Consider the following 57,166-nt stretch of genomic DNA (forward strand, 5'->3'; position numbering starts at 1 on the left):
TGCCCAGAGACTGGACATCGGTACCTGCTGCTCGCGAATGATCCAGAGAACCGGTATCGTCAGCAGTACCGCGGCGAAGATGTTGACATAAGCCAGGATCGTGACGGTGTTTTCGCGCTGCGCGATATAGCGCATAATCAGCGCTTCGCAGGCCATGAAGACAGCCGCCATCAGTGCCGCGACGACACCGTCCAGAGCGAGCGCATTCAGGCCCTCATTGCCGCTCACGGACCTGACGACAAGATAGGCACCGATCGCACACAAGCCACCGGAGAGCCAATGACGGCCGGTGATCAGTTCCTTCAATACAAGTCCGGCCAGCGCGATCGCAATGATGCCCTTGGTCAGGCCTATGGCAGTCGCGTCTGCAAGCGGCAGAATGCTCGCTGCGTAGATGGAGCAGGCCAGGCCACCGATGCCGCAGAAAGCACGCATCAGATGCAGCTTCCAGAGCGGACTTACCCTCGAAAAGAGCGGCACCCGCCGAATGGTTCCGTACCCGACGATCGTAACAGTGCCCCCGAGAAACCGGAGCCAGACCAGAACGACCACCGGCAGAAGGCCGTCGGCGATCTTCCCGGCCGCGAAGACGGGGGTGAATGCCGCCATGCCCATCAGTGCAAGACCGTAAGCAAGGGCGGTATTTTCACGGCGCATGTAGTCGGAATTTGGCGGCATCTTGTCTCCAGCCTCTTGAAGGCCCGATCCTTAGCAGCAATAGGTCGAGACGTTCAGCCTTCAATTCATCATGCCGGCCATGCATAAACGCATGGATTTGAACATCTGCGTGTAGTTATGTATAAGTTGATCATGAACTGGGATGACCTCAAACTGATCAACGCGGCCGCGCGCATGCGCTCGCTCTCCGGAGCGGCAAAGGCGCTCAAGTTGAGCCAGCCGCAACTGAGCCGCCGCCTCAAGGCGTTCGAGGACAAGGTGGGCGCCCGACTGTTTGACCGGACGCCGACCGGACTCAAACCGACCGAGGCCGGTCTGCGGCTCATTCCTCTTGCCGAGGAGATGCGCAAGAGCGCGGACGCGGCCAACCGGGTTTTGCCGGACCTTTCGGGATCCGCATTGAAAGTGGTTCGCGTCGCTGTCGACGAAGTGCGCGCCAGGATCCTCACCGACTGTTTCGCGGACCTCTGCGCGCTGATGCCGGGGGTTGAGCTGGAGATCATTTCCAGCCATCTGCATGCGGATCATCAGTCGCGCGGCATTGAGCTGCAGATCAGGAATTGCCTACCAGAGACAGACACGCTTATCTCGCGGAAAGTCGGCAATGTTGCTTACGGCGTCTTCGGTTCCCGACAATATGTGGAGGAAAATCCGGACATCCTGCACGATCTGAGGTGTGCCGAATGCGACTGGCTCGGATTTGCGCCCGACGATCTCTGGTACCCGGCACAGGCCCGCTGGATGGAGGCCCGGAACATCAGCAGACCCCGGATGCGCACCAACACGATGACGACACTCATGAACATGACGGCCGCCGGACAGGGACTGGCTCTGCTGCCGGTTTTCATGGGAGACAGCCATCCGTCGCTTGTCGGGATTACGGGCCCTCTCGCGGAACTGACCAACCCCGAGCACATCATCGTTCACCGGGATGTGCGGCGTGAACCTGCTGTCCAGACCGCAATGAACGCGATTGCACGTGTTTACAGGCTCATGGGGCCACGCCTGACGGGGACGGTCCACGATGTGAGGCAGGCTGCGGAATAGTCCGGTAAAAGGCGCGACCTTGCAATCGCGCCTGCACGGCTTGCCGGTTTAGGGTTCGATCCTAGGGCTGACGCCGCACGAAGCAGTCGCCACCCGCCCCCTTCAGGCTTTCACAAAGCGAATTGGCTTCGCTTCGCGACCCGGTCGGGATGCGCGCACGGTAGAAGACACCGCGATCGCCCAGGTCGGCGGAAACAATGACCGCATTGCGGTTTCCAAGTACCCCGGGATAGCTTCTCTGCAGCCCGGCATACGCGTCACGTGCCGCTGCTGCGGAGCGCTGCGAGGTGACCTGAACAATATAGGTGCCGGACGGTATTGACCCGCCTGTCGATGCCGCAGGCTGGCTTTGGGCGGTGCCCGTGTTGGCGAGGTTCAACGGTCCGTTCTGGCGCTGCGCCGTCGGCGGCGCGGTCTGAGCCGCGGGTGCGGCCTGTCCGACGGGAGCTGCTGCGACCTGAACCGGGGCCTGCGGCTTTTTGCGCGGAACGACCGTCGGGACCGGTGCTGCCGGTGCCTGCGCCTCGGTCTCCGCCTGAACGGGCTCGTCCGTTTGGGTCACGATTTCAGGAACGGCAGGCGCTGCAGGTTCGACAGGAACGGGCGCGGCCGTTTCTTCCGCCTGCGGCTGTACGGGGACCGTCTCCGGCACCGGGGTTTCTTGCGTCTGAGGGGCAACCACGATGGGTTCGGTCTGTACGGGAACGGCGTTCACCGTCTCCGTGGCGACGATCTGAGGCGTTTCAGCCGTGACCGCGGGTGCGGTTATCTCCGGTGCCTGCGGCGTCGGAGTTTCCGCAGTTGTCGGTGCGCTTATGACCGGCGCTTCATCGCCGGAAACGATGGTGCCGTCGGGGCGGACGATCACGGTACGGACCTGTTTCGGCGTGCCGGGCGCAAGTTCCGAGTTGCCGTCCGAGGCCGCCGGAGCCGGAGGCAGTTCGACGGGTTGAGGCGTTTCGGGAATATTCAGGCGCTCAGGGACGCTCTCCCCGGTGCTCTGGAGACGATCCGTAATCTTGGTCGATGATTGCCCGGCAGCATTGGACTGGCTCTGCTCGGGGAATATCTTCAAAGGCTCCTGCAGGCCGCTGATCACCGGTGGTGGGCCGCTCGGCACCTGAACGGAATTCCCGTCGTAGAGGAAGAAACCCGCGCCACCGAGCGCGGCCACGCCGACGACACCCAGGGCCGCATAAAGGCCCCGTCGCGACCTTCCGGTCGATTGGTCCGCTGCCACACGCTCGGTTTCCGGATGCGGCGGAAGCACCCCGGCTCCGCTCAGGCTCGGATCACTCTCCTGCATCGCCCGCGCAACGGCATCGAGATCATAGCCTTCCGGCGGCGGCGGTGTGTCGTCTTCACGATCCTCAACATCCGGCACGGCATTGGCGGCTTCAGGCCACGCCATTTCGTCGATGTCATCCGCAGTGGCGATCGGTTCCGGCTCAGGCTCGGGTGCCTCTGGTTCGGCAACAACCGGTGCACGGTTTTCGCGCTCGGGAAAATCAAGATCGGCAAAAAGGGCATCTATGCCGGCCGGACTCTCCCGATCCTGGCGCGCATGCGGCAGGCCGGAGGCAGATGAATGCGCTGAATTCGTCGTGTTCAGCGCGGAAAACAGTTCGTTTTCGTCGATAGCCGGTCTGCGGACATCGTCTGCACTCTCCAGATGCGGCCTTGCCGGAGCGACTTGCGACACCGCGGAAAATTCCGGGCTCCCGGTTCCCACCCCTGTTTGACCGATCCTGTTCGTCAGATCCGGTTCGAGATAGGAGGACGGTGCATCGGCGAGCGGTTGCCGCGGCGCGCTTTCTTCAGACCACTGGGGCACCTCGACCCTGGCAGCCGGCTCGGCGGTGAAGGTCGCGGGAACCTCGTGATCCACCACGGCTTCGGTGATGTCTGCAAATGCATCCGTCGAAGCGGCCTCTTCCGTTGGCGCGGCAGCCGGCTTTGCAACTTCTTCGTCGACCGATTGACGGAGCGCGCCGATCAACTCGTCCTCGAGCTCAGCGGTCAGGCTTTGCTCGATGTCCATTGCGACGTTGGGAGCAAGCGGCGCGGCCACGTTTTGATCACTTCTCGCAAAGCCGCCTGCCAGGTCGCCGGCGGCTTCAGTCCGATACCCGGTCGGTTCAACGAGCGGTTCACGGACAGGTTCGACATCAACGTCCGGCACAGGCGATCCGGGCACTGCAACGGCGGCAGGCACATCAGCCTGTGGATTGTCGAGCCTGGGCCACAAAGGCGAAACGTTTTCGGCGCGTTCACCACCGTGCTGCTGCGTATCGAGCGGCGGAATATCAGCCGCAGGCAGCGTCGATTCGCTGCCGGTACGCGCAAAAAACTGGTTCCGGATCTCACCGACAATCGGTGCCGGATGCATGTCCGGTCCCAGCGGCGGCGCGCCCGTATTACCCGGTCTGAAGGCCGTATTGGGGAACGACGGCTCAACGCGCTGAGGCCCGGATTGCGGTTTGTCAGCGACATCGTCCGCAAAATCATCAAGCCCCGCAAAGTAGTCTGTACTGCCAACGCGACCGCTGCTCACATTTGCACCCAATTGATTGTTTTTGTGGACGATTCTTGCCAATTCGAGAAGTGGATCATCCATAGCCGGACGATCCGTGTCTGCCGCTTCGGGCGACCCGTGCAAATCCGATTTCTCATTTTCGTAATCATTGGCCATGAGCTTTACGAAAACCGGTCCCGTTCTACTTGGCATCCTCTACTTTGCCGTAGAGGATGATGTACTAAGTTAGCGCATTTCTTCGGGGGCATTTACCCCCAAGATCGACAACCCAGCCCCAAGTACCAAAGATATTGCACGAACCAATGCAAGACGTGCCAGGGTTAATTTCGGGTTACCAGTCTGAATAAACTTTAAATGCGGCGAATCATAGCCTCTGGTGTAATGCCTGCTCAAAGTTGTTGCCAACTCGTACAGATAAAACGCGATTCGATGCGGTTCATGAGTATTGGCCGAGACATTTACAACCTTCGGCCACTCCGCAACCTTGGCCATGAGTTCGAGTTCGCCGGGATCGTCCAGCAACGCCAGATCGGCTCTTTCCAGGTCGACGTCCCCAATACTCATGCCAGGAAATTCCTCCTGCGCCTTTCTCAGGTTGGATCTCAACCTCGCATGGGAGTACTGAACGTAATAGACCGGGTTGTCCTTCGTCTCATCCGTGACTTTTTTGAAGTCAAAGTCGAGCGGGGCGTCATTCTTGCGATAGAGCATCATGAACCGGACGGGATCCGGTCCGACTTCCTCGACGACTTCCCTCAGCGTGATGAAATCACCGGAGCGTTTCGACATCTTCACCGGCTCACCGTCGCGCATCAGCTTGACGAGCTGGCAGAACCTGACAACCACATCGGTCTTGCCGTCGGAAACCGCCTTTCCAACCGCCTGCAAGCGCTTTGCATAACCACTGTGGTCTGCGCCCAGGACATATATCGTCTCATCGAAACCACGTTCGAACTTGTCCTGAAAGTAAGCGACGTCTGCGGCGAAGTATGTGTAGGACCCGTCCGACTTCTTCAGGGCACGGTCAGTGTCATCGCCGAAATCGCTCGCGCGGAACAGGGTCTGTTCCCGGTCTTCCCAGTCCTCCGGAACCTGTCCCTTGGGCGGCGGCAGCGTTCCCTGGTAGATGAGCCCCTTGGTGCGCAATCCGTCGAGCATGATGTCGATCCTGGAACCGTTCGCGCCCGACCTTTCATGCAGCGTTCTCTCCGAAAAGAAAACCTCGTGTTCGACACCGAGCGCGGCAAGGTCTTCGCGTATCAGGTCCAGCATCGCGGCGATCGCGGCTTCCTTGACGAGCGGAAGCCATTCGCTTTCCGATTTTTCCAGCAGCGTGTCGCCGAATTCGTTCTTCAGGCGCTCACCGACCGGCTTGAGATAGTCGCCGGGATAAAGACCGGGCGGGATCTCGCCTATGTCCTCGCCGAGTGCCTCGCGATAGCGAAGAAAGGCACTGCGCGCGAGCGTATCGATCTGCGATCCGGCATCGTTGATATAGTATTCCTTGGTCACGTCATTGCCGGCGAATTGCAGCAAATTGGCAAGCGCGTCGCCAACGACCGCCCCCCGGATATGGCCGACATGCATAGGCCCGGTCGGATTGGCCGACACATATTCGACATTCACCTTCGGTGCCGGATCCTGAACGATCGCGCCGTAGCGGTCGCCGGCCTGAAGGACGCCCTTCAGGACACCCTGCCACACCGCAGGCGCAACGCGCATATTGATGAAGCCCGGCCCCGCAATCGTCGTTTCGGTGACATCGGGGTCTTCGTCGAGTTTCCTTGTGAGCTGTTCTGCGAGGTCTCTCGGCTTGATGCCAAGGGGCTTTGCCAGAACCATCGCGGCATTGGTCGCCAGGTCGCCATGCGCTGGGTCTCTCGGCGCTTCGACGACCACGCGAGAAAGATCAGGCGCATCTCCATTTGCGTTTTTCAAGTCAAGGCTTTGGAGTGCATTTTTCACGCGTTGAGTGAAGTCAGCAAAGATATTCATTTCGCACCGATCGAGCTTGGTCCTGGAAGCACAAAACACCCCGGCGCAGCGAAGGACATCATCCTCGGCGCAACAGGGTGGTCAAGTCGACCAAGCGCCTACCCTAATTCCGGTGTGTCGTCAAACAGTCTGCGGTGCTCGTCAATGGCGTACCGGTCGGTCATGCCCGCGATATAGTCGCAGATGCGGCGTGCAATCCCGGCATCGTTCAATCCTTCCAGGCCCTCGCTCCACGGCTTCGGCATCAGACCAGGGTCGGACCGGAACTTGTCGAACAGGTCCTTCACGATCCTTGCAACGATCCTGCGCACCGCCAGAACGTCCTCGTGCCGGTAAACGCGCGCGAACAAGAAGCGTTTCACTTCCTTTTCGGCCGGCGCCATCGTATCGGAAAAGCCGATCAGACACTTGCCCGCTGCTCTTATGTCCGATGCGTTTCCGGGTGCCGTTTCGGCGAGGTTGGCAAGGGAATGGCGGATGACGTCCTCCACCATCCTTGTTATCGAACGTCTGACGATCTCATGTATGCGGCGCCCTTCCTCCAAACCCGGATACCGAGTGTCGACTTCCTTCAGTATGTCGGCAAGGAACGGAACCGACTGCATGTCCTCGACGGCAAAAAGCCCGGCCCTGAGGCCATCGTCGAGATCGTGCGCATCATACGCAATGTCATCCGCGATGGCGGCCGCCTGGGCTTCACCGCCGGGCCAGGTGTTGAGGAGAAGGTCCTGCTTTTCGGCATATTGCCGGATCGCGAAGGGAAGCTCTCCATGCCTGAACTTGCCGAGCGGCGTTCCGTCGTCCGAAACAAGGGGACCGTTGTGCTTGACGAGACCCTCAAGCGTTTCCCACGCAAGGTTCAGGCCGTCAAAATCGGCATATCTGTGTTCCAGGCTCGTCACCACACGCAGCGACTGCGCATTGTGATCAAAGCCCTCATAGGGTGCCATGCACTCGTGCATGACATCCTCGCCCTCATGGCCGAACGGGGTGTGCCCGAGGTCGTGGGCCAGCGCCAGGCATTCCGCGAGGTCTTCATCGAGACGCAGCGCCCTGGCCAGAGAGCGCGCGATCTGAGCGACCTCGATGGTGTGGGTCAGGCGCGTGCGGTAGTGATCGCCCTCGTGATAGACGAACACCTGGGTCTTGTGTTTCAGCCTTCGAAAGGCCGAGGAGTGTATGATCCTGTCACGGTCGCGCTGGAATGGCGTCCGGGTCGGGCTCTCGGCCTCGGCGAACAGCCGCCCCCTGCTCGCTGCCGGGTTTTCCGCATAGATGGCGCGCGACTGCGCTCCGTAGCCAATATCCGTGTTCATCTGCGACCCGTCACCGTTCAATGCTGCTTCACCCAGTCTTATCGCGCGCCGCAGATTGACGCGAGCGCATTCAAAACTTACTTATCTGAATAAGTCAGGTTTCCTGCTCTTGGCCACTTACAAGAGCACAGCGAGTCGGCAGAAGATGACCGAAACACTTGAAAATCGAGTAACAGTGAGCGATCGCGCTGCCAAGCGCATTGCCAAGATTTTGTCCGGCGAGCCCGCGGGAAGCATGCTTCGGGTCAGTGTCGAAGGCGGCGGCTGCTCCGGTCTGCAATACAAATATGACGTCGTCGATCGCTCGGAAGACGATGATCTGGTCATTGAGAAGACAGGGGCGACCGTGTTGGTCGATTCCGTGTCGCTTCAGTACATGGGCGGATCGGAGATCGATTTCGTCGATGATCTCATCGGTCAATCGTTTCAGATCAACAACCCGAATGCCACTGCCGGCTGCGGATGCGGCACCAGCTTCACGATCTGAATCGGGCACTCTTCCTTTTCAAGCCGGATTGCCCGGCAAGTACTCCAGCACAGGACATACGGGCGGATGCGGATTGCCACCTGGAACATCAATGGCGTCAAGGCGCGCATCGACACGGTTCTTGAATGGTTGAAGGAGACGTCTCCGGACATTGCCTGTCTTCAGGAAATCAAGTCGGTCGACGAAAATTTCCCGCGCCAGCCCTTCGAGGATCTGGGCTACAACGTGGAAACCCACGGCCAGAAGGGCTTCAATGGTGTTGCGCTGCTTTCCAAGAAGCCGCTCGAGGATGTCATGCGGCGGCTCCCCGGGGATGACAGCGACGAACAGGCCCGGTTCATCGAAGCGTCGGTTTCGACGGATTTGGGCGCAGTTCGATTCGGATGCCTTTACCTGCCGAACGGAAATCCGATGGGCAGCGAGAAGTTTCCCTACAAGATCGGCTGGATGGATCGTTTGATTGCGCATGCGGAAGACCGGCTGCGCGATGAGAACGCCTATATCCTCCTGGGCGATTTCAACGTAATTCCGGATCCAATCGACGCCAGGAACCCGCAGAACTGGCTCGACGATGCCCTCTTTCAACCTGAAAGCAGGCAACGTTTCAGAACCCTCACCAACCTGGGCCTGACAGAAGCCGTGCGCGCCTGCACCGAAGCACCGGAAACCTACACATTCTGGGACTATCAGGCGGGTGCATGGCAAAAAAACAACGGCATCAGGATCGACCACATCCTGCTGTCTCCGCAGGCGGCTGACCGGATGTCCGGCTGCGGCATCGACAAGCACGTGCGCGGTTGGGAAAAGCCATCCGATCACGTGCCGGTGTGGGTTCAGCTGGCCGCGTAAGGCAGCGTTTCCGCGCAACACTTGCGTTGCCCTTGCGGCGTGTCCGTAATTCTTGAAATTATTACAAATCGCCTGGAGTACTTGCGGTCAAACCTCTGCGTGGTACTCTTTTCGCAATGGGATAACTCTTCGCCACTTCTCGCCTGCACCGGCAAAAAGCAGGCACCATTGCAGTCCGGGATCACGCCTGGCAAATGCTTTGCCGCTTGCCAGGGCGTCGAAACTGTCAGCGTTGCTGGCCGGTTTCGGTGTGGTTTTCCTGAGCACTCTCGCGCATGCTCAGAACATCAGCTGCACATGCAGGTACAAGGGGTCCGACTACGGTGTCGGGGAATCCATCTGTCTCAAGAGCCCGAACGGGATGAAGATGGCGACCTGTTCCATGGTCCTGAACAACACGTCGTGGAAATTCACCAACGCACCCTGCCCGCTTTCAATGCTGCCGCTGGAATACGATAAGAACCTGACAGGCGACGTCATTGATCCCCGGGATGGAACCACGTCCGAAAGGATCGATGGTGCGCGCGAGGAACTGGGCTGATACGCCCGATTGATCCGGGCGCGGTCTTCACTCCAATTTCATTGAATTACTGGGTTTTGAGCTGCTGCGCGGTCAGCATGTCCGGACGGTTCTGCTGGATCCAGCCATCGGCGAGCGAACGTGCCTTTTCCCGAACGGGTTCCGGGGATACCGCGAAATACTGCTCGTGCATTGCGTTGATCCAGACGGCGTCCGCGCCGTCCGCCTGCTCCCTGGCAACGGTGAGCCACATGAGGCCACGCGCTTTTTTCTTCTCGGAGGTGCCGATCGTGTAGAGCGTTTCACCCAGTCTCGCCTGCGCCCCCACATGGCCTTTCAGGGCAGCGAGATTGTACCACCGCACGGCCATGCGATGATTGTTGTCCTGGTACATGCGTCCCAATTGGTACTGGGCATCGGCGTCACCGAAATAGGACGCTGCATGCGTGAAAATCTGGCGTGCACGCAGTTCGTTCTTCGGAACGGATCCTTCGATGCCATCAAGGTAGTAAGAGCCGAGTGCAACGAACGCGCTGGACACGAACGGTGCGTCGGGCGCACTCGGACTGTCATCGCCATGTTCACGCACGATCTGGCTGTAATACTGGAATGCCTTCAGGTCGTCTTCCTGAACGCCATCCCCCTTGGCATACATCTCGCCAAGCTTCCAGGCGGCCATCGGCTGTCCGTTTTCGGCAGCGTATTGCAGCGAACTGAGCGCGCCTGCCTTGTCGCCCGAATAGTATTGCCGCGCGCCTGCACGCAAGGCTTCCGAAGGCGACAGGGTTTCACCGCCAATCGTCACGTCGGAACTGGATTGACCGTCGAATGCGGCTGCCGCACCGCCCAGTCCAAGGCACAGCGCAGCGCACAGCAGGCCTTGTCTTCCAATGCCCTTAAGCAGTGGAAACCAGCCGCGCCCACAAGACTCGAGATAACCGCCAAGCCGAAGTCGAGCGGCAGGCCGTTCGTTCTCGACGGCTTTTAATGTTGTTCGCGCCTCGCGCATTTCCTGTCTCTTCGTTCCGCCCTCATGCCCGGACGGTTTCTTTTTGAGGTGTCCAAACTGGCCAAGCAATTCGGCTTAAGTTTGGCCATTGTTGGCTCAAATAAGACGATTTGCGGGTTTCTTCCGTTAGCGATTGCTCAAAGAACAATGCATGCATCGTTTTCCGGACAACCGAACTTAGCGTAACGGTTGCTGCCCAAACATGGCTGAACATGGGCAACTTTGATTTTCCAGGCTCACAACCGTGACTCTGTCGAGGAGTGTTGCCGAAACAGCACATTTACAGGATGCTCCCCAGGTCCTTCGTTGCCAGATAAACACAAGCGGGTTGATGATCGGTTTCCACCGGCCAAAATCGATCGTCTCTGTTGAAAACGGGGGCTTTGGGGCAAAATCCTTTGCCGTTCTGCATTTGTCCTTCAAACTTGTTCGTGATTCGGTGTAGGTATCGACATGGACCCGACACCGTTCGGAATGTGACCCTTCAGGCGAGACGGAATGAGCGCAAAAGACGATTTATTTGCCGGCAATGCGGCGAGAGCGACGACCATCGGCGACACCAGCCCGAAAACCGCGCCCGCAAAAAAGCGCCCAATCGCTGCCGTTCCAAACCCGGAAGACTATTCAGCGGCCGACATCGAGGTTCTCGAGGGCCTTGAACCGGTCAGGCGCCGGCCGGGCATGTATATCGGCGGAACCGACGAAAAAGCCCTGCATCACCTCTTCGCCGAAGTCATCGACAACTCCATGGACGAAGCCGTTGCCGGACACGCAACCTGGATCGATGTGACGCTTTCGGCGGATGGTTCTCTCACGATCGTCGACAACGGGCGCGGCATCCCCGTTGATCCGCACCCCAAGTTCAAGGACAAATCCGCCCTTGAAGTAATCATGACGACGCTTCACGCGGGCGGAAAGTTTGACAGCAAGGTCTACGAGACGTCCGGCGGTCTGCACGGTGTTGGTGTTTCGGTGGTGAACGCGCTTTCCGAAGAACTTGTCGTCGAGGTTGCGCGCAGCCGGAAGCTCTATCGCCAGACATTCCGCCAGGGGCACCCACAAGGGGCGCTCGAGATGGTCGGGGACACGCAAAACAGGCGCGGCACGCTTGTGCGCTTCAGACCGGACGAAGAAATTTTCGGCAAAAATGCAAGGTTCAAACCCGCCCGTCTTCTCAAGATGGCACGCTCGAAGGCGTATCTGTTCGGCGGCGTCGAGATCAGGTGGCACTGTGATCCCGACCTGATCGACGGCAAGGAAGCAACACCTGCGGAAGCCGTGTTCCACTTCCCGGGCGGCCTGAAGGATTTTCTGGCCGAGCGCCTCACGAGTGAACGCCGCGTGGTCGATGAAATCTTTGCCGGCCGGACAGACAAGACGGGAAAACACGGCTCTGTCGAATGGGCCGTGAACTGGTTCGCCGGCGATGGCTTCGTCAATTCCTACTGCAACACCGTGCCCACGCCTGAAGGCGGAACGCATGAAGCCGGGTTTCGCTATGCGCTGCTGCGCGGCCTGAAGGCCTATGGCGAACTCACGAACAACAAGAAAGCCAGCATCATCACCGGCGACGACGTGATGACCTCTGCCGGCGGCATGCTGTCGGTGTTCATCCGCGAACCCGAATTTGTCGGACAGACAAAAGACAAGCTCGCCACCAATGAAGCAACGCGCGTGACCGAAGCCGCGGTGCGCGATGCGTTCGATCACTGGTTGACCGCGTCCCCGAACCAGGCGAACAAGTTGCTTGAGTGGGTGATCGACCGCGCCGACGAGCGCCTGAGGCGCCGGCAGGAAAAGGACGTTGCGCGCAAATCCGCGGTGCGGAAACTGCGTCTGCCCGGCAAGCTCGCCGACTGCTCGGCCAATCAGGCGGACGGAACGGAGCTTTTCATCGTGGAGGGCGACTCGGCCGGCGGCTCAGCGAAGCAGGCACGCAACCGCTCGAACCAGGCCGTCCTGCCCCTGCGCGGCAAGATCCTTAATGTCGCCAACGCGGGACGGGACAAGCTGGTTGCCAACCAGCAACTGGCGGACCTGATCCAGGCGCTCGGCTGCGGAACACGGTCACAGTACCGGGATGCGGACCTTCGCTACGAGAAGATCGTGATCATGACGGATGCGGATGTCGACGGTGCGCACATCGCATCCCTGCTGATCACCTTCTTCTACCGCGAAATGCCTGAACTCATACGCAGCGGCCACCTGTTCCTCGCCGTCCCGCCCCTCTATCGCCTGAGCCAGGGCGGCAAGACGCTTTATGCGCGCGATGATGCGCACAAGGATGAACTGCTGGAGACAGCCTTCAAGGGAAAGTTGAAGGTTGAAATCGGCCGGTTCAAGGGCCTGGGCGAAATGTTGCCGGCGCAGCTCAAGGAAACCACGATGGATCCCTCGAAACGCTCGATGCTGAAGGTTGCGGTGGACGAGATGGATATCGGAACGACAAACGATACGGTTGAAAGACTCATGGGCAACAAGCCTGAAGCGCGCTTCCGCTTCATTCAGGAGAACGCCGAATTCGCCGATGACCTCGACATCTAGATGACCAGAGCCTGTTGCGTTTGCGTCATGTGAAACGAACGTGTTGTTCCATAAGGTTTTTCACAGAATTTGGGACGTTCCCGGCACGATTGGCGTGGATTTTTTGTTGCAAAAACAGGCAATCATTTTGCAAATTATTGCGGCAGGTGAAGGCACCGCGAAGCAGAAAAACAAGTGCAGCTGCCCCCACTATTAACTCAGTTGAAAATTATTGCTCAGAAATACTCGATTTTCTTGGAAATTTACCTCAATGGCGCATTGACACCGGAGCGCATGAATGTAGTGTGTGCGCACGATAGCGCCCGGGTTCTCCGCCGTTCTGTCGTTTAACAATCACAACATTTGGGCAAAACGCTCCATGTCATTTGATACTCTCGGTCTTAGCGAGAAGGTGCTCGCTGCAGTTGACGCAGCAGGTTACAAGGAACCCACAGCGATCCAGGCCGGCGCGATCCCGCAGGTTCTGGAACGGCGGGACATTCTCGGCATTGCGCAGACCGGGACCGGCAAGACGGCCAGCTTCACGCTGCCCATGCTGACACTGCTTGAGAAAGGCCGTGCGCGGGCACGCATGCCACGGACGCTCATTCTGGAACCGACGCGCGAACTCGCCGCCCAGGTTGAAGAGAATTTCGAGAAATACGGCACCAACCACAAACTCAATGTGGCGCTGCTGATCGGCGGCGTGTCCTTTGCCGAGCAGGACAGGAAACTTGATCGCGGCACCGACGTGCTGATCGCGACACCCGGACGGCTTCTGGACCATTTCGAACGCGGCAAGCTCCTGCTTCAGGGCGTTGAAATCCTGGTCATCGACGAAGCCGACCGCATGCTGGACATGGGCTTCATCCCGGATATCGAGCGAATCTGCAAGCTGATCCCGTTCACGCGCCAGACGCTGTTTTTCTCTGCAACCATGCCGCCGGAAATCCAGCGCCTGACGGACACCTTCCTGCAGAACCCTGCGCGCATCGAAGTTGCTCCGACGTCGTCCACGGCAGACAATGTCAGCCAGCAACTGAAAGCGTCTCCGTCCAAGGATTATGAAAAGCGCGCAGCCTTGCGCGAACTCCTGGACGGTGCAGAGGAGCTCAAGAACGCGATCGTGTTCTGCAATCGGAAACGGGATGTTTCGACACTGTTCCGTTCGCTCGAGCGTCACGAATACAATGTCGGCACCCTTCATGGAGACATGGACCAGCGCACCCGCATGATGATGCTGGACAATTTCCGGAAAGGCAGCATCAAGCTGCTCGTTGCCAGCGATGTCGCAGCCCGCGGGCTCGACATTCCCGAAGTAAGCCACGTGTTCAATTACGACGTACCGATCAATGCGGAAGACTATGTTCACCGCATCGGCCGGACGGGACGCGCGGGCCGCAGCGGGACCGCCTACACACTCGTGACCGGCGAAGACAAAAAGTATCTCGATGCGATTGAAACGCTGATCAACAAGACGATCGACTGGCTCGGCGAGCCGATTGATTTCGAGGCAGCCGCCAAGGAGCGCAAGGCGCGCCGCAAATCGGGCAAAACCTCGAAGAGCGAATCCAGCAATGACAACGACGCCCCTCAGACAAAGCCGTCTGGCAGACGTCGTTCGCAGTCCAAACAGCGCGATGCCGACACGGACGGCAGACAGGAGCAGAAAGACGCAATGAGCCCGGTATCAGTTTCGGAACTTCCGCAAAAACCCGCGAGCAAAAAATCCAGGAACGACAAACTCGAGCCTGCTTTCAGCGCGGGTGTCCACATACCGGCCTTCCTGCTGCGCGAGCCGCGTCCGAAAAAAGCGTCGTAACGTCACTTTTCACAAGGTTTTCCCTTAAGCTTAACCGCTCCTTAAATCTTCCATCAGAACTTGGAACCTATATCTTGTGACCGTGTGGGGCGGATTCGCAGGGTCAAGGTGAGAGAAGTTCTATGTCTGAAGAAGACGACCATAGCCGGACCATCAAGTATGGTGAATCCGCTGTCGGATATATAAGAAAAAACACGTTGCCGGCGTACCCGCGCTCCTATGAGCTCTGGTACACGTATGCGGCTGGTTACAATCAGGGTCTCAACAGGGCCGTCAACGAAACCATCAAGGAAAAAGGCCGGGTCAGCACCGATGAAATGCTGAACCTCTACGGGCGTTTCCTGTCCCCGACGCGCCTCGGCGATCGCCTCGATGAAGTCGGCACCAAGGTTTCCAGGGAAGTCGAAGAACTCATCGAATCGCTGAAACTGAGCGCAGACGCGACATCCGATTATGGCAGCTCCCTCGAGCAGGCCGGGGAAAAGATCAAGCGGCTGGACGACCCTCAGAAACTGCAGCTCTACGTCACGCATCTCGTGAAATCGACCCAGAACGCCGTGGCTTCCAACCGGAAGCTCGAAAGCCAATTGCTGGAGTCCAAAAAGCACATCGAGAACCTGCAGTCCTCGCTCGAGGCGATTCGCTATGAATCCCTCACGGACGAGTTGACGACGCTGAACAACCGGAAGCACTTCGAAGTTTCACTGGAAAAGATCGTCGACCAGTCCAAGGAAAGCAAGCGCAGCTTTGCTCTGCTGATGACGGATATCGATCATTTCAAGAAATTCAATGACACCTACGGGCACCAGACCGGCGATCAGGTGCTGCGTCTCGTTGCGCTGGCAGTCAAGCAGAACATCAAGACACAGGACATTGCCTGCCGGTATGGCGGCGAGGAATTTTCCATCATCCTGCCTCAGTCGAACCTTGAAGAAGCGGGCGAGATCGGCGAGCGCATCAGAACCGCGGTGATGTCGAAGGAACTGGTGAAGCGGTCCACTGGGGAGAATCTCGGGCGCGTGACGATATCGGTGGGTATTGCAACCTTCGACCAGATCGATACGGCTCACTCGATCGTGTCCCGTGCCGACGAGGCTCTCTATGCAGCCAAGAATGCCGGCCGGAACCTGGTCAAGACCGAACTGGACCTGCCCTCCGCAAAGGCTACCGAAAACGTCGCCTGACGGCGAGCAACATGCCCTGCCCGCGTTCCTGATCACGCGGACGAGCCCTTCCGAACCTGCCTGACCGATTATCCTTTCGCGTCAAGTCCCATCTGCCAGAAATCACTTTCCAGCCGGCACGCTTTTTCAAAGAGTGACAGGACACGCGGATATCTGTGATCCGTCAGGACCAGGTCCGAGGTTGCCTCGAACCAGGCCTCGAATCCCCTTGCCAGATCCTGGTAGCCTTCACCGGCATACTCCTGGATCCAGCGCTGATACGGATTGTCGGGATTGTCGCAACCATCCTGCTGCAACTGTTTGCCTATTTCCGCATACCCGAGGATGCACGGTGCCAACGCGGCCTGCAGGTCCAGCAGATCGCCGGACATGCCCGCGTCCAGAACAAACCGCGTGTAAGCCATCGTCGGCGTATCTTCGGGTGCGTTCTCGATTTCCTGCCGCTCCATTCCCCAGCGGCCGCAAATCTCGATATGAAGCTCCAGTTCGACATCCAGGATCGCCTTCACCCCTTCAAGCGAGTGACGCATGTCGGCAAGCGTCGGGCTCTTGTAGACGCCGAGTGCATAGGCGCGCGCGAACTGGATGAGAAACAGGTAGTCCTGGACGAGATAATGCTTGAAACACTCGATCGGCAAATCGCCCTTGCCAAGCTGTTCGACAAAGGGATGGCGCGTGTAGTCGGCCCACTGGGACGCTGCATGCGTCTTGAGCCGTTCAAACAATGTCATGGAAATTCTCGTCGCAGATTGATCCGGATACCGGATCAGTTGAGGGGTAACGCGCCTTCGTCTGCCGCCTGAAGCGACACGGATTCACCGCAGCCGCAGGCGGAAACTTCATTCGGGTTCTTGAACACGAAACCGGACCGGAATTTCGTGACTTCGAAGTCCATCTCCGTTCCGAGAAGGAACAGGACTGCGGACGGATCGATGAAGAGCTTTGCGCCCCTGTCTTCGATCACGTCATCGCCCGGCTTGGCGTCTTCGACCAGGTCCATGGTGTATTCCATGCCGGCGCAGCCGCCCTTCTTGATCCCGACGCGCAACCCGATGGCATCCTTGTCGGCGTTTTCGACAAGTTCCCTGACGCGCTCGGCGGCGCTGTCGGTCATGGTCATGACCTGGAATTTTCCGGCGGAAGCCATTCGGTCCTCTATCTGCTTCTAAGGTTCGAAACCTGATATAGGAATTCAGATTATCGGAAAAAAGGTTTCGAACTCAATACCAGTTGAGTGCCACTTTCGCTTCGTCCGACATGCGGTCGGGCGTCCAGGGCGGATCGAACACCATATCGACGTTGACCGGCCCGACGCCGGCGACGGCCGAAACGGCGTTTTCGACCCAACCCGGCATTTCCCCGGCCACCGGACAGCCCGGCGCGGTCAGGGTCATATCGATGTTGATCGAGCGATCGTCTTCGATATCAACCTTGTAGATCAGGCCGAGTTCATAGATATCGCAAGGGATTTCCGGATCGTAGACCGATTTCAGGGCGCCGACGATGTCCGTCGTCAGTCGGTCGAGTTCTGCCTCCGGGATCGTCGTCTTCGCAGACACTTCCGCCTGCAGCTCGGCGCCGTCCGCGGCGGTATCTATCGTTGTTGCATTTTCCATCGTGGGTCCGTCCTTACCCGAAAAAGCTCTGTGCCTTCAGCAGGGCCTCATAAAGCGCATCCACTTCCCCGCGCGTGTTGTAGAGGCCGAAGCTTGCACGACATGTAGACGTTACACCGTATCTTGCCAAGAGCGGCTGTGCGCAGTGGGTGCCCGCCCTCACCGCAACGCCGGCGCGGTCAATGATAGTCGCCACGTCGTGCGCGTGCGCGCCCTGAACCTCGAACGAGACGATGGCGCCCTTGCCCGGGGCATTTCCGAAGATCCTCAACGAATTGATCTCGCGCAGCTTCTCATGCGCATAGTCCTTCAGATCCGACTCGTGGCGCGCAATGTTCTCGCGCCCGATCAAGTCCATGTAGTCCAGCGCGGCGCCAAGGCCGATCGCCTGAACAATCGGTGGCGTTCCGGCTTCAAACCTGTGCGGCGGCTCGTTGTAGGTGATGACGTCCTCGGTGACATCAAGGATCATTTCGCCGCCGCCGTTGAACGGACGCAGGGCGTTCAAACGCTCCGGCTTGCCCCACAGGACACCGATTCCCGAAGGACCGTAGACCTTGTGGCCGGTGAATACGTAATAGTCACAGCCGAGATCCTGGACATCGACGGGCATGTGAACCGCGGCCTGGCTGCCATCAACCAGAACCTGAATGCCCCTTTCATGCGCGATCTCGCAGATTTCCTTTATCGGAACCACTGTCCCGAGAACATTGGACATGTGCGTAATGGCGACAAGCTTCGTCCGGTCGGTCAACGTGTCCACGAAGGCATCGAGGTCAAACGTTCCGTCCTCGCGCACATACACCCATTTCAGAACCGAGCCATGCCGTTCACGATGGAAATGCCACGGCACGATGTTCGAATGATGCTCCATGATCGAGAGCACGATCTCGTCGCCCTCGCCGAAGAAATCCGGACCGAGCCCATAGGACACCAGGTTGATGGCTTCCGTGGTCGATTTGGTGAAGACGACCTCATCGACGGATTTGGCATTCAGGAAACGGCGCACCTTTTCGCGCGCTGCCTCGTAGTTGTCCGTCGCCGTGTTCGACAGGAAGTGCAGTCCGCGATGCACATTGGCATATTCTTCCGAATACGCCTTGGAGACGGCATCGATCACCGCGTTCGGTTTTTGGGCCGACGCGCCGTTGTCCAGGTAAACCAGTGGCTTGCCGTAAACTTCCCGCGACAGGATCGGGAAATCCCGGCGGATGGCTTCGACGTCGTATCCCGTTGTCACGGGTTCTTTTTCTGCAGTCGCGACGGTCATTCGGCGCTGATCCTTATCTCCAAAGCCTTCGGCGCGGTCTAGTGACCGGCAAGCCAGTCACGCACGCGCGCTTCAAGGCCCTCGGTCACGTCGTCCTCGCCATACTCCTCGATCGCCTCCGAGAGAAAGGCAAGAACGAGTAGGGTTTTGGCTTCGTCTTCCGGTATGCCCCGGGCACGCAGGTAGAACAGAAGGTCCTCGTCGATCTGGCCACTGGTGGCACCATGCGCGCACAGCACGTCATCGGCGAAGATCTCCAGTTCGGGCTTGTTCGCCATTTCGGCGTCTTCCGACAAAAGCAGTGCCTGCGTCATCATTTCGCCGTCGGTCTTCTGCGCATGCTGCGCGACGTTGATCCGGCCCTGGTAGACACCCCTGGCGTTTCCGTCGAGCACGGTCTTGAAGAATTCCCGGCTGTTGCAATGCGGCACAGCGTGATCAACGATCAGCGTCTGGTCCGCCAGGTCACTGCCGCCGGCCATTGTGACGCCGTAGATCTTGGCTTCGGAGTTTTCGCCGGTGAAATTGACGAACTGCTGATTGCGCGCAAAGCGCGGTCCTGCCATGAAGCCAAGCGACTTGAATTCCGCTTCCGCGCCAATGGTCGCAATCGAGGTCAAGAGCCGCGCGGCGTCATTCGACCCGACGATCAGACGGGTTGCCGCAAGGAACGCCTTGTCCGCCACGTCATAGTCGAACACCATATTGACTTCACCGTCGCCGGTCTCGCCGATGAAGGTTTCCAGCAGCCTCAGATTGCCGCCTGCTCCGACACGTACCTTGTTCCGGGTCACCTGGGCGCCAGACGACGTTGCAACGTGGACAAGCTCGACCGGCTTCGATACTTCGGCGCCGTCGGCAACCTCGACAACGACACCACCTTGAACGAAGGCCGTGTTGAGGGCGACAACGCCATCACTGGGTCCGGTTTTCGGAGAAGAAAGCAGCTGAGAGCCGTGTTCACCGGCAAGCGCGTCGTTGAGATCGGTGACCGTGACACCTTCAGCCGAAAGCGCCTCGACGTCGGACAGTTCCGCGAGGAATGATCCGTTGGCAACGACAATCCGGTGACGTTCCAGGTCGCCGAAAAGGTTCTGGTCCGCCAGCAGCTGTTTCGTGCTGGCAACCTCGGCCTTCGAAACAAGCTGCGCAGCGGACTTCATGAACGCGCGCAGATCCGAATACTTGTATTCTTCAACGCGGCGATGCGGCAATCCGCGGTCCCTGATCTGGTCGACTGCCGCCTCGCGCAAGGCGGAAACGGCAACGGACCCGGCAAGGTCCGGTTTCGCAGTCTCGAAACGCTCGAACAGATCGCTTTCGGCCTGAGTGTGTCTGATAGGCATGCTGGCGTTCATGTCGGTTTCTTCCCTCAAGCCGCTGCGTCAACGTAGTCTGCGTAGCCGTTCTTCTCCAGCTCGAGCGCCAGATCCTTGTCACCGGTCTTGACGATCCGGCCCTTGGACAGAACGTGGACGACGTCCGGCACGATGTGATCAAGCAGACGTTGGTAGTGCGTGATGACGACCATGGCCCGCTCCGGCCCACGAAGCTTGTTGACGCCTTCGGACACGATCCGCAGCGCATCGATGTCGAGACCGGAGTCGGTTTCATCGAGCACGCACAGCTTCGGTTCCAGCAGAGACATCTGCAGGATTTCGGCGCGTTTCTTCTCGCCACCCGAAAAGCCGACATTGAGCGGACGCTTCAGCATGTCCATGGAAACGTTGAGGTGGCTTGCCGCCGCCTTCACGCGCTTCATGAAGTCCGGGATGGAGAGAACGTCCTCACCGCGCGCCTTGCGCTGTGCGTTCATGGCGGTCTTCAGGAATTCCATGGTGGCGACGCCCGGAATTTCGATCGGGTACTGGAACGCCAGGAACATGCCGGCCGCTGCCCGCTCATCCGGTTCCATTTCCAGCATGTTCTCGCCGTTGAAGAGCACTTCGCCCTCGGTGATTTCGTAGTCTTCCTTGCCGGCCAGAACATAGGATAGCGTCGACTTGCCGGAACCGTTGGGACCCATGATGGCGTGCACTTCGCCCGCTTTCACGGTCAGATCGACCCCGCGCAGGATTTCCGTTTCGTCTTCCGCGATGCGGGCGTGAAGGTTCTTGATCTCAAGCATGAGATATTTCCTCGTTATTCAGCGGGCAAAGCAGCCCAAACAATCACATTCGGGTTGATGGAGCCTCAGCCCACCGATCCTTCCAGGCTGATCGAGATCAGCTTCTGTGCCTCAACGGCAAATTCCATCGGCAACTGCTGGATGACGTCCTTGACAAAGCCGTTGACGATCAAAGCAACCGCCTCTTCCTCCGACAGCCCGCGCTGCAGGCAGTAGAACATCTGGTCGTCCGAGATCTTCGAGGTGGTCGCCTCGTGCTCGAACTGTGCGGACGCGTTCTTGCTTTCGATGTAGGGAACGGTGTGCGCACCGCAGTCCTGACCGATCAGCAGAGAGTCGCATTGCGTGAAGTTGCGCGCGTTCGACGCCTTCCTGTGCGCGGAGACGAGACCGCGATAGGTGTTCTGCGACCGGCCGGCGGAAATGCCCTTGGAGATGATCCGGCTGGACGAGTTCTTGCCCAGGTGGATCATCTTGGTGCCGCTGTCCACCTGCTGGTAACCGTTGGAAACGGCAATGGAGTAGAACTCGCCGCGCGAATTCTCACCGCGCAGGATACAGGACGGATATTTCCAGGTGATCGCGGACCCGGTCTCCACCTGCGTCCAGGAGATCTTGGAGTTCTTGCCTCGGCAATCGCCACGCTTGGTGACGAAATTGTAGATGCCACCCTTGCCGTCCTTGTCGCCGGGGAACCAGTTCTGGACGGTTGAATACTTGATCTCGGCATCGTCCAGCGCAACCAGTTCGACAACAGCCGCATGCAGCTGATTTTCATCGCGTTGCGGCGCGGTGCAGCCTTCCAGATAGGAAACGTAGGAACCCTTTTCGGCAATGATCAGAGTGCGTTCGAACTGGCCGGTGTTCTGCTCGTTGATGCGGAAATAGGTCGACAGTTCCATCGGGCAGCGGACGCCCTCCGGGATGTAGACGAAGGACCCGTCGGAGAACACGGCGGAGTTCAGCGTGGCGTAATAATTGTCGGTCACCGGTACCACGGAGCCGAGATATTTCTTGACCAGATCCGGATATTCACGCACCGCCTCGGAAATGGAGCAGAAGATGACGCCGGCCTTCTTCAATTCTTCCTTGAAGGTCGTGACGACGGAGACGGAATCGAAGACGGCGTCGACGGCAACGCGGTTCTTCGGCTCGACGCCGGCCAGGATTTCCTGCTCCGCAAGCGGGATGCCGAGCTTCTCATAGGTCGCCAGGAGTTCCGGATCGACCTCGTCGAGGCTTTTCGGACCTTCCACGGACTTCGGAGCGGCCCAGTAATAAAGGTCGTCGAAATCGATCTTGGGATACGAGACGCGTGCCCAGTCCGGCTCGTCCATCTGCTGGAACCGGCGCAGCGCATCCAGGCGCCATTCCGTCATCCATTCGGGTTCGTTCTTCTTCGCGGACAGAAACCGGATTGTTTCCTCGGAAAGACCCTTGGCGCCTTTTTCCGACTCAATGTCGGTCACAAAGCCGTATTTATACTGGTCAACATCGATAGCTTTCACCTGATCGATGGTTTCCTGTACAGCTGGCATCCCTTGCCTCCATCTGGCGGACCTTGTCCGCGTCTTGAACACACACCGGACCGCCTGGTGCGTTCCGGCCATAGCATTGGCGGTCTCCCGCCGGATTACCGCGTCACGCAGCCCTGCTGCGCGCCTTCGGGTTGAGCCTGTCGACGACCGCCGGCCAGAGCTCCAGAAATGCGTCGATCTCCTCAGGCCGGGTGTCCCAGCCCATGCTCACACGGATCGCACATCGCGCCAGCGCCTCGTCCACTCCCATTGCGGTCAGCACGTGCGATACGGATACCTTTCCCGACGAACAAGCCGACCCGGATGAAACTGATACGCGCTCAAGATCCAAAGCGATCAGCGCAGTCTCGGCAGGAAGGTCCCGAACGGCAAAACAGGTTGTGTTTGCCAGCCGGTCGGCACCCTCGCCAAAGATAACTGTGTCTTGGCAGACCGATTTCAATCCGGCTTCGAGCCTTGATTTCAAGTCCTGCAGATGCCTGACGGCATCCAGGTCCGACTGCGCGTCTTCCGCCGCATGACCGAACGCCGCGATTGCCGCAACATTCTCCGTTCCGCCCCGGCGCCAATTCTCCTGGCCTCCACCGATCATCAGTGGAGCGGGCGACCTGGACGTCGACCTCGATACGATCGCGCCGATGCCCTGCGGCCCGCCGAACTTGTGCGCGGACAAAGTGATTGCATCGGCCTGCCAGCCTTCCATGTCGATCTGGATGCGGCCGGCGGCCTGAACGGCATCCACGTGGAAAAAATGTCCGTTTTCTTGCGCGATCGCGCCAATTTCTGCGAGCGGCTGAATGACGCCGGTTTCATTGTTGGCGGCCATCACGGAAACAAGGCCAGGCTCGGCACCTTCAATGGATTGCCTGAGCGCGTCGAGACGAATGACGCCGTCGCCGTCAACCGGGACGATCACCTGATCCGCCACGGCGAACCGGCCACCCGTCATCACCGAGGGGTGTTCAACAGCGCTGATGAAAAGCTTGTCCAGATAGACCGGGTTGCCGCCGTCCTGCCACACGCGGGACAAAGCGGTCATGTTCGCTTCCGTACCGCCGGAAACGAACGTCACCGACCGTGCGCCGGTGCCGCACAACCGCGCAACACCGTCCCTGGCCGCCTCAACCCTGCCGCGTGCCCTGCGGCCGTTCGCGTGCACCGAGGAGGCGTTGCCCGTGTCCTTCAAAACCTCGATCACGGCGTCCCGCGCGCCGGGGCGCAGCGGCGCACCAGCGTTGTAATCGAGATAGATCGGGGCCGATAGACGCGGCATGAGACCTCAAAAGCCAGGATCGACAAGTTTGACGGCGACGAAATTCCGCTTTATTGCCAGACACATGTTCGAAAAACTTGAAATTTTTCTCTGTGATGACGATAACACCCCCCAACCGGTCGAACCGAGTGTTGCCTGCCATTGGCGGATGATGCGAACTTTCGAATAATTCTAAACAAGGTTCTAGAAACTCGGAGGCAAAGAGTCAAGTTTAGTCTTACGGGAAATCACGTATACAGAATCGAAATTTCAGCGCCTCCCGTCTCGGCGCGACAATATGACAAGGACATAGCGCTTCATGCCTGAGGTGATCTTCAACGGTCCCGCCGGCCGGCTCGAGGGCCGGTTCCACCCCGCGAAAAAACGCAACGCCCCCATCGCACTGGTTCTGCACCTTCACCCGCAATTCGGTGGGACGATGAACAACCAGATCGTCTACCAGATGTACTACATGTTCGCACGGCGCGGTTTTGCGGTTTTGCGCTTCAATTTCCGCGGCGTGGGCCGGTCTCAGGGCACCTTCGATCATGGTCAGGGTGAATTGTCCGATGCGGCAGCGGCACTCGACTGGGTCCAGACCGTGCATCCGGACGCGCGCGCCTGCTGGATCGGCGGATTCTCCTTCGGTGCCTGGATCGGCATGCAGCTTCTGATGCGCCGCCCGGAGGTCGAGGGTTTCATCTCCGTTGCGCCGCCGGCAAACCTGCATGACTTTTCGTTCCTGGCCCCCTGCCCCTCGTCAGGACTGATCGTTCACGGCGACAACGACAAGGTCGTGCCCCAGAAGGATGTCCAGACCCTCGTCGACAAGCTGAAGACGCAAAAGGGGATCGTGATCGACCACGAGACAATCCCGGGCGCAAACCACTTCTTCGAAAACGACATGGACGAACTGCTTGAGCGTTGCGGCACCTATGTCGACGGGCGGCTCGGTCTGACACCAGAGGACTACGTCGATATCGACTGACCTTGTTTTGGAGGAGCCCGCCGGATCGGCGGGCTTTTTTCATGTCTGAAGATCTTTTGATCCGCGCAGCGACCACATCGGACCTTCCCGACCTCCTGTCGCTTTACCACGATCTCAATCCGGACGATCTCAAGGCCGAAGCATCCGCACAGGAACAGACCTATACACGGATGCTCGCGCAACCCGGACTAACAATTCTGCTTGCATTCCTTGATGGCAAGCCGGTCGCGACGCTGACGCTCGTGATCGTGCCCAACCTCACCCGCGCCTGCGCGCCCTACGCTCTTGTGGAAAACGTGGTCACGCTGACATCGTGCCGGGGCAAAGGTATAGGCAAACGGGTGATGAAGGCGGCAATCGACCTGTCCTGGGAGGCCGGCTGCTTCAAGATCATGCTGATGTCCGGTTCAGGCAACCGGACCGCACACGGGTTCTACGAGAACATGGGCTTCAAGCGCAGCAAGGTCGGCTTTGAGCTGAGACAGCCCGGTTACGCGCCGCGAAAGATCACGTGAATTTCGAGCCTCAGCCCTGAAACGGCTTTTTCCGCGGGATGCCGGGTCCGGACTCAACGCCATCATCGGGTCCGGCGAGCGGATCCTCACCATCTGCAACGACGCCCTGGATCGGCGGCCCGTCGTAGTCTTCGGGCGGCGGAACCGTTGACGCAAGCTTGCAGTTTGTCAGCCAGATATCATAGACCGCGTGTTCCACCGCGTGCAGACCCGGACTGGCGGCATACATCCAGCCGGAGAAAATTCGCCGCACTTCATTGTTGAGCGTGATCTCGTCAACCTGCACGAAACCGGTGGTCAGGGGCGATTCCGTCTGAGGGCGCGTATGACAGACCCTTGGGGTCACCTGGAGCGCGCCAAACTGCACCGTTTCGCCAATATAGACATCGAACGAAATGATCCGGCCCGTGATCTTGTCGAGCCCGGAAAAGACCGCAACCGGATTTTCAATTTTCTCGGTCTGCGCCGACGCCGGAAAAACCAGGGGGGCCAACACAACGAAAGCGGCCCCGGCTAAAACTCGTCTTGCTGTATTCCAGGTTTTGACCACGTCTGCCATCGGTGTTTGAGTCGCTGGGGTTAGAATAGCTTTATCCGGATTGCTGGCGCTAGCACCGAATTGCGGCCCCGGCAAGACAACCCGTCCCGGGGCCGCGTCCCGGCATCAGCCGATCTCCGCCAATCGATCGAGTGCGATCTGCACCTTCGCGCGCTTTTCCGTGAATTCGGACACCTTTTCACGCTCTCCCTCGACAACGTCAGCCGGGGCCTTTTCGACGAATTTCGGATTGGAAAGCTTCTTCTCGATCTTGGAAATGTCCGCGTCCAGCTTGCCGACTTCCTTCTCAAGACGCGCTTTCTCGGCGCCGAGGTCAATGACGCCGGCAAGTGGCAGGCACACCGTCGCTTCCCCGACAATGATCTGCGCGGCGCCCTTCGGAGCCGCATCCGCGAGGTCAACCCTTTCAGCCCGTGCCAGACGAAGTACGGCGGATTCGTGGGTGGACAGACGCCCCCTGGTTTCTTCACTCGCTCCCGTGATCACGACGGCAACCTTGGCACCTGCCGGCACGTTCATTTCCGCACGCACCGAGCGGATCTCCGAAATCAGGTTGACCAGCCAGTTGATTTCCGCGGCAGCCGTTTCGTCCGAGACCTTCGCCTCCGGCCAGGCCGTGAGCATCAGCAAGTCCCCGGCAGCGTGTCCCTCTTCGCCAAGGCGTTCCCACAATTCCTCAGTGAGGAACGGCATGAAGGGATGCAGGACCTTCAGGATCTCGTCGATCGCCCATGCCGTCGTCGCCCGGGTTTCAGTCTTGGCGTCTTCGTCGTCACCGTTGAAGATCGGTTTGGCAAGCTCCAGGAACCAGTCGCAGAAACTGTTCCAGGTGAACTTGTAGACCGCACCGGCCGCATCATTGAACCGGTAATCCTCAAGCGCCGCGGTCACTTCCGCGATGCAGCGTCCCATTTCGGTGGCGATCCAGCGATTGAGCGTGTGCTTCGTGGCCGTGGGATCAAAACCCGTGACGCGCGCGCAGCCGTTCATTTCGGCAAAACGGGACGCGTTCCAGAGCTTCGTCGCAAAACGCTGGCCGCCTTCCGCCGCCTGGTCTGACATTCGCAGCGTCCGGCGCGACTGTACTTCCTGGCTTGCAAGCGCAAACCGGGTCGCGTCCGCACCGTAGCTGTCGATCAGTTCGAGCGGATCGAGAACGTTGCCGAGCGATTTCGACATCTTCTTCCCGTTCTTGTCGACGACGATCGAATTGATATAGACCGTGTGGAACGGGACTTCCTTCATGAAATGAATGCCCTGCATCATCATGCGGGCCACCCAGAAGAAAATGATGTCGAAGCCGGTGACCAGAACGTCGGTCTTGTAGTACCGCTCCAGTTCGGGCGTCTCGTGCGGCCACCCCAGTGTCGAGAAAGGCCAGAGCGCGGATGAGAACCACGTGTCGAGAACGTCTTCGTCACGCGAGAGCGCCTTGCCGCCGGCTTTCGCAACGGCCTCTTCTTCGGTTGCCGCGCAGTACTCGTTGCCGTCTTCGTCATACCAGACCGGGATCTGGTGTCCCCACCAGAGCTGACGCGAAATACACCAGGGCTGTATGTCGTTCAGCCAGTTGTAGTAGGTCTTGTCCCAGTTCTCCGGAACGAATTTCGTATTGCCGTCCTGAACGGCCTTCAGCGCCGGGGCTGCCAAAGTCTTTGCGTCGACGAACCACTGGTCGGTCAGCATCGGCTCGATGACGACCTTCGAGCGATCGCCGAACGGCTGCATGATCTTCTTGGCTTCGACCATCGGCAATTCGGAGGGTCCGGTTTCCTCTTTGCCGAGCGCACGAACGATGGCCCGCCCCTGCGGGTGCCAGTCCGGTGCCTGGCCCTTCATCCAGGCAACCTCGGGATGATCCGCCGGAACCATGACCGCAAGGCCTTCCGCCGTGATCTGTTCGATGACACGTTTTCTCGCTTCAAACCGGTCAAGGCCGCGCAAGTCGTCCGGCACGATGTTGATCTCGTCGACCTCGTTGACGGTCATCTCGGCCCCGTCGATGATCGACTGCGCTTTCGCCGCTTCCTCGACATAAGGAGCACCGTCGGAACGCATCGCGCCCTTGGTGTCCATGAGACGGTACATCGGGATCCTGTTCCGCTGGGCGACACCATAGTCGTTGAAATCATGCGCGCCGGTGATCTTCACCGCACCCGAGCCGAAGTCCGGATCGGGATAGTCATCGGTGATGATCGGGATGAGCCGGCGATGTTCCTTCGGCCCGACCGGGATTTCACACAGCTTGCCGACAATCGGGGCGTAACGGGTGTCGCCCGGATGAACCGCGACGGCACCGTCACCGAGCATCGTCTCGGGACGCGTGGTCGCAATCGAGATGTAGTCCCGGATCTCGCGGAGGGTGATGTTCCCGTCCTCGTCCTTCTCGACATATTCATATGTCTCGCCGCCGGCCAGCGGATACTTGAAGTGCCACATGTGGCCGTCGGTCTCGATGTTCTCGACTTCAAGATCGGAAATCGCCGTTTCGAACTTGGGATCCCAGTTCACCAGGCGCTTGGAGCGATAGATCAGGCCTTCGTTGTAGAGATCGACAAAGACCTTGAGCACCGCCGCGGACAGATTGGGCGACATGGTGAACTCGGTCCTGCTCCAATCGCAGGACGCGCCCAGGCGCTTCAACTGGCCGAGGATCGTGCCTTCGGACTTCCGCTTCTGCTCCCAGACGCGCTCGACGAACGCGTCACGACCCATTTCGCGGCGGCCGGGCTGTTGGGTTTCCATGAGTTCGCGCTCGACGACCATCTGCGTCGCGATGCCGGCGTGATCGGTGCCCGGCTGCCACAGGACATCGAACCCCTGCATCCGCTTCCAGCGGACAAGAATGTCCTGCAGCGTGTTGTTGAGGGCATGACCCATGTGAAGCGAACCGGTCACGTTCGGCGGCGGAATCACGATCGAGAAGGCCGGTGCGCCATCCTTGGCACCCGCTCCGGCCTTGAAGGCCTCCGCCTTTTCCCAGGTTTCGTAAATCCGCGGCTCAACGCTGGCCGCATCGTAGGTCTTTTCAAGCATCAGGGTCACTCGAAGGGAAGATGTCTGTCGAAATTCGTGAGCCCCCGTGTAAATCGGAAGCGTCCGCGCAAGTCAACCGGTTATGCGTTGATTGCGGCAAGGATACGAAGCCTTGAGGAATCTTTGCGCGCGCTGAACTTCCAGGACTTGGGTCAAATCGGATTTACTGTCATAAACCGGCCATGACGATCCGGATCCGCCCCCATCACTTTCTTTGCATGCTGACATTTCTGGGAAAGGGATATACGGCCCCCTTCGTGCGCAACTACACGCACATCGTGGACCGGCTGAATTCAGGCGAAGAACTTGAAATCGTGGATGGCCCCGATGATATCTGCCGTCCGATGCTCGCCGAGGCCGACCATCACTGCCACCAGGAAAGCATCAGGGACCGTGACGATATCGCGTCACGGCGCATCCATGAGTTGCTGGAGCTTGATATCGAACCGGGCCAGAAGTTCAGTCTCACCCACGCGCAGATCGAGGCGTTGCGCGACGCCTACGCAGACGGCATGTTCCGCACAGCCTGCGCGGGCTGCGAATGGCAAACAATGTGTTCGTCCATTGCGGCGAAAAACTACCGGGGATGCCGTCTGGAACCGGGCAGGAAGCCAAGCCGGCGGTAGGGTCAGGACCCACGTCAGCGGCGGCGCGTCACGCGCTGGATTTCCTTCTGAACCATCTGCTCAACCATTCCCGGCAGGTTCTGGTCCAACCATGCTTTCAGCATCGGTCTCAGCATTTCCTTGACTAGTTCTTCAACCGTCTGCGCCTGCGATCCGACAAACATGTTCGACAGGTTGTCGAATGCGGCATGCACCGCATCGCCGGTGTTGTCGGAGGTCAGGAAGGCGTCGGCCGCGACATCCGGCAGATCATCGGGAACGGGCGACGTGTCCATTGAGGACGGAGGTATCGGCGCGGGCGCTGCAGGCGCTTCGGATGCCTCCGCGAACGACAAGTCACCGCCCGGACTGTCGAAGTCTTCCGCGAGACCTTCAACCATTTCCATGTCGTCCGGTACCGCAAGTTCCTCGGTCAGCTCCAGAACATCGTCTTCGCCTTCGTCTTCCGCGGCATCGGCTTCCATTGCCGCGGCCATGTCGTCGGCCTCATCCTCGGACGCACTGTCTCCGCCGCCGCTGCTGCTCGGCTCGACGTCGAACAGCTTGTCGAGATCGTCCTGTGACATTTCGGCAGCGTCGCCCATATCTTCTACCGCTTCTTCTACTGGAGTATCAGGCTGTTCGGTTTCACTTTCTTCGCTGCCGGCGTCTCCCTGTGCATCTTCGTCGGAAATGATACGGCGGATCGATGAGAGGATCTCCTCCATCGACGGCTCGTCGGCCTTTTTCGCCTCTGCCATGACTTCCCCCGTGTACTTCGTCCGCGCTGCAGCACATTCGGCGTCGCAAATGATTCGTTAATCGAAATTATGCGTCTGGAAGACACACCCGCAAAGCAAACGCGTGTGTTCCGTTTGCCTTATCCCCTCATAAGTCCGGTATGCATCACGCCGGATATCGCAGCGACATGAGCAGAACACGCGAGTAGTGCGCGCCTTCAAACAGAAAAACGGCCGGAAACCTGGGTTTCCAGCCGTTCATGAATCTTGTCTGGTTTGTTCAGCGGCCGTCAGGCGTTCTCGAACCGAACCATTTGCCCCGAACCGCCTTGTAATGCTGGGTCGGATCGTAGATCTGCACGCGCAGACCCAGATCGGTCGCACTGAGTCCGCCAATCGACGAGACAAGCTGATAACCGCTGACGATGCGGTTGGCCTGTGCCTGCACCAGATTTGACTGCTGGGTCACGAGTTCGCGCTGGGCGTCCAGAACATCCAGTGTCGTCCGCTGGCCGACACGCTGTTCCTCGATCACGCCTTCAAGCGCCAGTTGCGAGGCTTCGACGGCTGCCTGGGCTGCCACGATCGATGCTTCGGCGGCCTGATAGTTCCCCCAGGCAGAGATCACGTTCGCCCGGATCTGGTCACGGGTCACGTCCAGCTGCAGCCGCGTCTCGCCCAGTGATTCCTTTGCCTGACGGATCGAGGAAGAAACCGACCCTGCCTGATAGAGCGGAATGCTCACGCTACCGTTGATGGATGCGGAGTCGGTGTTCTCCGCGAAAAACGTGCTCGGGTTGACACTCCGGCTCAGGGAACCGTCAACCGTCACGGTCGGCAACCTTTGGCCCTCGATCGCCTTCACGCTGAAAATCGCGGCATCCACCAGATGCTGGGCCTGCCGGATGAGCGGTTGCTTGACCTCGCTCGTCTTCAATGCGGAATCGAGTGACTTCGGAACGTACTTGGCAATGCCGGTGTCGGCGGACAGGTTCTTCGCCTCAATGCCGATCACCTGACGGTAGACGGCGCGGCTTGCGTTCAGGTTCGCGAGCGCCGAGTTCAGGCTCGCCTGTGCTTCGGCGGCACGTGCTTCCGCCTGGCTTACGTCCGTCCGCGTTCCTTCGCCGACATCAAACCGGTCGCGCGCGGCGCGCACCTGTTCCTGGAGGAAGGCCAGATCGCTTCGCTGAAGCGACACAAGCGCGGTGTCCTGAATGACGTTCACATAAGCCGTTGCAGCCGACAGCAATGTGTCCTGCTCGGTCGATATAAGGCTTTCCCGCTGCGCGCGAACGATCGCTTCCGCCTGGCGAACCGAGTTCACGGTCCGAAAACCGGCAAACACCGTCTGGCTCACCGTCAAGGAGATGGAGGCATTGTTCTGCACTGCTGCCAGGTTTCGCGAACCCGAATCTTCCCAGGTCCTGCCGATGCTTGCTCCCAAGGACACGGTCGGGCGCCAACCCGCAAGGGCCTGAGGAACACCTTCGTCCGCGCTTCGCAACGACGCTCTTGCAGCATTCAAACTCGGATTGTTGGCATAAGCCAATGCGAGCGACTGCCAGATCGTCTCAGCCTTTGCAGGAGATACTGCAATTCCGGTCAACGAAACGGCAGCAACCCCGCCCATCAGCACAAACCCAATGGTAGCTGCCTTAAATGTTGAACGACACGACACCCAACGCTCCTTCCGGATCACGACATATAGGATAGTTGAGTAAACCGAAGAACGTTACTCTTCAACCGATTGCGACGGATTATATCCGTTTTTCAGAGACTGCGGCATTCAGGCAACAAACCCGAAACCGGGATAAGCCATTCGCCGCATTGCAAAACCCACCATCTTGCAGTGAAGACTGGTTCAAGCTGGTTACCAATTCGTTAAAAAACGAATTCCTCGGATTTGGCAAAGCCCGGCAGAAGACTGACCGACGCGTTGAACCCGAATCGGCTGCTCACCGCTTCTCCGGACTTCTGGTAGAGCCGTGCGACACCGGCACCGCCCTGCCCTTCGATCACCACTAGACGGCCGGATGATTTCAGCTGTTTGGTGAGTGTCTCGGGCAGAACCTCCACGGCCCCATCGACAAAAACGATATCGTAAGGACCCTCGGCGGCGAATCCTTCGCTCAGCGGCCCATCGACCACCACGGCATTCTCGATGCCGAGTTCGACCAGCGATTCGGAGGCTGCGCCGAAAAGGGCCTCGTCTTCCTCGAGCGCGACGACGGACGCGGCGAGCTTCGCGATCACTGCCGAGCTGTAACCGGTGCCAGCCCCGACGATGAGCACGATATGGTCAGCGCGGATGTCGGCAAGCTGAAGCAGTTTTCCGAAAATGTGAGGCTTCATCAGAACGCGGCCACCCTCGTCCGACCCGACCGGAATGTCTTCGTCGATATAGGCCACCGACTTCCTGGAGGCCGGTACGAAATTTTCCCTGGGCACATCTTCCATGGCGTCCAGGATCCGGTGATCGGTCACATCGTTGGTCCGCAGCTGGTTGTCCACCATCTTGCGGCGGGACTGACTATAGTCCGTCATTTCGGCCCTCGCTCTGCCTGGCCGGGTTTCCGGCACCTCACAGATAGGTTCATTAACGACGCAGACCCGGCCTGACAAGTGTCGGGCGCGATTGCGCGGGCCCGCGAAGTGACGCATGTCGCCGAAACAGGTCGGAAGGCGCGACGGACACCGGGGTGGACAGCATGCCAGTGAGGCAGATCGAACACGGAAACCCGGCCCGGTCTGTGCTGTCCCGGTGTCGGAGCAGTTCGAAAACGCGGCCGGGCAGATTTGGAGTACGCCCCAGCGCTCATGCGGCGCGCGTGAAGTATTCCGGTTCCGGCACCCTGAAAGCAGCTATCTTCGTGCAGGAGGCCTTGCGCGCAGATCCCACATGTCGCCAAGTTTTCGATCCCAGGCATCCGGAACACAGCCCGGAAATCCACCGCCCGGATAAAGCGTCAGTTCACCGACGAAAACACGGTCCTCCAATGCATAAAGATCGACACGCACGAAATCGGTGTCACACGCCACCTGCTCGGCAACCCGGATCATTCTTGCAAGGCTCGCAGGCAGTTCGACATCACCGGAAGCTGGTGTTCGATACCCGGTCTGCAGGTCAAGACGGATACCGTCGGGAGAAAAAAACGCCTCATAGGAAACGCCCTTCCGCCGCAATCGGACGGCAATCAGGCGGACTTTTCCGGAAAACACGAAGAAGCGGTAGTCATCCGGCGCATCCGTCGCGCCTTGAAGCATTTCCTCGATGATCAGTTTCGGTTCAAATTCTCCGTATGCCCATTCACGGTTATGACGATAGTGCCTGGTTTCCAGCCATTTGTCAGGAAGGTCGCTTTCGAGCAGCGTTTTTATATCTGCCTGTTTTTCCAGAAAAACGCCCTGACCGCTGCCGTGTGTCGGCTTCACAACGACCGGCAGCCGGATCGTTGTCCAGTCAACCTCGGAAAGATCCCGTCCGACCCAGAGTGTCCCTATGACATAGTCCTCACCAACCCGCTCGCGGACGAACTTCTTGACCGCGTGCTTGTCGACCATGACGGGAAAGCGGGGATCGCGGTCATAGAGCTTTCGAACCTGCACCTTGTCGGTGAAGTTTCTCGGCGCATCCAGGTTCGGAAAGCGGCCGCCAATCGAGAAAAATTTGAGGGAAACAAAGCTGCGGTCCGGCAACACCTGGATCAAGCGCCAAATGAGGTGATTCAGCCGCTGCCTGAACCCGGTCGGACCGCCACTTGAGAGCACGATGCTGCGCATGTTTCACCCTGTCGTCCGCAATCCACGTCCATGAAAAACAAAGGTGCGCCGCAATGCCCATCAACGGCGCACCCATGTTGCCAGGCGGCCAGGCCACCCGGCAAACGAGACCGTCTCATTCGCAACGGTTCGGCTTTCAATCTAAGGGTTTCGGACAGTCCGGGTTAGACAACGAGCGCAGAATGTTTCGACCCAGTCCACGCAACCGGCGTCCCATGCACTGTTCTTCAGATATTGCGTTCCCGGTGTCTCAGTCCTGCTGCACAGCGACGCGAAGCAGCAGCGCCGCCGCCATCAACAAACGCGGATAGGTGTGAATAAAGGTCTAATGCCCATTGGGTGTGAAAAACGCAAAGACGGGTTGACGGACAGTCCGGGACCGGATATTTGCCTAACACTTGCTGCGAAACTGCCTGACACCACTTTAGGCAATCGCTTAAGTCTCTGAAAAGACGGCATAAAGGCCCTGTGGCGGAGTGGTGACGCAGCGGATTGCAAATCCGTGTACACCGGTTCGATTCCGGTCGGGGCCTCCACCGCCTGTTCCAGGACATTCTGCTCGGATTTCGCTCGGCATGCAGGTCTCCGGTATCCACCAAAAGGTCCAGTCAGCCCGTTTTGTGCATGTCCACCGACATCTCCGACAGCTTCCGGGCGAGCAACGCCACCTCGTCTGCTTCAAGATGGTCGTATTGGTAGTCTCCGGCACTTGAAAAGCGTATCAGGACATAGCGCCGCGCGTCCCGCTCCTTGAGGATGAGTTTGAGCTTCCTGCCGGACGACAATTCGGTTGACCATTCGCGGATTTTGGTTCCCAGAAACACGTCAACAAGTGATCTCAACACCCCCATCGCCGCTCTCCGTTCCCCGTCTGGTCGCACACGGGTCCAATCAACGCAGAAGTTCCGGCTACGCTCAACCCCAGAGCACTAAACGCTTACCTCGCTGGCCGTTTCCGGCCGGGAAAACCTTTCCGCAACCGTGCGCTGAACGCGGCGCTACCTGTTTCCGCTGCGTCATGCTAGCGTTTTCTCCGGATTGCACACACGGAGAAATGCGACATGAAAAAACCAGGCGGAAGTCCTTCGTTCCCGGCGGCACAACCCCGTGCGATAAAGACATCACCCATGAAACGGGTACAGCCGCCGCAGCCGCAAAAATCGCCGAAAATGGTTCCACAAGGGCCCGATATCGAAGCGCTTGTCGAAACGCTTCGCACCAGGATCAACGATCTGGAATCGCGTGTTGCCGAGCTTGAGAGCATTATCTCCCTCCAGGGACAGGATGTGGTCATCAATTCTCAGAAGAGTGTTCTCATCCAGGGCATGGACACCGTGGAGCTGTCGGCCGGCAGCAAGGTCCTGGTGGCGGCGGCGACGTTCGAGGCGAGCGTTCCCGTCGCAAAGGTTTCCGGCATCCTTGAATGCGACGTTCTCCAGACGAACACGGTGATCGCGGCGGTGTACACGCCCGGCGTAGGCAACATCTGGTGACGGCGGAAAGGCATATTCCCAACGGCCGCAAGCGCTTGTGCCGACTGTTGCTTGACTTGCGCCTTCAAAACCGCCGATGCTGACCCGATGAAAGATCCAAGTTTCAGCGTCGGCGTTGAAGAAGAGTACCTGCTGGTCGACAGATCCACCCGAAAGCTGGCGAGTTCCCCGCCGAAGGAACTCTTCTCTGCCTGCGAAAGCGCGCTTGAGGGGCGGGTCAGTCCGGAATTCCTGCAGTGCCAGATCGAAGTCGGAACGCCAGTCTGCCTGACATTTTCGGAAGTGCGCGCGGAACTTGCCTATTTTCGCAAGACCGTCGCCAGGGAAGCGGCCGCGCATGATTTTGCGCCCATCGCCGCCTCCACGCACCCCTTCGCGGAATGGACCGACCAGCCACATACCGACAAGGAGCGATACAACCAGATCGCCCGGACGATGCAGGTCGTTGCTAGAAGAATGCTGATCTGTGGCATGCATGTTCACGTCGGCATCGAAGACGAGGAACTGCGCGTCGATCTCTTCAATCAGCTCGCCTATTTCCTGCCGCATCTACTGGCGCTGAGCACATCGTCACCTTTCTGGCGCGGGCGGAACACGGGGCTGAAGTCCTACCGTCTTGCCGTTTTCAACGAGATGCCCCGCACCGGACTGCCCCCGAGGTTCGAAAGTCATCATGAATACCGGCACATCGTCGACATCCTGAGCAGCGCCGGCGTCCTGGAGGACGCGACCAAGATCTGGTGGGACCTCAGGCCCTCCGACAGGTTTCCGACACTTGAACTGCGCGTGACGGATGTGTGTCCACGTCTCGACGATGCGGTCGCGATCGCGGCGCTCTACCGCTGCCTCTGCCGGATGCTCTACAGGCTCAGGCGGGCCAACCAGAGCTGGCGCCCCTATTCCCGGTTCCTGCTCGCGGAAAACCGCTGGCAGGCGCAGCGGTATGGAACCGAGGCGAGCCTGATCGATTTCGGCCGCAACGAAACCGCGCCCTTTGTGAATCTCGTCGAGGAACTGATCGAACTGGTCAGGCCGGACGCCGTCTTCTTCGGGTGCGAGGCGGAGGTCGAGCATATCCGGACCATTGCGCTGGAAGGCACATCCGCCGACAAGCAGCTGCAGATCGCCGGCGACATTCCCGATGACGGGCTCATCGCCCCGGACAAACTCGACAGGATCGTCGATCACCTGATCGCGGAAACACTGGCAGACCTTTAATCGTCGCCACGCCTAAGCGGTCTTTTTCGCCGAACCGGGCGGAGATCCGTGCGCTCTTGCGTGAAAGTGGCTCTTCTCCCCGGTCAGCACAAAGGCAAACTCGTCGATTTCCGAAATGACCGCGTCGGCCGATCGGGACAGACCCGATTTGGGCCGCATCGCGCGCTGCGCGTCGACCATTGCATTTCTGGCCCGCGCCAGTGCTTCCAGGAGAAGGTCCCGGTCGAAGTCCCTCGGCCCCTTCGATCTCCGTTCTGCTGCCATGTCTTACCCCACACTTTATGTTCCTGTTTTGTTCTTATCATTTCCGAATTTTTCCTGTCAATTTGCGTTTCTGACAAGGGAAGTGTCGTTTCACGTGCTGCCCCCGACCGCCAAATCGGATAATGCTCGGCAAATCAAAGACTAGAAGCCCCGGCCTTTCGGTTTGCCGGGTAGAAGCGCAAAGGGTGATTTCGTGAAACACGGTGGTGACTTGTCGCTCGCGGTTGAACGTTTTGGCGGAAAAGCGGATGACTGGCTGGATCTGTCGACCGGGATAAACCCCTATAGCTACCCGATTGCGCAAACGCTTCCGGCCACCGCCTGGAATGCGCTGCCGAACCGCGTCGCGGAAGAACAGCTGCTTGCCGCGGCGCGGCGCGCCTACCAGGTGCCCGATCATCTCGGGCTTGTCGCCGCGCCCGGTACGCAGATCCTGCTCTCCCTCTTGCCGGCACTGCTTCCCGACGGACCCGCGGCCCTGGCGGGACCGACCTATTCGAGCCACAAGGAAGTCTGGCAAAGGGACGGCAGGGACCCGCTCGAACTTTCCAGCGTCTATGCGCTGCCTGCGGAAGCAAGGATTGTCGTTCTGGTCAATCCGAACAATCCGGACGGCCAGTTGATCGATGTGAAGAGCCTTCTGGAAATTGCCCGGATCCTGACCGAACGCGGCGGGTTCCTGGTACTGGACGAAGCTTTTGCCGACGTCATGCCCGGAGCCAGCGTCCTGCCGCATGTCGGCGAGCAGAACATTGTCGTGCTGAGATCATTCGGCAAGTTCTTCGGTCTCGCTGGACTGCGGCTCGGTTTCCTGGCGGGCCCGCAGGAGACCGTCGACCGGGTCAGTGCCCGCCTGGAGAGCTGGAGCGTCAGCGGGCCGGCCCTGGAAATCGGGGCGACGGCCCTCCGGGACCAGGAGTGGCAGGACAAGACGGCGCGCCGCCTTGCCGATGAAATGGCCGATCTGACGATCACCCTGTCGGAACATCAGTTGAGCGTCTTCGGTGGCACCCCCCTGTTCGCACTGGCGGGCCTTCGCAAGGCGCACGCGCTGCATGAAGCGCTGGCGCGGCGGCATATCTGGACACGGATCTTCGACTATGCGCCGACATGGATCCGCTTCGGTCTGCCGGGTGGCCCGGAGAACCTGCAGCGATTGTCCGATGCCCTGGCGGATGCGCGCGGCGAGCTATAACCGCTCATGCCGCGCGGGACAGACGGGGAAAGCCGGTTCCCCTTTTCCGGGAATTGTTCTAGCTAAGCGGGATGCTGATCTACGAGAATGCACTCTGGTTGCTCCTCGCCGCGCTCCTGCTTGATGCGGTCGTCGGCGATCCGGACTGGCTCTGGCGCCGTCTGCCGCATCCGGTTGTCTGGATCGGCAAGGTGATCACGTTCTTCGACGGGAAAATGAACCGTCCGTCGCTGAGTTCCGGTCAGCGAAAGCGTGCGGGAACGCTCCTGCTTGCCGTGCTTGTTCTCGGCGGGCTCGCCCTGGGAGCGGTCCTCCAGCATCTTTTCGCGCGCATTCCCTTCGGCGATGTGCTGACGGTCATCATCGCCGCGGTCTTCATCGCGCAAAACAGTCTCTACTGTCACGTTGCCGCGGTCCGCGACGGGCTTGAAGGCAGCGGGCTGGAAGGGGGTCGCAAAGCCGTTGCCATGATCGTCGGCCGCGACCCGGAACAACTCGACGAAGCCGGTGTTTCCCGCGCTGCGGTCGAATCCTGCGCCGAGAACTTTTCCGATGGCGTGGTGGCGCCCGTATTCTGGTTTGCCCTTCTCGGCCTGCCCGGCCTTCTCGCCTACAAGGCCGTGAACACCGCCGACAGCATGATCGGGCACAGGAACGAAACCTATCAGGACTTCGGCTGGGCCTCGGCGCGGTTCGACGACCTCATCAACCTGCCCGCCTCCCGGCTGTCGGGACTTTTCATCGCTCTGGCCGCCCCGCTCGCGCACGGCTCTCCAGGCAAGAGCCTTGCCTGCGTCTTCAAGGATGCACGAAAGCACAGATCGCCAAATGCCGGGTGGCCGGAAGCGGCAATGGCGGGTGCGCTCGATATCGCCCTGGCCGGTCCGCGCGCCTATCTAGGTTACACGGTCGACGATCCCTACATGAACGCCGCCGGACGCAAGCAGGCGACCGCAAATGACATAGACCGGGCGGTCTTCGTCATGATCGGTGCATGCGCTGTCCAGGCGTTTTTGGTTCTGCTGATTGCGCTTGTTCTGCGTTAGCCGCCGATGCCGTCTCGAAGCGCCCGAGAGCCATCTCCTCCGGCAATCTCAAAGATTGCGTCGACATCCAAAACGCTTTCCAGATGGCGCGCCAGATCATCCAGGATGCGGTCGATACTTCTGCCGTAGGCCAGCTCGGATGATGCTCCAAGCGCTGCCAGATAGGCGGAGCGGAACTTGTCGCTGGTAAAGAGGCCATGGACATAGGTTCCGCAAACCCGTCCATCCTCCGACACCGCACCATCCATGGAGCCGTTTTTCAACTGCATCATCGGGCGGTCGCAATCGGGACCCGCCGTGCGGCCGATATGGATCTCGTAACCGGAAAACGCCGCGCCGCTGGCGAGGTGGGTTCCTTCTGCATAGACAGTCGATTTCTCGGCCGTGAGAACGGTTTCGATATCCAGAAATCCGAGACCTTCGACGGTTCCCGGCGGTCCCTCGATGCCGTCGGGATCGGAAATCGTCTTTCCCAGCATCTGATAGCCGCCGCAAACCCCGAGGATCTGGCCACCGCGACGATGGTGCGCCTTCAGATCGATGTCCCACCCCTGCCCGCGGAAAAAGGCAAGGTCTCCAACCGTCGACTTCGAACCGGGAAGAAGGACGATATCGGCATCGCCCGGCAAAGGTTCGCCCGGCTGAACCAGTGCGAGTGACACGCCGGGTTCCAGCCGCAACGGATCGAGATCATCGAAATTGGCAATCCGGGAGATCACGGGAACGGCAAACTTGAGGCTGCCCTGACCGAAGCCGTCTTCGAGGCCGAGCGCATCTTCCGCCGGCAGTTTCCCCGCCTCCGCAAACCACGGCACAACACCAAGACCCCGCCACCCGGTCCTTGCCACGATCTCGCGCATGCCGTCGTCAAAAAGGCTGGGATCCCCCCGAAAGCGGTTGATGAAAAAGCCCTTGATGCGGTTCTGTTCTTCCGGCTCAAGGACCGCGTGCGTGCCGACAACGGAGGCGATCACGCCGCCCCTGTCGATATCCGCGCACAGGATCACCGGCAGACCGGCTGCTTCCGCAAACCCCATATTGGCAATGTCGCCGGATCTGAGGTTGATCTCGGCCGGGCTGCCAGCGCCTTCGACCAGAACCAGATCCGCTCCTGAAGCAATGGTTGAAAAACTCTCCAGAACCTTCGGCAAAAGCGTATTCTTCTGCTTTCCATATTCGCGCGCACGCATGGTGCCGAAGCGTTTGCCCTGGACGATGATCTGCGCACCGGTGTCGGTCTCCGGTTTCAGGAGGACCGGGTTCATGTGAACCGAAGACGGCGCCCGGCAGCCGAGCGCCTGGAGCGCCTGCGCACGGCCGATTTCGCCGCCGTCATCGGTAACGGCAGCATTGTTCGACATGTTCTGCGGCTTGAACGGGCGAACGGTGAGCCCCCGGTTGGCAAACAGACGGCACAGGCCTGCCACGATGAGGCTCTTGCCGACATTCGAGCCGGTTCCCTGGATCATCAACGCGGGTGTTTTCGGCACCGCATCTGACCGCGTCATGGGTTCGGATCACCTTCAACCGGCGCGGCCCCATAGGGTCTGAATTCTGCCGGCACCGGCAGGTTCGCAAGGCGAAGTTCAAGCAGCAGCCTTATGGATGGCCTCACGGCGAACAGGAAAGACCCGATCAGAAACAGCCATGTCCCGGAAAACACGAGCTTGGGATAGAAGAAGAAGATGCTCCCGACGATAAAGGTCAGCGCGGCCAGGAACTCGACCACGGTCCGATAGAGTTCGTATTTGCGAACCAGTTCGGCATGATGGGGCGACGCGGAGCGCAGACCGTCATCAAAGATCTTGCCCATTGGGTCCAATCCTTCCCTGTTGCGTGTGCGCACCAAACCTCACGACTAGAACTCGATGCCTTCCTGCGGCTTCACGCCCGACCGGAACGGGTGCTTTACCTGGGTCATGTCGGTGACGAGATCGGCGATCTCGATGAGTTCGTCCTTTGCGTTGCGGCCGGTCACAACGACATGAACATCATCGGGTTTTTCGTTCTTCAGGAACTCGACCACCTTAGCGATGTCGATGTAGTCGTAGCGCAGCACGATGTTGAGTTCATCGCAGAGGATCAGGCGGTAGTCCCCGGAGGTGATCATGTCCTTGGCAGCTTCCCAAGCCTGCTCCGCCGCATCGATGTCACGCTGGCGGTCCTGCGTTTCCCAGGTGAACCCCTCGCCCATGCGCTTGATCGTCACCAGATCGGAAAAGCGCTCCAGCGCCATGCGTTCGCCGGTTTCGATCCGGCCTTTCACGAACTGGACGACGCCCACCTTGTGGCCGTGGCCGAGGGAGCGGAAGACCATGCCGAAACCGGCGGTCGATTTTCCCTTGCCCTTGCCCGTGTGAACGATCAGCAGCCCTTTCTCGATTGTCTTGGTCGCCATGATCTTGTCGCGCGCGGCCTTTTTCTTGCGCATCTTCTCCGCATGACGGGCATTCAGTTCGTCTTCGGTCAGCTCGGGCTTTTCGCTTTCGGCAGTCACGGCTTGGGTGTCCCTTCAAAACTCGTCTTAAGGTCATTCAGCACAGCATGGGTCGAATTGCGCCTCGGCGTCCAGAGGTCGCGGTCAATCGCGTCCAGAAAACGGGACAGCATGTCCGCGTAACCGGCGGGGTTGGCATCCTTCAGAAAGTCGCGGACCTCCGGGTCGTCGATATAGGCATCGAAGAGCTGGTCGAAATGGTGATCACCAACAGCTGTCGTCGTGGCTGAAAACGCGAACAGGTAGTCAAGCGTCGCAACCATCTCGAAAGCGCCCTTGTAGCCGTGGCGCATCACGCCGCGTATCCACTTGGGATTGGCGGCACGCCCGCGCACGACCCTGCCGATTTCTTCCGAAAGTGTCCTGACAACCGGACGCTCGGGCCGGGAATGATCGTTGTGGAACACTTTCGGGGCTGTGCCCTTGAGCGTTTCAACGGTCGCTGCAAGACCGCCCTCGAACTGGTAATAGTCGTCGCTGTCCAGAAGATCGTGTTCGCGGTTGTCCTGGTTGTGCAGAACCGCGTCGACAGACGTGAGACGCGCCGTCAGCTCCTCCTTCGCGCCCGCTCCGGACGCACCGCCGCCATAGGCATATCCGCCCCAGCCGAGGAATGTCTCCGCGAAGTCCGAGCGTTCCTGCCAGAGCCCTTCGTCAATCAGCGCCTGAAGCCCGGCCCCGTAAGCACCGGGCTTTGAACCGAAAACGCGGAAACCGGCACGGCGCTCCGCCTCGTCCGATCCGAGGCCTGCCGCCCGGAACCTGAGGGCGTCCGCTTTCATGCGTGCGGCGACCGGATTCGCATCGTCCGGCTCCTGCAACGCCCCCACGGCGCGCACCGCGCTGTCGAACAGATCCATCTGGTGCGGAAACGCATCACGAAAAAAGCCTGAGACCCGCAAGGTCACATCGATGCGCGGACGCCCCAGCTCCGACAGTTTCAGGATTTCAAAACCGGTCACCCTGCCCGATGCCTGCTCCCAGACCGGCCGTGCACCGATGAGCGCCAGGGCCTGGGCAATATCATCTCCGCCCGTACGCATGTTGGCCGTGCCCCAGCAGGTCAGGACCAGGGATGTCGGCCATTCGCCTTCTTCCTGAAAGTAGCGGTCGGCGACAAGGACGGCCGACTGCCAGCCGAGCCGCCAGGCCGTCTCCGTCGGCACCGCGCGGACATCAACCGAGTAGAAGTTCTTTCCGGTCGGCAGCACGTCCGGGCGCCCGCGCGAAGGCGCGCCGGACGGCCCCGGTTCCACGAACCGGCCATCGAGTGCTTTCAGGACCGACGCTGTTTCCGAGGGCCCCGACGCCAGGACGGACGGCCGCAGCGTTGTTTCGATCTCGTCGAGCACTGCACCGGCTTCCTGCCAATCACTCTTCGGGGGGCACGTGCCTGCGACAAGATCCCGGGACAAAAGCTCCAGTCTTTCAACCGTGTCACCGTTCGTTCGCCAGGGCGCGCCGGTGGTTGACATAAGTGCCTCAGGTCTCGCGCCGGACCAGGCCTGCGCGAAGTCGCAGTCGAGCGGGTTAAACTCGTCCAGGTCCAGATCCCGTGCGAGTGCTCTTTGCAGGCTCTGCTGACGGGGTTCCGAGCCGCGCGGCACACGGGCAAGCGCGCATAGCAGGTCAACAAGCTGATCGCCGTCCGGACTTCGGCCCAGAATGTGGAGACCGTCCCGGATCTGCAGTTCCTTCAGATCGCAAAGATGCGCATCGAGACGGGCGAGCCGCGTTTCCTCATCCATCTTGTCGTCGAGGCCGATGTCCCGGTCGAGGCCATGGCGCACCGCCGCATCGAGAATCTCGCGCGTCAGTGCTTTCAGGCGGCGCGGATCGACACCGCTGGCGAGGTAATATTCGTCCAGCAGCGTTTCCAGTTCCTCAGCAACACCGTGACTTTCGGCCCGCGTCAACGGCGGTGTCAGATGATCGACGATGACGGCGGATGTCCGGCGTTTCGCCTGCGCGCCCTCGCCGGGATCGTTGACGATGAAGGGATATACATTGGGAACAGGACCGAGAACGGCTTCAGGGAAGCAGTTTTGCGACAGGGCAAGCGCCTTGCCCGGCAACCATTCAAGATTTCCATGTTTGCCGAGATGCACGACGGCATCGGCACTGAAGCACTGCCGTAACCAGATGTAGAATGCGAAATAGTGGTGCGGCGGAACCAGATCCGGATCGTGATAGGTCTCCTTGGGATCGATGTTGTAACCGCGCGCCGGCTGAATTCCGACGATCTGATTGCCGAACCGGTGAAGCGCGAGCCGGAACTTTCCGTCGACCACATGCGGGTCGCTTTCCGGTGTCCCCCAACGATCCGATACGGCCATCCTTAAATCCGCCGGCAACCCCGCGTAATCCCGCTGATAGTCAAACAGCGAGAGTTCTTCGTAAGTCTGCCGGTCCGCACGTCCGTCCAGCGCGTTGGTCACGCCGGACGTGAGCAGCTTCATCAGCGCTGCCGGCGTTTCTGGTGCATCTCCCGTCTCAAACCCCGCAGCGTCCATGGCGGCCAGAAGCGCGGTGCAGGATGCGGGCGTATCGAGGCCGACGCCATTGGCAAGCCGGCCGTCCTTGTTCGGATAATTCGCCAGGATCAACGCCGTCTTCTTTTCAGCCGCGGGCTTCCGGCCAAGCGCCGCCCAGTTCGCGGCCAGGCCGGCGACGAAGCCGACCCTGTCGGAAACAGGCGTGAACCGCACCGGGGTCGACTGCGTGGCCTCATCGAAAACGCCTTCCTCCTTGAAGGAAACGGCGCGCGTCAGAATGCGCCCGTCGATCTCCGGAAGGACGACATGCATGGCCAGGTCCCGGATGGAAAGGCCCTGGTCGCTTTCCTCCCAGCCTTCCTTCGAGGACGAGGAAAACACCACCTGAAGCACGGGTTTGCCGATCCTGTCGAGCGGTGTCGGCTGGTGAGCCCGCCCCGCCTTCGACACCGCAAAGGCGGTTCCGTTCAAAACGACATCCGGCTGCGCCCCGTCAAACAGGCTTTCCAGGATCGCAACGGATTCGGCTTCCTTCAAACTGGAAACAAAGACAGGCAAGGCATTGATACCGGCCTGATCGAGCGCCTCGACAAGCGCGTCTATGGGCGCGGTCTGTGCTCCCTGAATGAGTGCCCGGTAGAAGGTGATGGCAGCGACGGGCCGCGGCGCGTCGGGCCAGACCGCCTTCCAGTCCTGAAGATCCGATGCCGTCTGCCCCTTGAGGTAGATCCCGGCCCGCGGAAGTGGAACCGGATGCGCCGGCTCGTCGGCAAGGCCTAGCAGAAAAGCGGCATACCGCAGCGCGTTTGCGTAGTTCTGCGAACCACCTTCGACGCAGTAGCGCCAGAACCTGTGAACCTCTTCGGCGGGGCGCGTCGAATGGGACGTCAGTTGCTCGTCCCACTTGTCATCGCCGGGAATGACGATCAGTTCACTGCCATTCGCCCGGATCTCTTCGCCAATTCGTTCAAGCCCGTAGCGCCAGTATTCGACGCCACCCAGGATACGCAGGACCACAAGCTTCGATCCCCTGACCGTCTGTTCGGCGTAGAGATCGATCGAATAGGGATGCGACAGCGCCATCAGGTTGGCGAGACGCAGGCTTGCGCGGCCCGCCTCAAGTGCGGCGTGTGAGGATGCGAAACCGCCGAGCTCAGTGTCCGCCGCCGAAAGGAACAGGATATCGGCGGGCGACTGCCCAAGGTCGACGGCATCACCACCGTCGTCAATCCGTCGCGTCTGACTGGCCAGAATGTGCATGCGGGCGTGTCTTCTTCCTCAGGCGTGCTGGGCGGTATGGCTATTTCGAACTTGCTGACATCAGGTGCCGCAGCATATTCAGGCGGCGGCCTTCACGCTGCCGAAAAGCGCGCGGACGGCATCAAGGTCAAATCCCTTCAGGCCGATCACCACCAGTTTTCCGGAGCTCTCCGCCCCGGCGGCAAACCAGGTCTCCACCCTGGGGCCAACCGCCTGAACCATGGCAGGCGCCGGCTTGCCTTCGACCCGCACCGCCCCCTTGATACGCAGCACACCTTTGAGAGCCATGCCTTCCAGAACTCTTTCCTCGACGGATTTCAGGCTCTGGAACGCAGGCACATCGAGAACGTGGCTTTCGAAATCATCGTGGTGATGGTGATCATGGTGGTGGTCGTGATGATGGTCGTCGTCGTGATGGTGGTCATCATCGTCATGGTGATGATGGTGGTGTTCGTGGCGCGCCGCCATGTCGTCTTCGGCCGCAGACTGGCGGCCGAGCAGAACCTCGATCGGCAAGGTTCCCTTTTCGGAGGAGACGATGTGAACCGCGGACCGGACGTCCGCCTGGATCTTGTCCTCGACGGATTTCAGCGTGTCGCCAGAAACAAGATCGGCCTTGTTCAAGACAACCAGATCCGCGCAGCGCAACTGATCCTGAAACAGTTCTTCGACGGGGCTTTCGTGATCCAGTGCGTCATCGGCGGCACGTTGCGCCTCAAGCGCATCTTCGTCCAGCGCGATCCGGCCTTCGGCAAGGGCGGCGGCATCCAGGACCGTGACGACGCCGTCGACGGTCACCTTCGTCTTGACGCTCGGCCAGGAAAACGCGCGTACAAGCGGCTGTGGCAACGCCAGCCCGGATGTCTCGATGACGATGTGCTCCGGCGGCGTTTCGCGGGCAAGCAGCATTTCCATCGTCGGCAGGAAATCATCGGCGACCGTGCAGCAGATGCAGCCATTGGTGAGTTCCACGACTTCTTCCGCCGCACAGTCCGGATCCGCGCAACCATTCACCAGAGACCCGTCGAACCCCATGTCTCCGAATTCATTGACGATCAGGGCAATCTTGCGGCCGTTGGCGTTCTGCAGAAGATTGCGGATCAGCGTCGTCTTTCCGGCTCCCAGAAACCCGGTCACGATCGTTGTCGGTATCTTCTGTCCCTTTTGCGGGCTCATCGTGTTCATAGTGCAATGTCCATGTGCGGGTTGGGTTTCAAAAGCACGGGCAGTCCGGCGGCGACAAAAACCACCTGGCTGCAGGCTTGAGCGATATCCTGATTGAGACGCCCCTGCGCATCTCGAAACGACCTGGAAAGACGGTTGTCCGGCACGATCCCCATGCCGACCTCGTTCGATACGAAGACACAGGCGGACGCAAGCTCCGAAACAGCGTCGCAGAGCTTTGCCGTCTCGGCGGCAATATCCTTTTCGGCGAAGGTCAGGTTGGAGAGCCAGAGCGTGAGGCAGTCGACAAGCACGACCCGGCCGGGACTGCACTCACGAGCAAGGACGCCGGCCAGGTCCAGCTGTTCCTCGATCGTCTGCCAATCGTCGCCGCGCTGATGCTGATGGGCAGCGATGCGGTCGGCCATCTCGGCATCGAAAGCTGCGCCCGTGGCGACATAGATCTTTTGCAGGCCGGAGCGGACCGCGAGCCGTTCGGCGAACCTGCTTTTGCCGGAGCGCGCGCCCCCAAGGACAAGTGTGGACCGGGGCCCTGTTCGTTCATTCACCACAATCTCCCGGCCGTCCACCCGACAGCTGCAAGGGTTAGTCTCCCGACGGCCGGTCTCCTGGCTCACGGCTGGTGGCCTCTTGCACCCCTTCCCGGTCCGCCGGACCAGTGGCTCATGTGCAATCGCTCGCCGTTTACAGTTGCGGGGGCAGCTCCGGATTGGCGCGGGGCGCTTGCACCGGATTCCCGTTTCATCCGGTCCGGGCCAAGCCCGTTCCGGAACCGTCGGAATCCTTCCTAAACGCATATTCGGCAAGTGACAAGCGCGGGAAACACACCGCGAAGGCAACGGCACGCCGAAGATCACTGCAGACTCATGCCCCTTTCCCTGCGGTGCAAAAGGATATCCGTGACGACCGCAGCGTGGGGACGCCACCGTTTCCCGAATTGAGAAATCCGTCTAGGCATCTGTTTTTCTTGATGTTCTCCACACGGAGCACAAAAAAATGACGGCTGAATGAAAAAAACGCACACTGGGGCTTGGCAAACGGATCAAGCCTTTGATATACGCTTGCCCATCGACGGGGCGGTCGCGAACCGGCCCCAACGTGGTGATCCCCAGTAGCTCAGTTGGTAGAGCAAGCGACTGTTAATCGCTGGGTCGCTGGTTCGAGTCCGGCCTGGGGAGCCATCACCACTCTTCTTTCATATGACAATCCAAGACGTAATGAGTGAGCGTTTCCGCGTGCGCGCGCTTGCAGGCGCATGATTGACCTTGCGCGCAATCCGGCACACATGCCGCCCGGTCAGCCACTCCGTTCAGGCTTCCGGCACCCGTTCGTTCACTGCGCCGGTTTGAGTCGCGCTGGACAGTAACTCGTAATATTTACTAAGACCTTCCACGAAAGTAGTTAGATACAAGCCAGATATTTTCTTTACATTTTATCTTTTCAGTACATTTCAGGCAGTATTTCACTGCATCTGCACTTCCCTTTCGAAAATGCATGAGTTAGCGTCCGGCGGCATGCAACTTTTGATTTAGTTTTGACGTAGGCACAGATGGCGAAGATCGTGGTGGAGACTGCTGAGACCAAGAAGAAGGTCTCGGATGCGTTGAGAGAAAATGACTTTCAGCGTGCCGTCGAACACTACAGGGAAAACTCGGTCTCCGGTCCGCTTTTCGGCACGATCCTGAACGGCGACGCCAAGGGCGCCGAACACCGGCTGCTTCTCCAGATCAATCCAAGCAACGACGAACAGGCCTCGGGCGGGTTCGTTATCGGGTTCACGGAACTGGCTGAAGCCGTTCATGATGCGCTGCGCTACGACACGCAGGTACGCACCTTGTTCGACAGCCCAGGCCGCGGCGACGATGATGATGCCGGTACGGGGTTTTCGGAAGCAAAAGCGGAATTCGGTGCCCAGGATCCGGTCTCGTTCATGGAACGGAAACGCGACGAAACGAAAGCGCTTGCCGATGCGCTCGAAGGTGCGGCCCTCAAGCTGCGTGAAGACGTTCCGAAATACGAGGCCTGGCTCCGGAAAAGGACGCGTGAAACCGATTGAAAGCAGCGCGGGCGTTCGATGTCTTTCTTCGCGTCGTTGCCGACGCAGCGCGTCAGGCCCGGCCGTGGCTTGCAGGACGGCATCCAGACGTTCACGCACACGTTCTTCGAACGTGCTGCCGATTATTGTACGATTCCGTTTCTTGTATGGATTTCCGAGCGGACCACGGGACGCATCGCCAGAAGATTCGCAAACATCATAATCCTGACCGGAAGGCATGGGGTTTAATCGTCCCGGCACGAGGTCTCTTGCCGCGGATACGTGGGTCGTCACCGAACCGTTGCATTCATCGCAATACGGCGATGTGCCGTCGGGTTTGTGTCAACGTTTCGAGGCATGGGGCCGGCCAAGCAGTTCTACGGAGACCGATCATGAGATTCCCGACCTTCGCGACCGTCATGCTGCTGATCGCAACGCCGCTCGCCGCCCATGATGTAACGGACCAGCAAGCCCATGGCGTCGTGCCCATACCGGACTATGCGCAACCGTACGGCAAGGCTTCGGCCAGATCGGCTCGTCTTGCGGCAATCGCGCTGCTCGCACATTTCGACGACGACGCCGCCGCGAGGTTCGTCTTCGAGTTCGACGCGGACAAGCGGACGACCTGGTCAAACCTTCCTACCGCCATGGTAGAACGGGCAGGCATATCGGTCGGAGAGATGGACGAGACCCAGCGTTCGTCTCTGTTCGACTTTCTCGCGTCGGCACTCAGCAAGGACGGCTATGAACGCGTCGCGGAAATCATGGCGGCGGAAGCCTTTCTGAGCCGCGATGCGCGCGCGGAGCGTTTTCAATGGTCGCCTGAGAATTACTGGTTTGCGTTTTATGGCACGCCTTCGTCGGAGGCCCCATGGGCATGGCAATTCGGCGGCCATCACCTCGGCCTCAATGTCTCTATTGACGGCGACACGGTCCAATCGCTTTCCCCTTCCTTTGTCGGCACCGAGCCATCGATTTTCACGCTCGACGGGACCGCCTATGAAGTCGGCTTCGACATGCACCAGGCAGGTTTTGCGGTATTCGACGCGCTCGATGAAGACCAGCAAGCGATTGCAGATGCAGGCGCGGTGCCGGACAACGTGCTGACCGGCCCCGGCAAAGACGGCGTTGTTCCACCGGTCGCCGGGCTTGCAGCATCCGCGATGTCGGCGGCCCAGAGAGATCTTCTGAAAACTGCCATTCGCCAATGGGTTTCCGTTCTGCCGGCCGAGGACATGGAACGGCGGATGGACGAACTTGCAGCCGATCTGGACAAGATCTCGTTTGCCTGGACCGGCAGCGACGAGGTCAACACGCCGACCTACATGCGCATCCAGGGGCCGAGCCTGATCATCGAACTTCTGTCGACAGGCGGGAATGTCGGCGGCAACGCGTCCGGCGCCGGGCACTACCACACCATGTACCGCAATCCGAAGTCCGACTACGGGCGCTAACAAGACCTGATCCGGCGAGGAATAGATCGATGGAAAGCAAACCTGTTTCAAGGCTCGAGATGTCGCTGCACTGGACGATCGCAGCCGGAATCGTCGGTCTGATCGGCCTCGGGCTTTTCATGTCCGAGACACGCAGCTTTTCCCTTTACGACATTCACAAGTCGATCGGGTTGCTGCTGTTCGTGATCATTGCCGTGCGGGTGGTCGTGCGCCTGAGCAAGGGCTGGCCGGAGAGCATAAGTGGCGGGCCGGCCTGGGAACACGCTGTCGCGCGTTTCGTTCACTGGGCGCTGATCCTGGGAACCGTCATCATGCCCCTGTCCGGACTGCTGGACGCACTCATGAGCGGCCAGGGCCTCAGCATTTTCGGTCTTGATCTCGTGGCCGGCAATCCGGGCGAGAATGGCCGGCCGCAAGCCCTCAACGAGGGATTGGCGGAGCTGGCTGAAGAGGTTCATCACTACACCGGCTATGCGCTGATCGCCGCGATCGTCCTGCACGTGGCAGGTGCCCTGAAGCATCATCTCGTTGACGGGGACGACACACTCAGGCGGATGGTGGGACGATCCTGACTGCAAGCGAACAGGTGACTGTCCCGAGCGCATCAGACAGGCGGCTTCGGACGCGCCAAATGGCGCGCCACTCGACCGCTAGACTCACGGCGAATATGCAGGCTTTCCGTTGAGCCAGACCCGCTCGACGGCAAAGTCCGCTCCAAACAGAACCATGTCGGCAGCGCACTCCGGACGCAGCCGACCGACGGGAAGTCCGATCACCTCCGCGGGGTAACTCGTTGCCATCTTCAACGCCGTGCGCCTGTCAACGCCGACACTGTCACACAGGAAGCGCATCGACGCCGGCAGATCGATGTCCGCACCTGCCAGTGTCCCGTCGGCAAGGCACAGCATGCCGTTCTTCCGGAAAATCGTGCGCCCTCCCAGAGTGAATGAGCTCACATCCGTGCCGGTCTGTGACATGGCATCGGTCACCAGAAAAATCTGTCCGGGGCCGCGCTTTGATTTCATCGCGATGCGGACCGCCACAGGATCGACGTGGATGCCATCCGCAATCAACCCGGCGCTGAGGTTGCCGAGGTCGAGTGCCGCGCCGACAAGCCCCGGTTCGCGATGCTGCAACGGGCTCATGGCGTTGAAGAGATGGGTCACGCAGGCCGCTCCAGCGTCCACCGCCAATTGGCAGGCTTCGTACCCGGCCCCCGTGTGACCGAGGCTGACGTGGACGCCGCCCTTGCTGAGACGCGCAATCTGACCGGGCGTGACCGTTTCCGGTGCGACCGTGATCATCAGGCTGGGCAACTGCCCGGCCGCTTCAAGATAAAACGTCAGATCTTCTTCCGTCATCGGTCTTATGAGACCAGCGTCATGCGCGCCTTTCCGGTTTACTGACAAGTGCGGGCCTTCCAGATGCAGACCCTTGAAGGCCGGGATACCCTTTGCGGCGGCCTCAATGCCGAGCGCAACGATCCTGCGCGTCGTCTCAGGCGTATCCGTGATCAGCGTCGGTGTCATCGCGGTGGTCCCGAGCGGCACATGTGCGGCGCAGATCACGGCCAGATCGTCCAGAGACCGTGCATCCCCGAGCATAAACCCGCCGCCGCCATTGACCTGGAGGTCGACCAGTCCGGGGGAAATCAGCCCCCTACCCAAATCCTCCACAGAGAACGCGTCCGGTATCTCGGAGACGGACACAACACCCGCAACGGCCCGATCGACAACGAGAACCGCGGCATTCTCGTGGATCGCGTCACCGTCGAAGACCCGCTGCGCGGTGTAGGCCACCCTCTCCGTCATACCGTTTGCGTCACCTTCTTCAGGTGCCGCGGAACATCGGGATTGAACCCCCGGCGGCGGGCGAACCATTCGATGAAGGCATAAAATGATACGATCTGCGTGATGGCATCGGTCAGCGGATGCCCGGCGGCCTCGAAGTCGAGCCGTTTCGCGTGTTCAAGCTTGTCTGTGGTTCCAAAGACGATCCCGCCCTGAGCCGCCATGCGATCCGCCGTCCGGGCAAGACCTTCCTCGGCTGCATCCCGCACGCCAAGCACAAGAACCGGATATCCGTCTTCGACAATCGAAACCGGACCGTGCAAAACTTCGGCCGAGGAATAGGCCTCTGCTTGTATCTGGCAGGTCTCCTTGAATTTCAGCGCCGCTTCGTTGGCAACCGCCAGCCCCGGGCCGCGTCCGACCACGTAGAGCGAGCCGCGCTTTTCAATCGGATCCGCCAGGACCGACCAATCGGTTTCAATCGCCCTTTCCAAATGAGCGGGCACAGCATCAAGGGCGCGGGACAGCTCTGCATCATTGCCGATCTCTGCGAGCAGCAAGAGGCCGGCAATCACGGAATTCACATAAGTCTTCGTCGCCGCAACGCTTTGTTCAGCGCCTGCGCAAATGTCAATCGTCGCGGTGGAAAGCCGTGCAAGCGGACTGTCACCGGTATTTGTAAGACCGATCGCAGTCGCCCCCTGTTTCACGGCCGCCTCGACGACAGACAGAATGTCGGGACTGGCGCCCGACTGCGAAATCGCGATGACAAGCGCCTTTTCCAGGTGAACCCGTCCGCCGTAGACCGAAGACACGGAGGGGCCGAGAGATGCCATCGCGAGGCCAAGATAGATTTCGGAGGCATATTTCAGGAACATGGCAGCATGATCCGAAGACCCCCGCGCCACGCTTGCCAGAAAAACCGGCGACCCCGCCTCTTCGGCGATCTTGCGGATGCGCGGGCGCGATACGGACAGCAATCGGCGGACCGCGTTCGGAATTTCCTCGATTTCGCGGCGCATATGCGTCGGCGTGTTCGGAGACGAACTGTCAGACATTGAATTTAGTCTTCCGTAATTTGCAGCTCGGCAATGAAGTCATATGCATCGCCGCGATAGACCGACCGCGTGAATTCCACGACATGGCCGGATGCGTGATAGGAAACGCGTTCGATCTTGAGACCGGCGGATCCGACCGGAACGCCGAGAATGTCGGCGTCCGTCTGCTCCAGGCTTCTGGCAGAGATCCGTTGGATCGCGCGCACCGGCTGCATGCCCGACGCGCGCAGCACCGCGTAAAGCGACGTCGAAACCTGTTCCGGGTTAGGCAACACCTTTTCCGACAGCGATGCCCTTTCGATCGCCATTGGCGTGCCGTCCGCTTTCCGGAGGCGCTCGACACGGGCAACCCGTTCGCCCGAACTCAAGCCGAGTGTGAACATTTCCTCCGGTGATGCGGGAAACAGCCCTCTCTTCAGCCATTCGCTGCTGGCTTGCATTCCCCGGCGCGCCATGTCCTCGCTGAAAGACGTCAGGCTGGACAGACGCTGCTCGACCTTTTGCACTTTCGGCGCAACAAAGGACCCGCTCCCCCTCTTCTGGACCACGACCTGATCTTCGACGAGACCGGCCACTGCCTTGCGAACCGTGACCCTGGAAAGTTCGGTTATCGCGGCAATGTCCCTTTCGGAGGGCAAAGGCTCGTTTTCCTTCAAAACGCCTTCGTCGATCGCCTGCAGGATGCGCCGGCGCAACAACAGGTATCTTGGACCGCTTGACGCAGCGAGCCAGTCGCCTTTTTCCAGCATGGAAACGAAGTCTGTCATTGGGCGCGACGCCTTGGTGAAAATAATACCTTTCAGATACCAATTTAAACTCTATCGAAACCTAAAATCAAGTGTTAAAAGAAATTCACCCAACCGCGAGGCACCGTCGGCAGCTACAGCCACCCTTTTGGTGGACCTGCTTTTCCTGGGCTTGTCTCGGCGAAAAAACGCAAGTGTTCGAGTTTCCGGAATATGACCCTGCCGACGACCGAAGACCGTGATCCCCAATCCATTGGCCTGTCGACGAAGCCCGATGAGGAAGTTCTCTCGATCATCCTCCAGAGGCAGCTGGAAGCGCTCGAAGCCACCCGCGATGCGATCCCGCAGATCTGCAGGGCGGCGGCGTGTCTTCATATGGCGGCGGCGTCCGGTGGCAAGATTGGTTATGCGGGTGCCGGAAGTGCCGGCCTCACGGCGCTGACCGATTGCCTCGAATTGCCGGGCACCTTCGGATTTTCCCCGGACCGCATGTGCATTCTTTATGCCGGCGGCGCCGAAAATCTTCTCAGTCTCGCCGGCGTGCATGAGGACGACACGCAGGCCGGGCTCAAGGATTTCGGGGAGTCCGGTCTTGGCGCGGGAGATGTCCTGATTGCCGTCTCCGCGAGCGGAACGACGCGCTACACTCTGGGAGCCGTTCAGGCGGCAAACCGTGCGGGCACCGTGACCGTGGGCATTGCCAACAACGCCGACACACCGCTGATGCGCGAGGTCACACACGCCATCCTCCTGAAAACACCACCCGAGATCATCGCCGGCTCAACGCGGCTCGGCGCTGCGAGCGCGCAAAAGGCGGCTCTCAACATGATGTCGACGCTTGTTGCGCTCAAGCTCGGACATGCCGTGCGGGGCCACATGGTCAACCTGGTGGCGGACAATGACAAGCTTCGACAGCGCGCGCAGCGGATCCTTCAGGATCTGACCGATTGCAGTCCGCAGGACGCGTTGGACGCGCTGACGGAAGCAGATGGCCGGTTGAAGGTCGCGGTCCTGATGCTGTTGAAGGACCTGGATGCCGATGCCGCCGAAGATGCCCTGACACGGAACGACGGCAATTTGCGTTCGTTTCTGTAACGCCGGCGCGGGAGACGCGGCGACCAGCAGCGCGACTTTTTGATTTACTGCCCGATTAATTGGTTGCATATTGGTATCTAATTTGACTTGCAATTGTCGCGCACGAGGAGCAGCGTACCGGCCATGATATCCTGTTACGACATTGGAGGGTCGTTCATCCGGTCCGGCGCGCTGCAGTCTGCCGGTACCGTTGAAGAAAGTGAACGCATAGAGACCCCCGGAAACGACTGGGAAAAATTTGTGCAGGCCGTGAAGAAGGCGGGTGCCCCTGCAACATCGCGGATCTCGATTTCGCTTGCCGGCGCCTACGATCAGCGGACCGGGATTGCCGATGTCGCCAACATTCCCTGTCTGCACGGGCGCGAAGTCGAAAAGGAACTGAGTGCAGCCCTCGGCCTTCCGGTCGCAATTATCAACGATGCCAATGCATTCGCCCTTGCCGAAGCCGTCGACGGAACCGGGCGCAACAAGCCTGTCGTCTTCGGGATCATTCTGGGGTCCGGCGTCGGCGGTGGCCTGGTGATCAACGGTGATCTCGTCACCGGTTTCGGCGGGATTGCCGGTGAATGGGGCCACGGCCCCATCATCGATCCCACGGCGGGTGGAACGCTAAGCCGGATCGGGCACTTTGCCTGCGGCTGCGGCCTGGTCGGCTGCGTTGACGCCGTGGGGTCCGCCCGCGGCATGGAGCGTATCCATTCCTCTTTGCATGGCGCCCGTTTAACTAGCCGTGAGATAACCCGCGACTGGCACCAGGGATCCCCGGAAGCAACAGAAACCGTCGACGCATTCACGACGCTTCTTTCCCGTGCGTTCTCGGTGCTGGTCAATACGCTTGGCCCTGACGTCATTCCGGTCAGCGGCGGGCTGTCCAATGACGGTAAGCTTCTCGAACTGATTGACCAAAAGACGCGGGATCTCGTCTTGGCAAGCTACGCAGAACCACTGGTCGTGCGGGGGGACTTCGCGCAGAACGGAGGTTTGCACGGCGCAGGCATCTTCGCACGCAGGATATTCGGGAGCGTCGGGGAATGACCGGCACGAACCTGGAAGTGTGCGTCGACACGATTGAAGGGGCCTGGATTGCTGCAGAGAACGGCGCCGACCGGATCGAACTATGCGCAGCTCTGTCCGAGGGTGGATTGACCCCGTCAGCCGGCATGATGGCTGCGGCATCAAGATTGCCCGTTCCGGTCTATGCCATGATCCGGCCGCGTGCGGGTGATTTCAGATATTCGGACGCTGAAAAGACGATCATGCTCAGGGATATTCAACTGGCCGGTCAACACGGCATGAGCGGTATCGTGACAGGTGCGGTCACGTCAGAGGGACGTCTCGATGTTGAGTTCCTTTCCCCTGCCCTGCGCCACAGCGGGCTTCAAGGCACGCTTCATCGGGTATTCGACACGCTGCACGATCTCCCCTTGGCGATCGCAGATGCAATCGATTCAGGCTTCGAACGCATTCTTACCTCCGGCCAGGGCCGGAAAGCCGACCAGCACCTTCAGGCGCTTGCCGAGATTGTCCGTCTCGCCAAGGCGCGTATCTCCATCATGGCCGGGTCCGGCGTGAGCCACCTGAACGCGTCGCGCATTCTGGCAGAGACCGGTGTGCGCGAACTACATGCTTCCTGTTCCGTGCTGGAGAAGGCCCGCTCATCGAACCAGCCGGAAATACGCCTCGGCTTCATTGCGCAGGACGGCGTCCGGGTGACGAGCGCCGAGCAAGTGCGGCTGCTGAGAGCCGCCATCGACATATTTGACGAAAACAGGTCGTGAGACGTTCCGTTTGAGATGCCCAGTGCTTCAAGCTACTGCCAATGATTAGGACAGAATTCCTGACGTAAAGCACCGAAATTTACGTTAAGGAACGATTCACGATTGCCGAAAATTTTAATCAAAGCTACCATTGGCCTGTTTTAAGACACACCAATTGCCAATTATGACAGGATCAGCTTCAACTCATCAGCAATTTTAACAGGATAGTTTCGGTCACGTCGCGGTGAATGACCTTGAATCGCAGGCCAGAAACCACATTTATTTACAGAAAGTAAATGAAATCACCGAAAAATGTGATGTTCGTTACACTCAAAACCTAGAATGTGGTGCGATAATGGCAAAATCGTGACCGCGCAGCGTGGGGCGCACGCTCACAAAACATAGAAACCCTGCGGAAAAGAGCCAGAAAACAGGCCGTATCCGCAAGTGCCCCAAGTGCGGTTGAGCTGGTTGTATTAGCCTTGGGAGGCGTACATGCAACGGAATACCAGAGCTGGAACTATTGCGCTCGGTCTCATCCTCGCCATGGCGAGCGGCGCATTAGCCGAACAACTTCCTCAG

General features: G+C 59.6%; 51 protein-coding genes, 2 tRNA genes and 1 riboswitch (2 of these 54 only partly in view). Of the genes, 23 read left to right on the plus strand and 30 right to left on the minus strand.

From position 1 onward, the window contains the following. Positions 1–678 carry the 5' portion of a DMT family transporter gene (locus tag ACO08A_RS25710; RefSeq protein WP_422038696.1) on the minus strand. It extends 300 nt beyond the left edge of the window, so the window shows 678 of its 978 coding nt (coding positions 1–678); it begins with the start codon at positions 676–678; its stop codon lies beyond the left edge, outside the window. A gap of 132 nt (positions 679–810) precedes the next feature. Between ACO08A_RS25710 and ACO08A_RS25715 the strand changes: the two genes are divergently transcribed. Then, the gene (locus tag ACO08A_RS25715; RefSeq protein WP_422038697.1) at positions 811–1,725 is read left to right on the plus strand and encodes a LysR family transcriptional regulator; all 915 of its coding nucleotides are present in this window, start codon (positions 811–813) and stop codon (positions 1,723–1,725) included. Positions 1,726–1,786: 61 nt separating this feature from the next. On the opposite strand, the gene ACO08A_RS25720 is transcribed toward ACO08A_RS25715, so the two are convergent. From ACO08A_RS25720 to ACO08A_RS25730, 3 genes are all read right to left on the minus strand, one after another. Further along, on the minus strand, positions 1,787–4,114 hold the full coding sequence (locus ACO08A_RS25720; protein WP_422038698.1) for an SPOR domain-containing protein: 2,328 nt from the start codon (positions 4,112–4,114) through the stop codon (positions 1,787–1,789). A 372-nt stretch (positions 4,115–4,486) separates the two neighbouring features. Continuing rightward, the gene (argS, locus tag ACO08A_RS25725) at positions 4,487–6,256 is read right to left on the minus strand and encodes an arginine--tRNA ligase (RefSeq protein WP_422038699.1); all 1,770 of its coding nucleotides are present in this window, start codon (positions 6,254–6,256) and stop codon (positions 4,487–4,489) included. Positions 6,257–6,354: 98 nt separating this feature from the next. Next, complete coding sequence (locus ACO08A_RS25730; RefSeq protein WP_422038700.1) at positions 6,355–7,572, minus strand: deoxyguanosinetriphosphate triphosphohydrolase; 1,218 nt, start codon at positions 7,570–7,572, stop codon at positions 6,355–6,357. A gap of 145 nt (positions 7,573–7,717) precedes the next feature. Between ACO08A_RS25730 and erpA the strand changes: the two genes are divergently transcribed. The 3 genes from erpA to ACO08A_RS25745 all read left to right on the plus strand — a co-directional run bounded on the left by erpA (position 7,718) and on the right by ACO08A_RS25745 (position 9,449). Further along, positions 7,718–8,059, plus strand: coding sequence for an iron-sulfur cluster insertion protein ErpA (erpA, locus tag ACO08A_RS25735; protein WP_421982949.1), 342 nt, complete (start codon positions 7,718–7,720; stop codon positions 8,057–8,059). Positions 8,060–8,125: 66 nt separating this feature from the next. Next, on the plus strand, positions 8,126–8,908 hold the full coding sequence (gene xth, locus ACO08A_RS25740) for an exodeoxyribonuclease III (protein ID WP_422038701.1): 783 nt from the start codon (positions 8,126–8,128) through the stop codon (positions 8,906–8,908). A gap of 199 nt (positions 8,909–9,107) precedes the next feature. Continuing rightward, positions 9,108–9,449 (plus strand): hypothetical protein, encoded by a 342-nt coding sequence (locus tag ACO08A_RS25745; protein ID WP_422038702.1) that lies wholly within the window; start codon positions 9,108–9,110, stop codon positions 9,447–9,449. 46 nt (positions 9,450–9,495) lie between these two features. On the opposite strand, the gene ACO08A_RS25750 is transcribed toward ACO08A_RS25745, so the two are convergent. Then, positions 9,496–10,437 carry a tetratricopeptide repeat protein gene (locus tag ACO08A_RS25750; protein WP_422038703.1) on the minus strand — a complete coding sequence of 314 codons (942 nt, stop codon included), beginning with the start codon at positions 10,435–10,437 and terminating at the stop codon, positions 9,496–9,498. A 498-nt stretch (positions 10,438–10,935) separates the two neighbouring features. Between ACO08A_RS25750 and parE the strand changes: the two genes are divergently transcribed. The 3 genes from parE to ACO08A_RS25765 all read left to right on the plus strand — a co-directional run bounded on the left by parE (position 10,936) and on the right by ACO08A_RS25765 (position 15,966). Further along, positions 10,936–12,981 (plus strand): DNA topoisomerase IV subunit B, encoded by a 2,046-nt coding sequence (gene parE, locus ACO08A_RS25755; protein WP_422038704.1) that lies wholly within the window; start codon positions 10,936–10,938, stop codon positions 12,979–12,981. 358 nt (positions 12,982–13,339) lie between these two features. Next, entirely contained in the window at positions 13,340–14,782 is a 1,443-nt protein-coding gene (locus ACO08A_RS25760) for a DEAD/DEAH box helicase (RefSeq protein WP_422038705.1), read from the plus strand. Positions 14,783–14,904: 122 nt separating this feature from the next. Further along, positions 14,905–15,966, plus strand: a complete 1,062-nt coding sequence (locus ACO08A_RS25765; RefSeq protein ID WP_422038706.1) for a GGDEF domain-containing protein — start codon at positions 14,905–14,907, stop codon at positions 15,964–15,966. 68 nt (positions 15,967–16,034) lie between these two features. On the opposite strand, the gene tenA is transcribed toward ACO08A_RS25765, so the two are convergent. From tenA to ACO08A_RS25805, 8 genes are all read right to left on the minus strand, one after another. Then, positions 16,035–16,697 carry a thiaminase II gene (gene tenA / locus ACO08A_RS25770; RefSeq protein ID WP_422038707.1) on the minus strand — a complete coding sequence of 221 codons (663 nt, stop codon included), beginning with the start codon at positions 16,695–16,697 and terminating at the stop codon, positions 16,035–16,037. A gap of 35 nt (positions 16,698–16,732) precedes the next feature. After that, a complete protein-coding gene (gene sufA, locus ACO08A_RS25775) occupies positions 16,733–17,113 on the minus strand; it encodes a Fe-S cluster assembly scaffold SufA (RefSeq protein WP_422038708.1) in 381 nt (126 codons plus the stop codon). Between the two features lie 73 nt (positions 17,114–17,186). Then, the gene (locus ACO08A_RS25780; RefSeq protein ID WP_319387356.1) at positions 17,187–17,582 is read right to left on the minus strand and encodes an SUF system Fe-S cluster assembly protein; all 396 of its coding nucleotides are present in this window, start codon (positions 17,580–17,582) and stop codon (positions 17,187–17,189) included. Between the two features lie 13 nt (positions 17,583–17,595). After that, a complete protein-coding gene (locus ACO08A_RS25785) occupies positions 17,596–18,852 on the minus strand; it encodes a cysteine desulfurase (RefSeq protein WP_422038709.1) in 1,257 nt (418 codons plus the stop codon). A gap of 38 nt (positions 18,853–18,890) precedes the next feature. Then, positions 18,891–20,198, minus strand: a complete 1,308-nt coding sequence (gene sufD, locus ACO08A_RS25790) for a Fe-S cluster assembly protein SufD (protein ID WP_422038710.1) — start codon at positions 20,196–20,198, stop codon at positions 18,891–18,893. Positions 20,199–20,224: 26 nt separating this feature from the next. Then, a complete protein-coding gene (gene sufC / locus ACO08A_RS25795; RefSeq protein ID WP_422038711.1) occupies positions 20,225–20,980 on the minus strand; it encodes a Fe-S cluster assembly ATPase SufC in 756 nt (251 codons plus the stop codon). A gap of 65 nt (positions 20,981–21,045) precedes the next feature. After that, positions 21,046–22,518 carry a Fe-S cluster assembly protein SufB gene (sufB, locus tag ACO08A_RS25800; RefSeq protein WP_421982937.1) on the minus strand — a complete coding sequence of 491 codons (1,473 nt, stop codon included), beginning with the start codon at positions 22,516–22,518 and terminating at the stop codon, positions 21,046–21,048. A gap of 103 nt (positions 22,519–22,621) precedes the next feature. Beyond that, positions 22,622–23,791 (minus strand): cysteine desulfurase family protein, encoded by a 1,170-nt coding sequence (locus tag ACO08A_RS25805; RefSeq protein ID WP_422038712.1) that lies wholly within the window; start codon positions 23,789–23,791, stop codon positions 22,622–22,624. A 298-nt stretch (positions 23,792–24,089) separates the two neighbouring features. Between ACO08A_RS25805 and ACO08A_RS25810 the strand changes: the two genes are divergently transcribed. Then, the gene (locus tag ACO08A_RS25810) at positions 24,090–24,758 is read left to right on the plus strand and encodes an alpha/beta hydrolase (protein ID WP_422038713.1); all 669 of its coding nucleotides are present in this window, start codon (positions 24,090–24,092) and stop codon (positions 24,756–24,758) included. A gap of 41 nt (positions 24,759–24,799) precedes the next feature. Then, the gene (locus ACO08A_RS25815; protein WP_422038714.1) at positions 24,800–25,273 is read left to right on the plus strand and encodes a GNAT family N-acetyltransferase; all 474 of its coding nucleotides are present in this window, start codon (positions 24,800–24,802) and stop codon (positions 25,271–25,273) included. 10 nt (positions 25,274–25,283) lie between these two features. On the opposite strand, the gene ACO08A_RS25820 is transcribed toward ACO08A_RS25815, so the two are convergent. After that, the gene (locus ACO08A_RS25820; RefSeq protein WP_422041818.1) at positions 25,284–25,832 is read right to left on the minus strand and encodes a DUF2155 domain-containing protein; all 549 of its coding nucleotides are present in this window, start codon (positions 25,830–25,832) and stop codon (positions 25,284–25,286) included. A gap of 105 nt (positions 25,833–25,937) precedes the next feature. Continuing rightward, positions 25,938–28,868, minus strand: coding sequence for a valine--tRNA ligase (locus ACO08A_RS25825; protein ID WP_422038715.1), 2,931 nt, complete (start codon positions 28,866–28,868; stop codon positions 25,938–25,940). Positions 28,869–29,050: 182 nt separating this feature from the next. Between ACO08A_RS25825 and ACO08A_RS25830 the strand changes: the two genes are divergently transcribed. Continuing rightward, positions 29,051–29,494 (plus strand): DUF1284 domain-containing protein, encoded by a 444-nt coding sequence (locus ACO08A_RS25830; RefSeq protein ID WP_422038716.1) that lies wholly within the window; start codon positions 29,051–29,053, stop codon positions 29,492–29,494. Between the two features lie 14 nt (positions 29,495–29,508). Here the strand turns inward: ACO08A_RS25830 and ACO08A_RS25835 are convergent, their stop codons facing one another. From ACO08A_RS25835 to ACO08A_RS25850, 4 genes are all read right to left on the minus strand, one after another. Continuing rightward, entirely contained in the window at positions 29,509–30,234 is a 726-nt protein-coding gene (locus ACO08A_RS25835) for a PopZ family protein (protein ID WP_422038717.1), read from the minus strand. A gap of 259 nt (positions 30,235–30,493) precedes the next feature. Next, positions 30,494–31,846 (minus strand): TolC family outer membrane protein, encoded by a 1,353-nt coding sequence (locus ACO08A_RS25840; RefSeq protein ID WP_422038718.1) that lies wholly within the window; start codon positions 31,844–31,846, stop codon positions 30,494–30,496. A 251-nt stretch (positions 31,847–32,097) separates the two neighbouring features. Next, positions 32,098–32,760: a protein-L-isoaspartate O-methyltransferase family protein gene (locus ACO08A_RS25845; RefSeq protein WP_422038719.1), complete on the minus strand. Its 663-nt coding sequence runs from the start codon at positions 32,758–32,760 to the stop codon at positions 32,098–32,100. A 318-nt stretch (positions 32,761–33,078) separates the two neighbouring features. Continuing rightward, positions 33,079–33,996, minus strand: a complete 918-nt coding sequence (locus ACO08A_RS25850; RefSeq protein WP_422038720.1) for an ATP-grasp fold amidoligase family protein — start codon at positions 33,994–33,996, stop codon at positions 33,079–33,081. Positions 33,997–34,458: 462 nt separating this feature from the next. On the opposite strand from ACO08A_RS25850, the gene ACO08A_RS25855 reads away from it, so the two are divergent. Continuing rightward, positions 34,459–34,532 (plus strand) — tRNA-Cys (locus ACO08A_RS25855). 72 nt (positions 34,533–34,604) lie between these two features. On the opposite strand, the gene ACO08A_RS25860 is transcribed toward ACO08A_RS25855, so the two are convergent. Next, positions 34,605–34,847 carry a hypothetical protein gene (locus tag ACO08A_RS25860; protein ID WP_422038721.1) on the minus strand — a complete coding sequence of 81 codons (243 nt, stop codon included), beginning with the start codon at positions 34,845–34,847 and terminating at the stop codon, positions 34,605–34,607. Between the two features lie 276 nt (positions 34,848–35,123). On the opposite strand from ACO08A_RS25860, the gene ACO08A_RS25865 reads away from it, so the two are divergent. Further along, positions 35,124–35,489, plus strand: a complete 366-nt coding sequence (locus ACO08A_RS25865) for a hypothetical protein (protein WP_422038722.1) — start codon at positions 35,124–35,126, stop codon at positions 35,487–35,489. A gap of 87 nt (positions 35,490–35,576) precedes the next feature. Beyond that, positions 35,577–36,707 carry a carboxylate-amine ligase gene (locus tag ACO08A_RS25870; RefSeq protein ID WP_421982924.1) on the plus strand — a complete coding sequence of 377 codons (1,131 nt, stop codon included), beginning with the start codon at positions 35,577–35,579 and terminating at the stop codon, positions 36,705–36,707. A 12-nt stretch (positions 36,708–36,719) separates the two neighbouring features. Here the strand turns inward: ACO08A_RS25870 and ACO08A_RS25875 are convergent, their stop codons facing one another. Further along, entirely contained in the window at positions 36,720–36,971 is a 252-nt protein-coding gene (locus tag ACO08A_RS25875; protein WP_422038723.1) for a hypothetical protein, read from the minus strand. A 193-nt stretch (positions 36,972–37,164) separates the two neighbouring features. Here ACO08A_RS25875 and cobD point away from each other — a divergent pair, with 193 nt between their 5' ends. Together cobD and cbiB are read left to right on the plus strand one after the other, a co-directional pair. Further along, positions 37,165–38,166 carry a threonine-phosphate decarboxylase CobD gene (cobD, locus tag ACO08A_RS25880; protein ID WP_422038724.1) on the plus strand — a complete coding sequence of 334 codons (1,002 nt, stop codon included), beginning with the start codon at positions 37,165–37,167 and terminating at the stop codon, positions 38,164–38,166. A gap of 71 nt (positions 38,167–38,237) precedes the next feature. Continuing rightward, on the plus strand, positions 38,238–39,212 hold the full coding sequence (gene cbiB / locus ACO08A_RS25885) for an adenosylcobinamide-phosphate synthase CbiB (RefSeq protein WP_422038725.1): 975 nt from the start codon (positions 38,238–38,240) through the stop codon (positions 39,210–39,212). On the opposite strand, the gene ACO08A_RS25890 is transcribed toward cbiB, so the two are convergent. The 6 genes from ACO08A_RS25890 to cobU form a co-directional block, all read right to left on the minus strand. Next, on the minus strand, positions 39,209–40,720 hold the full coding sequence (locus ACO08A_RS25890) for a cobyric acid synthase (protein ID WP_422038726.1): 1,512 nt from the start codon (positions 40,718–40,720) through the stop codon (positions 39,209–39,211). The genes cbiB and ACO08A_RS25890 overlap by 4 nt on opposite strands. Then, positions 40,717–41,025, minus strand: coding sequence for a YrhK family protein (locus tag ACO08A_RS25895; RefSeq protein WP_422038727.1), 309 nt, complete (start codon positions 41,023–41,025; stop codon positions 40,717–40,719). Before ACO08A_RS25895 ends, ACO08A_RS25890 begins: the two co-directional genes overlap by 4 nt. A 45-nt stretch (positions 41,026–41,070) precedes the next feature. Continuing rightward, entirely contained in the window at positions 41,071–41,709 is a 639-nt protein-coding gene (gene cobO, locus ACO08A_RS25900) for a cob(I)yrinic acid a,c-diamide adenosyltransferase (RefSeq protein ID WP_319387332.1), read from the minus strand. After that, positions 41,706–45,464, minus strand: a complete 3,759-nt coding sequence (gene cobN / locus ACO08A_RS25905) for a cobaltochelatase subunit CobN (RefSeq protein WP_422038728.1) — start codon at positions 45,462–45,464, stop codon at positions 41,706–41,708. Before cobN ends, cobO begins: the two co-directional genes overlap by 4 nt. A 78-nt stretch (positions 45,465–45,542) precedes the next feature. Then, on the minus strand, positions 45,543–46,649 hold the full coding sequence (gene cobW, locus ACO08A_RS25910) for a cobalamin biosynthesis protein CobW (RefSeq protein WP_422038729.1): 1,107 nt from the start codon (positions 46,647–46,649) through the stop codon (positions 45,543–45,545). Further along, positions 46,646–47,197: a bifunctional adenosylcobinamide kinase/adenosylcobinamide-phosphate guanylyltransferase gene (cobU, locus tag ACO08A_RS25915; RefSeq protein WP_422038730.1), complete on the minus strand. Its 552-nt coding sequence runs from the start codon at positions 47,195–47,197 to the stop codon at positions 46,646–46,648. The genes cobW and cobU overlap by 4 nt, the downstream gene beginning before the upstream one ends. A gap of 33 nt (positions 47,198–47,230) precedes the next feature. Beyond that, positions 47,231–47,441: riboswitch (cobalamin riboswitch) on the minus strand. A gap of 313 nt (positions 47,442–47,754) precedes the next feature. On the opposite strand from cobU, the gene ACO08A_RS25920 reads away from it, so the two are divergent. The 4 genes from ACO08A_RS25920 to ACO08A_RS25935 all read left to right on the plus strand — a co-directional run bounded on the left by ACO08A_RS25920 (position 47,755) and on the right by ACO08A_RS25935 (position 50,710). After that, positions 47,755–47,830: transfer RNA gene (locus ACO08A_RS25920), tRNA-Asn, on the plus strand. 368 nt (positions 47,831–48,198) lie between these two features. Next, positions 48,199–48,705: a hypothetical protein gene (locus tag ACO08A_RS25925; protein ID WP_422038731.1), complete on the plus strand. Its 507-nt coding sequence runs from the start codon at positions 48,199–48,201 to the stop codon at positions 48,703–48,705. Between the two features lie 371 nt (positions 48,706–49,076). Further along, positions 49,077–50,138 (plus strand): DUF3500 domain-containing protein, encoded by a 1,062-nt coding sequence (locus tag ACO08A_RS25930; protein WP_422038732.1) that lies wholly within the window; start codon positions 49,077–49,079, stop codon positions 50,136–50,138. Positions 50,139–50,167: 29 nt separating this feature from the next. Beyond that, on the plus strand, positions 50,168–50,710 hold the full coding sequence (locus tag ACO08A_RS25935) for a cytochrome b (protein ID WP_422038733.1): 543 nt from the start codon (positions 50,168–50,170) through the stop codon (positions 50,708–50,710). A gap of 84 nt (positions 50,711–50,794) precedes the next feature. Here the strand turns inward: ACO08A_RS25935 and nagA are convergent, their stop codons facing one another. The 3 genes from nagA to ACO08A_RS25950 are packed head-to-tail and all read right to left on the minus strand — an operon-like array spanning position 50,795 to position 53,753. Beyond that, positions 50,795–51,949 carry an N-acetylglucosamine-6-phosphate deacetylase gene (nagA, locus tag ACO08A_RS25940; protein ID WP_422038734.1) on the minus strand — a complete coding sequence of 385 codons (1,155 nt, stop codon included), beginning with the start codon at positions 51,947–51,949 and terminating at the stop codon, positions 50,795–50,797. Next, the gene (locus ACO08A_RS25945) at positions 51,946–52,986 is read right to left on the minus strand and encodes an SIS domain-containing protein (protein WP_422038735.1); all 1,041 of its coding nucleotides are present in this window, start codon (positions 52,984–52,986) and stop codon (positions 51,946–51,948) included. Before ACO08A_RS25945 ends, nagA begins: the two co-directional genes overlap by 4 nt. Positions 52,987–52,991: 5 nt before the next feature. After that, positions 52,992–53,753 carry a GntR family transcriptional regulator gene (locus ACO08A_RS25950; protein ID WP_422038736.1) on the minus strand — a complete coding sequence of 254 codons (762 nt, stop codon included), beginning with the start codon at positions 53,751–53,753 and terminating at the stop codon, positions 52,992–52,994. 192 nt (positions 53,754–53,945) lie between these two features. On the opposite strand from ACO08A_RS25950, the gene ACO08A_RS25955 reads away from it, so the two are divergent. From ACO08A_RS25955 to ACO08A_RS25970, 4 genes are all read left to right on the plus strand, one after another. After that, complete coding sequence (locus ACO08A_RS25955; protein ID WP_422038737.1) at positions 53,946–54,827, plus strand: N-acetylmuramic acid 6-phosphate etherase; 882 nt, start codon at positions 53,946–53,948, stop codon at positions 54,825–54,827. A 123-nt stretch (positions 54,828–54,950) separates the two neighbouring features. Further along, complete coding sequence (locus ACO08A_RS25960) at positions 54,951–55,862, plus strand: ROK family protein (protein WP_422038738.1); 912 nt, start codon at positions 54,951–54,953, stop codon at positions 55,860–55,862. Continuing rightward, on the plus strand, positions 55,859–56,605 hold the full coding sequence (locus tag ACO08A_RS25965; RefSeq protein ID WP_422038739.1) for a copper homeostasis protein CutC: 747 nt from the start codon (positions 55,859–55,861) through the stop codon (positions 56,603–56,605). The genes ACO08A_RS25960 and ACO08A_RS25965 overlap by 4 nt, the downstream gene beginning before the upstream one ends. Before the next feature lie 474 nt (positions 56,606–57,079). Beyond that, on the plus strand, positions 57,080–57,166 hold the beginning of the coding sequence (locus ACO08A_RS25970; RefSeq protein ID WP_422038740.1) for a hypothetical protein. 510 nt of this gene lie beyond the right edge of the window; the window shows 87 of its 597 coding nt (coding positions 1–87); it begins with the start codon at positions 57,080–57,082; its stop codon lies off the right edge, out of view.

This window comes from Roseibium sp. (genome assembly GCF_965232425.1).
Lineage (GTDB): Bacteria > Pseudomonadota > Alphaproteobacteria > Rhizobiales > Stappiaceae > Roseibium.

Excerpts from the sequence above, each read along its gene's own strand:
- ACO08A_RS25715 (WP_422038697.1), top strand. The coding sequence starts at position 811 with ATGAACTGGGATGACCTCAAACTGATCAACGCGGCCGCGCGCATGCGC.
- ACO08A_RS25720 (WP_422038698.1), bottom strand. The coding sequence starts at position 4,114 with ATGCATCCGGCACCGATTGTCGGTGAGATCCGGAACCAGTTTTTTGCG.
- argS (WP_422038699.1), bottom strand. The coding sequence starts at position 6,256 with ATGAATATCTTTGCTGACTTCACTCAACGCGTGAAAAATGCACTCCAA.
- ACO08A_RS25730 (WP_422038700.1), bottom strand. The coding sequence starts at position 7,572 with ATGAACACGGATATTGGCTACGGAGCGCAGTCGCGCGCCATCTATGCG.
- erpA (WP_421982949.1), top strand. The coding sequence starts at position 7,718 with ATGACCGAAACACTTGAAAATCGAGTAACAGTGAGCGATCGCGCTGCC.
- xth (WP_422038701.1), top strand. The coding sequence starts at position 8,126 with ATGCGGATTGCCACCTGGAACATCAATGGCGTCAAGGCGCGCATCGAC.
- ACO08A_RS25750 (WP_422038703.1), bottom strand. The coding sequence starts at position 10,437 with ATGCGCGAGGCGCGAACAACATTAAAAGCCGTCGAGAACGAACGGCCT.
- parE (WP_422038704.1), top strand. The coding sequence starts at position 10,936 with ATGAGCGCAAAAGACGATTTATTTGCCGGCAATGCGGCGAGAGCGACG.
- ACO08A_RS25760 (WP_422038705.1), top strand. The coding sequence starts at position 13,340 with ATGTCATTTGATACTCTCGGTCTTAGCGAGAAGGTGCTCGCTGCAGTT.
- ACO08A_RS25765 (WP_422038706.1), top strand. The coding sequence starts at position 14,905 with ATGTCTGAAGAAGACGACCATAGCCGGACCATCAAGTATGGTGAATCC.
- tenA (WP_422038707.1), bottom strand. The coding sequence starts at position 16,697 with ATGACATTGTTTGAACGGCTCAAGACGCATGCAGCGTCCCAGTGGGCC.
- sufA (WP_422038708.1), bottom strand. The coding sequence starts at position 17,113 with ATGGCTTCCGCCGGAAAATTCCAGGTCATGACCATGACCGACAGCGCC.
- ACO08A_RS25780 (WP_319387356.1), bottom strand. The coding sequence starts at position 17,582 with ATGGAAAATGCAACAACGATAGATACCGCCGCGGACGGCGCCGAGCTG.
- ACO08A_RS25785 (WP_422038709.1), bottom strand. The coding sequence starts at position 18,852 with ATGACCGTCGCGACTGCAGAAAAAGAACCCGTGACAACGGGATACGAC.
- sufD (WP_422038710.1), bottom strand. The coding sequence starts at position 20,198 with ATGCCTATCAGACACACTCAGGCCGAAAGCGATCTGTTCGAGCGTTTC.
- sufC (WP_422038711.1), bottom strand. The coding sequence starts at position 20,980 with ATGCTTGAGATCAAGAACCTTCACGCCCGCATCGCGGAAGACGAAACG.
- sufB (WP_421982937.1), bottom strand. The coding sequence starts at position 22,518 with ATGCCAGCTGTACAGGAAACCATCGATCAGGTGAAAGCTATCGATGTT.
- ACO08A_RS25805 (WP_422038712.1), bottom strand. The coding sequence starts at position 23,791 with ATGCCGCGTCTATCGGCCCCGATCTATCTCGATTACAACGCTGGTGCG.
- ACO08A_RS25810 (WP_422038713.1), top strand. The coding sequence starts at position 24,090 with ATGCCTGAGGTGATCTTCAACGGTCCCGCCGGCCGGCTCGAGGGCCGG.
- ACO08A_RS25815 (WP_422038714.1), top strand. The coding sequence starts at position 24,800 with ATGTCTGAAGATCTTTTGATCCGCGCAGCGACCACATCGGACCTTCCC.
- ACO08A_RS25820 (WP_422041818.1), bottom strand. The coding sequence starts at position 25,832 with ATGGCAGACGTGGTCAAAACCTGGAATACAGCAAGACGAGTTTTAGCC.
- ACO08A_RS25825 (WP_422038715.1), bottom strand. The coding sequence starts at position 28,868 with ATGCTTGAAAAGACCTACGATGCGGCCAGCGTTGAGCCGCGGATTTAC.
- ACO08A_RS25830 (WP_422038716.1), top strand. The coding sequence starts at position 29,051 with ATGACGATCCGGATCCGCCCCCATCACTTTCTTTGCATGCTGACATTT.
- ACO08A_RS25835 (WP_422038717.1), bottom strand. The coding sequence starts at position 30,234 with ATGGCAGAGGCGAAAAAGGCCGACGAGCCGTCGATGGAGGAGATCCTC.
- ACO08A_RS25840 (WP_422038718.1), bottom strand. The coding sequence starts at position 31,846 with ATGGGCGGGGTTGCTGCCGTTTCGTTGACCGGAATTGCAGTATCTCCT.
- ACO08A_RS25845 (WP_422038719.1), bottom strand. The coding sequence starts at position 32,760 with ATGACGGACTATAGTCAGTCCCGCCGCAAGATGGTGGACAACCAGCTG.
- ACO08A_RS25850 (WP_422038720.1), bottom strand. The coding sequence starts at position 33,996 with ATGCGCAGCATCGTGCTCTCAAGTGGCGGTCCGACCGGGTTCAGGCAG.
- ACO08A_RS25860 (WP_422038721.1), bottom strand. The coding sequence starts at position 34,847 with ATGGGGGTGTTGAGATCACTTGTTGACGTGTTTCTGGGAACCAAAATC.
- ACO08A_RS25865 (WP_422038722.1), top strand. The coding sequence starts at position 35,124 with ATGAAACGGGTACAGCCGCCGCAGCCGCAAAAATCGCCGAAAATGGTT.
- ACO08A_RS25870 (WP_421982924.1), top strand. The coding sequence starts at position 35,577 with ATGAAAGATCCAAGTTTCAGCGTCGGCGTTGAAGAAGAGTACCTGCTG.
- ACO08A_RS25875 (WP_422038723.1), bottom strand. The coding sequence starts at position 36,971 with ATGGCAGCAGAACGGAGATCGAAGGGGCCGAGGGACTTCGACCGGGAC.
- cbiB (WP_422038725.1), top strand. The coding sequence starts at position 38,238 with ATGCTGATCTACGAGAATGCACTCTGGTTGCTCCTCGCCGCGCTCCTG.
- ACO08A_RS25890 (WP_422038726.1), bottom strand. The coding sequence starts at position 40,720 with ATGACGCGGTCAGATGCGGTGCCGAAAACACCCGCGTTGATGATCCAG.
- ACO08A_RS25895 (WP_422038727.1), bottom strand. The coding sequence starts at position 41,025 with ATGGGCAAGATCTTTGATGACGGTCTGCGCTCCGCGTCGCCCCATCAT.
- cobN (WP_422038728.1), bottom strand. The coding sequence starts at position 45,464 with ATGCACATTCTGGCCAGTCAGACGCGACGGATTGACGACGGTGGTGAT.
- cobW (WP_422038729.1), bottom strand. The coding sequence starts at position 46,649 with ATGAACACGATGAGCCCGCAAAAGGGACAGAAGATACCGACAACGATC.
- ACO08A_RS25925 (WP_422038731.1), top strand. The coding sequence starts at position 48,199 with ATGGCGAAGATCGTGGTGGAGACTGCTGAGACCAAGAAGAAGGTCTCG.
- ACO08A_RS25930 (WP_422038732.1), top strand. The coding sequence starts at position 49,077 with ATGAGATTCCCGACCTTCGCGACCGTCATGCTGCTGATCGCAACGCCG.
- ACO08A_RS25935 (WP_422038733.1), top strand. The coding sequence starts at position 50,168 with ATGGAAAGCAAACCTGTTTCAAGGCTCGAGATGTCGCTGCACTGGACG.
- nagA (WP_422038734.1), bottom strand. The coding sequence starts at position 51,949 with ATGACGGAGAGGGTGGCCTACACCGCGCAGCGGGTCTTCGACGGTGAC.
- ACO08A_RS25945 (WP_422038735.1), bottom strand. The coding sequence starts at position 52,986 with ATGTCTGACAGTTCGTCTCCGAACACGCCGACGCATATGCGCCGCGAA.
- ACO08A_RS25950 (WP_422038736.1), bottom strand. The coding sequence starts at position 53,753 with ATGACAGACTTCGTTTCCATGCTGGAAAAAGGCGACTGGCTCGCTGCG.
- ACO08A_RS25955 (WP_422038737.1), top strand. The coding sequence starts at position 53,946 with ATGACCCTGCCGACGACCGAAGACCGTGATCCCCAATCCATTGGCCTG.
- ACO08A_RS25960 (WP_422038738.1), top strand. The coding sequence starts at position 54,951 with ATGATATCCTGTTACGACATTGGAGGGTCGTTCATCCGGTCCGGCGCG.
- ACO08A_RS25965 (WP_422038739.1), top strand. The coding sequence starts at position 55,859 with ATGACCGGCACGAACCTGGAAGTGTGCGTCGACACGATTGAAGGGGCC.